Source organism: Micromonospora sp. DT47 (genome assembly GCF_049844475.1).
Taxonomy (GTDB): domain Bacteria; phylum Actinomycetota; class Actinomycetes; order Mycobacteriales; family Micromonosporaceae; genus Micromonospora.
In genome coordinates, this window is record NZ_JBNCLC010000008.1 from 171,686 (window position 1) to 226,081 (window position 54,396).

Consider the following 54,396-nt stretch of genomic DNA (forward strand, 5'->3'; position numbering starts at 1 on the left):
CTCGACCGCCCCCGCCGCTGGCGCCGGGGCGAACTCACCCTCCCCTGGCCCGCCATCTCCCCCCGCTAACCCGCGCGATCTTGCAGTTTGGGCCCGCGTTTCGCGGCTTTTGCCGGCTTTTTCCGGGCGACAACTGCAAGATCGCGGAAAATGTCGGGGCTGGGTCAGATGGCGCAGTTGATGAGGACGGGTTCGGGATGGAGGGTGACGCCGAAGCGGTCGTGGACGGCGTCGCGGATGTCGCGGGCGAGGGTGACCAGGGCGGCGGTGCTGGCCGTGCCGGAGTGGTTGGTGAGGGCCAGGGTGTGCTTGCTGGAGATGGCGACGCCCTCGGGGCCGGGGTGGCCCTTGGCGAAGCCAGCCTTGTCGATCAGCCAGGCGGCGCTGACCTTCACCACGTCCCCCGCGCCGGGCCAGGACGGCGGCTCGCCGAGGTCGGCGGCGCGCTCGCGCAGCAGCTCGTACGCCGACCGCTCCAGCACCGGGTTGGTGAAGAACGAGCCGACCGACCAGGTGTCCGGGTCGGTCGGGTCGAGCACCATGCCCTTGCCGGCGCGCAGCTTCAGCACCGCGGCCCGGGCGTCGGCTGCCGGCACCCGCTCCCCGACCTCGACGCCAAGGGCCCGGCCCAGCTCGGCGTAGCGCACCGGCCCGGAGAGCGGCGAGCGCTCCAGCCGGAAGTCGACCGAGAGCACCACCCAGCGTTCGCTGTACTTGAAGATGCTGGACCGGTACGCGAAACCGCAGTCCGCCGCGTCGATCCGGCCGACGGTGCCGTCGGTGCGGTCGTACACCTGGACGCCGGTGATGATCTCGGCGACCTCCTGGCCGTACGCGCCGACGTTCTGGATCGGGGTGGCGCCGGCCGAGCCGGGGATGCCGGAGAGGCACTCCAGGCCGGACCAACCGTTGGCGACCGTGGCGGCGACCAGGTCGTCCCAGGGCTCGCCGGCCTCGACCCGTACCGTGACGGTCTCGGTGCCCTCGGTGACCACCCGCAGCCCCCGGGACCGGACCAGCACGACCGTGCCGGGGAAACCCTCGTCGCCCACGACGACGTTGCTGCCACCCGCGAGGATGAGGACGGGCTCGTCCCGACGCTGCGCTTCCCGCATCTTTTGTACGATTTCATCGGCGCTGGTGGCGATTTCGAGCCGCCCGGCGGGGCCACCGAGACGGAGGGTGGTGTATCTCGCCAGGGCGGCCGGATCGGTGGGTCCGGCACCGGTTGTCGGTTTGGCGTAGACGTCTGACACGCCCTTCACCCTAGGCTGAGGGGTAGCCGCGGCACCCACTGGTGGCCCGGTCACCCCCGGGAGGATTGCGATGAGCAGACTGCATGGCACCAAGGACTTCTGGATCGGGGCGCTGCGGGCCGACGGCCCGGCGTTCGCCGCCGCCGCGGCCGAGGCGCCGCCCGAGACACCCGTGCTGTCGTGTCCGGGCTGGACCATCGCCGACCTCACCCTGCACCTCGCCGGCATCTACCACTGGGTGCACTCGTTCGTCGGCTCCGGCGAGACCACCCAGCCCGCCCGCCGCGACGCCGCCGACCTCCCCGCCGGGGTGACCCCGCTACAGCTCTGGCAGCACGGCTACGACCAGCTGATGGCCCTCTTCGACACCCTGGACCCGGAGGCCCCGGCCTGGAACTGGGCGCCCCAGCCGAAGAAGGCGGGCTTCTGGCCGCGCCGGATGGCGCACGAGACGGCGGTGCACCGCTGGGACGCCCAGCTCGCCATCGCGGCCGGCGAGCCGATCGAGGCCAAGCTGGCCGCCGACGGGGTGAGCGAGGTGCTGGACACCTGGCTGCCGGCCGGCCGGCGACGGACGCCCGGCCAGTGGCACGGGGTGGTGCAGCTGACCGCCACCGACGCCGCCCAGGCGTGGTACCTGCGACTGCGCGGCGAGGGGGTCGCCCTGCTCGACACCGCCACCGTCTTCGGGCACGAGGACCACCACGCCCGGGCCCAGGTCACCGGCACGGCCAGCGACCTGCTGCTCGCGCTCTGGGGCCGGGTCAGCTTCGACACCCTCGGCGTGTCCGGGGACCGCTCCCTGCTGGACGGCCTGCGCACCGGCTGAGCCCCGCTCTCCCCGACGAGGAGGGGCCGTTCCGGGGTGGACGGCCCCTCCTTTCTTGTCCGCGGACCGGCAGATCACGTCTCGCTGCGGCTGGCCGCCGGCGAGGCGATCGAGCCGGCCGTGGTGCTCCCGACCGAGCTGGTGGTCCGCGGGTCGGCCTAATCCCGTGGCGGCGCGGGCGGCGGTCTCCTACCCTCGCCCGCATGCCCGATCCCTCCGCACTGATCCGTCCCGCCCGCCCGGACGACGCCGCCCAGGTGGTGACGCTGCGTGCGCTGGTCCACCCGTACCTGGTCCGGGGCGTCGAGTCGACCCGCCAGATGATCGCCGAGCCGCCGCCCGGCGAGGACTGGACCGCCTGGGTGGCCGAGGCCGGTGGTCAGGTGGTCGGGTGGGCGTCGGCGTACCGCAACAGCCAGACCTCCGAGCCCGACTTCGGGGAGATCTCCACCCTGCACGTGCACCCCGACCACCGGGGCCGGGGCGCGGGCACCGCGCTGCTCACCGCCGCGCTGGACCACCTCCGGTCCATCCGGGCCCGCCGGGTGCTCACCTGGGCCCGGCCCGAGTCGCTGTCGTTCGCCCGCCGGCACGGCTTCACCCCCTCCCGCGAGCTGCGCTACTCGGCCCTCGACCTGCGGTCGACCCCGCCGATGCCCGAGCCGCCCCCCGGCGTACGGCTGCTCGCCGCGGCCGAGGTGGATGCGCGCCGGATCCACGAGGCCGACGTCGCCTCGGCCGCCGACGAGCCCGGCGACGTGCCGGCCGACGCGATCAGCTGGGAGAGCTGGCGGTACGAGGTGTGGGACAACCCGGGGCTGGACCGGGCGGCCAGCACCGTCGCGGAGGTGGACGGGGTGCTGGCCTCGTTCAGCCTGGTCAAGCGGGACGGCGACCGGATGTGGTCGGACTTCACCGGGACCGTTCCCGAGCACCGGGGCCGGGGGCTGGCCCGGCTGGTCAAGCGGGCCGCACTGCACCGGGCCGCCGCCGGCGGCGTGCTGGTCGCGTACACCTCGAACGACGCCGCGAACGCCCCGATGCTGGCGGTCAACACCCGGCTCGGCTACCGGCCGGCGGCGTCCCAGTGGACCTGCCTGCGCGACCTGGCGTGATCAGGCCGCCCCGAGGCTCCGCTCCGCGGTGGCGTAGGTGTCGGCGCCGAAGAGCACCAGCCGGGCCTCGGTGACGCTCGACGGCGTCGCCGACCGCAGCATGGTCAGCGCCTGGCGTACCGCGTCGTCGATTGGCCAGCCGTAGACGCCGGCCGAGATCAGCGGGAACGCCACGGTGGCGGCGCCCAGCTCGTCGGCGACGGCCAGGCTGTTGGCGTAGCAGTCGCGCAGCAGCGCCGACCGGTCCTCGGTGGCCGAGAAGACCGGCCCGACGGTGTGCACCACCCAGCGGGCCGGCAGCTCACCGGCGGTGGTGGCGACCGCCTGGCCGGTGGGCAGCCCCCGGCCGTACCGGGAGGCGCGCAGCGCCCGGCACTCCTCGAGGATGGCCGGGCCACCCTTGCGGTGGATGGCGCCGTCCACTCCCCCGCCGCCCAGCAGCGAGGAGTTGGCGGCGTTGACGACCACGTCGACCCGCTGGGCGGTGATGTCCCCCTCGACCAGGGTGATCTCCATGTCAGCGCTCCTGGATGGGCTGGCCGAACGTCCGGCGGGTGAGCAGGGTGGCCCCGGCGACGGCGGCCGGCATGACCAGCACCGCGCCGAGCGGGATCAGGAAGCAGACGAAGACCGCCACGCCGAAGCCGAGCGCGGTGGGCCGGTCCGCCTTCAGCATGGACCGGCGGTCCGGCAGCCGCAGCCCGCGCCGGGAGAACGGCGCGCCGACCAGTTCCACGGCGAGCAGCCAGCCGCCCACCGCCGCCCCGATCACCGGCACCACGGTCTGCCCGACCACCGGGATGAACCCGGCGGCGAAGAGCGGGACGCCGATCAGCATCGACAGGCCGACCAGCCGCAGCGAGTCGCCGACGCTGCGCCGCAGCGAGGCCCAGAAGGGTACGTCCACCGCCCCGGGGGTGCCGCCGAGGCGTTCCTCCACCCGCTCGGAGATCTTCTCGTAGAACGGGTCGCCGATGACCAGCGTGACCGCGGTGAAGGTGACCACCCCGAGCAGGCCGCCCAGCCCGAGGAAGGCCAGCCCGGCGATCACCCGGACCAGGCTGCGGGCGGTGGTCGACCAGTCGTCGGCGAACGGGGTGACCAACGCGGCCAGGTCGTCCACGAAGTACACCAGGGCGGCCAACGCGGTGACGAAGAGCGCGCCGGAGATCAGCGCCGGCACCACGCCGAGCAGCATCAGCCCCGGGCTGCGGACGTAGAGGCCGAGGCCGCGCAGGAGCAGGCCGACACCGGCGAAGAACCGGCCGACAGCACCGGTCACGGGTGCGGCGACGGTGCGGGGTGCGTTCACGACCGCAGAGCCTAGTGGCCCCGCGCACGCCCGTCGGCCAGACGCGGGGGCAGGATGGGACGGTGCGGGCGTCGCGGTTGATCTCACTGGTGCTGCTGCTCCAGTCGCGGGAGACGATGACCGCGACCGAGCTGGCCCGGGAGCTGGAGGTCTCCGAGCGGACGGTCTACCGGGACGTGCTGGCGCTCTCCGCCGCCGGGGTGCCGGTCTACGCCGATCGGGGCCGGGCCGGCGGCTACCGGCTGCTCGGCGGGTATCGGACCCGACTGACCGGGCTGACCCGGGACGAGGCGGAGGCGCTCTTCCTCTCCGGGCTGCCCGGACCGGCCGGCGACATGGGGCTGGCCGACGCGGTCGCGGCCGCCGAGCTGAAGGTCCTCGCCGCGCTGCCGCCCGCGCTGCGGGACGCGCCGGCCCGGGCCGGGCAGCGGTTCCACCTCGACGTGCCGGGCTGGTTCCGGGAGGCCGGGCCGCCGCCGTGGCTGGCCGAGCTGGCCCGGGCGGTCTGGCGGGACCGGGTGGTCGAGCTGCGCTACCGGCGCGGCGACCGGGAGGTCACCCGGACGGTGCAGCCGTACGGGCTGGTGCTCAAGAGTGGCGTCTGGTACCTGATCGGCGGGGTCGGCGACGGTCACCGGACCTACCGGGTGGACCGGGTGGTCGACGTCGAGGTGCGCGAGGAGACCTTCAACCGGGACGAGGGGTTCGACCTGGGCGGGTACTGGCGGGAGCAGGCCGAGGCGTTCCTGCGGGGCATGCTGACCGCGCGGGTCACCGTCCGGCTCAGCCCGGCCGGCCTGCGCGGGCTCCGGCACGTGGCCGAGGCCCCCTTCGCGTACGAGGAGGCACTGGCCGCCGCGGGCGAACCCGACGGGCAGGGGTGGGTGGTCACCCGGCTGCCCGTCGAGTCGGTACCGTTCGCGTACCACGTGCTGCTCCGGCTCGGCCCCGAGGTGGAGGTGCTGGACCCACCCGAGCTGCGGGAACACTTCGCCGCGGCGGCCGAGCGGATGGCCGGGCTCTACCGGGAGCGGGGGCGCGACGGTCAGCGGTAGGGCGTGTCGTCCGCCGGGCCGCCCTTCTCCAGCACCTCCTCGTAGTAGCGCGACCAGTGCGGTCGGGTGCCGTCGAGGTCGGTGAAGCCGTACACCTGGGCCAGCCCGCCACTGTCGACGGACCTCCCGTTCCAGCGGGCCCGGCCGGGGTCGGCGGCGAGGGCGGCCACCGCGCGCCCGACGAACGCCGGGGTCTCCGACATGGCGAAGTGCGGATCCTTGGCCACCCCGTCGCGCCAGTTCTCCTCGGTGACGCCGAAGTGCTCCAGCATCGCCTCGGAGCGGAGGAAGCCCGGGGTCACCGCGACCGCGGTGCAGCCGTGCGGCTCCAGCTCCTTGGACTGGGCGAACGCCAACCGGTTCACCGACACCTTGGCCAGGTCGTAGAAGATCGACAGCCGGTAGTTGGCGTCGTTGTACGCCGTGGTGCCGTCGCCGATCTCGATCACCAGGCCGTCGGGGTTGCGGATCAGCAGCGCCAGCGCGAAGTGGCTGGTGATGATGTGCGTGTCGATGGCCAGGCGGAGCGTCCGGAAGCCGGCGTCCAGCGGCTGCTCCCAGATCGGCTTCTCCCAGGTGATCAGCGGGTCGCCGCCCCAGATGTCGTTGACCAGCACGTCCAGCCGTCCCTGCTCGGCGTCGATCCGGGCGGCCAGGTCGCGTACCTGCTCGGGGACCAGGTGGTCGACCTGCACAGGGATGCCGGTGCCACCGGCAGCGGTGACCAGCTCGGCGGTCTCCTCGATGGTCTCCGGCCGGTCCATCTCGGACCGCCGCTCGCGAGTGGTGCGGCCGGTGACGTAGACGGTGGCTCCGGCCGCGCCGAGCTGGACGGCGATCTGCCGGCCGGCGCCCCGGGTCGCCCCGGCGACGAGCGCGATCTTCCCTGTCAGCGGTTTCGTCATGCCGTGGAGCCTGGCATGGATACCTGACAACCGAAGTCCGGTTTCGCCGACCGGTGTCGTCCGTCATGCTCACCTGCATGCACCTGCTGCTCTCCGGGATCGTCGGCTCGGTCGCGTACGGGCTGGCCGGGCCGGGCTCGGACGTCGACCGGATCGGCGTCTTCGCCGCGCCCACGGTCGCCCTCCACGGCCTGCACCCACCGCGCGAGTCGGTGGTGACGACCGGCCCGGACGTCACCCTGCACGAGGCCCGGAAATACTGCGGCCTGGCTTTGAAGGGCAATCCGACGGCCACCGAGCTGATGTGGCTGCCGGAGGAGTGCTACGAGACCCGGACGGAGTTCGGTGACCGGCTGATCACCATCCGCTCGGCATTCCTCAGCGCGCCCCGGGTCCGGGACGCCTACCTCGGATACGCGGGCCAGCAGTTCCGCCGGCTCGCCTCGCGCGACTCCGGCGCGGGCAGTCGCGGACGTAGCGCCAAGCACGCCCGGCACCTGGCCCGGTTGGTGCACCAGGGCCGGCTGCTCTACGCCACCGGCGTCCTGCAGATCCGGCTGGACGACCCGGAGTGGTTCCGGGCGTTCGGCGACCGGGTCGCCGCCGGCGAGCTGACGGAGGCGCGGGCGCTGGTCGCCGAGGCGGAACGGGACTTCGACACCATCCGTACGCCGCTGCCGGCGCGGCCGGACGAGGAGACGGTGGAGCGGTGGCTGCTCGACGTGCGCGCCGCGTTCCTGCCGGCGGAGCTGAGCGGCCGGTGACCGGGCCGGCGGCCATGCCGTCGGCCCCCGGCCACCCGGCCGGTGTCCGTCGCGGTGGCCGACGGGGCGAGGCCGGACACCGCCGAGGTGGCCCGCCCGGGTGAGCCGACGGCATCCCCCGATCGGCCGCTGACACCGGTCAAAATCGCTGGGCCGGGCGCCGGTCCCGCTGTTACGCTGCCCGGGCGTCCTCGATCATCGAAAGGGAGGTGAGCACCGTGTCCACCACGACAGTCATGTGCTCCCACCCGGCCGCGAGGGCGCCGAGGTTCTGAACCGGGAGCACGTCGCCACCCGGAAGGACCCCATGACCGACCTGGTCATCCGCCCGATCACCGCGGGCGAGGAACAACTCTTCGACTCCCTGCCCGACCCTGCTCTCGTCGGCCGCGCCGCCTTCGGCGAGAGCTACCTCGCCATGGTTGCCGCCGGCGAGTACCGCTCCGAATGGACCTGGGTCGCCCTGCGCGACGACGTCGTCGTGGCCCGCGCCGCGTGGTGGGGCGGGCCGAACGACAACCACCCACTGGTCCTCGACTGGTTCGACTTCTCCGATGCCGACGCGGCGATCGAGCTGCTCCGGACCGCACCGCTGAAAACGGAGTACTCCATCTCCCTGCCGCCCGGCTGGCGCGACGACCCGGCCGTGCGGGCGCAGGGCGAGGCCCGGATCGACGCCGCGACGACCGCTGGCATGTCGCTGCTGGTCGAGCGGTACAGGTACCGCTGGACACCGGAGTGCGGGCTGCCGGCCCGGCCGGGTCGGCTGGAGTTCCGCCCGGAGCCGGACGACGAGGTGATCCTCGACGTCCTGCGCCGAGTCGGCGAGGGCAGCCTGGACGCGCACACCCGGCACACCGTCGCCGCGTCCGGTCCGGACGCGGCGGCGCAGGAAGAGCTCGACCTGCTCCGCTGGCTGCCGAGCCCGCGCGACTGGTGGCGACTGGCCTGGGCCACGGACGGCGAGCTGGTCGGTGTGACCGTGCCGGCTCGCAACCACCGCGACCACCGCGACCCGATCGTCGCCTTCGTCGGGGTCGTCCCCGAGCAGCGCGGCCACGGGTACGCGTATGACCTGCTGGTCGAGGCCACGCACCTGCTGGTGGAGGCGGGCGCGGCGGAGATCGTGGCCGCCACCGACCAGACCAACCACCCGATGGCCGCCGTCTTCGCCCGGGCGGGATACCCGGTCGAGCGCGAACGCGTGGACCTGGTCTGACACGTCACCCCGGCGCCGGTGCGACCGGCGCCGGGTGGCACCACTCAGTCCGCGAGGCGGACGCGGACCCGGCGGTTGGCCCGGCCCTTGCTCTCCACCTTGACCACCTGGATCTTGCCGATCTGGCCGGTGGAGGCGACGTGGGTACCGCCGTCGGCCTGCACGTCCAGCCCGACGATATCGACGATCCGGACCTCCTGCTCGTCCGGCGGGATCAGGTTGGACTGGGTACGGATGATGTCCGGCAGGGCGAGCGCCTCAGCCCGGGGCAGCACCCGGACGGCGACCGACCGGTCGGCGGCCACCTCGGCGTTGACCAGCTCCTCGATCCGCGCCTTGAAGTCGGGCGGCACCTCGGGCAGGTTGAAGTCCATCCGGGCCTCGCCCGGTTCCATGTTGCCGCCGGTGACCAGCGCGCCGAAGTCGCGGAACACCACCCCGCAGAGCACGTGCAGCCCGGAGTGGGTACGCATCAGCTGGGTCCGCCGGTCGTCCTCCACCGCGCCGGTCACCGTGGTGCCGGGCGGCGGCACCGGGTCACCCTCGGCGGGGATGAGGTAGAGGTCGTCGCCCTTGCGGGTGCCCACGATCCGGGTCTGTACGCCCTGCCAGAGCAGCACGCCGTGGTCCGGCGGCTGCCCACCGCCGCCCGGGTAGAACGCCGACCGGTCCAGCACGATGCCCTGCTCGGGGTCGGCCGCCAGCACCGTGCACTCCCACTCCCGCAGGGTGGGGTCGGCGAGGTCCAGACGGTGGGTGCGGCCGTGGTGTGTGACGCCCATGACAGGCGACGTTACCCGTTGAGGAACGCCGAGATCCGCTCCCGCAGGTCGGCGCGTTCCGACCAGAGCACGCCCGGCCGGTCGTACACATGCAGGGTGGCGTGCGGCAGCGCGGCGGCCAGCTGCTCGGCGACGTGCGCCGGGTGCAGGTCGTCGCCGGCGCAGCCGATCACCAGCGCCGGGGCGGTGACCGCGGCGAGCGCGGAGGCGTCCCGCAGCGGCGCCTGCTCCAGCAGGTCGGCCAGCCCGGGGGCGAGCCCGTCCCGGAGCAGCTGGTCGAGCCGCTGCCGCAGGTAGGCCCACCCGGCGGGCGTGTTGCGCACCGCGGGCGGCACCTCCAGCGAGACCACCTCGGCGAGCGCCGAGGCGTCACCGTCGCCCACCGCGTCGAGCAGGTCGGTCAGCCGTTGCCGGGCGACCGGCCCGCGCGGCGTGTCGAGCACCGCCGGCAGGAAGAAGACCAGCTTCTCGAAGCGGTCCGGGCTCTCCACCAGCAGCCGGCAGAGGGCGCCGGCGCCGAGGCTGGCCCCGAACGCCCGGGTGGCCCCGCCGAGGTCGGCGACGGCCCGCAGATCGCGGGCGAGGTCCAGGTAGCTCCACGGGCCGGGCGGCGAGTCCGAGCGGCCGTGCCCGCGGAACTGGAAGAAGATCTTGCGGCCGGTGACGCCGCTGCCGAACGGGCGGGTGGTGGCGATGCCGTTGCCCAGCCCGTGGGCGAAGACGGTGGCCGGGTCACCGGTGCCGGTGACCAGCCGCTCCAGCCGTACCCCGTGCGGGGTGGCGACCAGTTCCGTCTCCGGCTCGGGCAGGGCCGGACGGCCGGTGCGCGGCGCGCCGGGACCGGGACCCCAGGTGCGGGGTCCGCCGTCGGGTGGCGGGGGCCAGCGGAAACCCCTCACCAGAACCCTTTGCCGTCGTGCAGGTCACGTAGCCCGACCCGGACGTCGAGCAGGTAGATCAGGCCGGCCGCAATGCCGATCAGCCCGAAGATGCTGAGCGCGCCGAACCCGACCAGGGTGAGCACCAGGCAGACCGCCAGGATGGCGATCCAGCCGCCCTTGGGCAGGGTGCCGATCGCCGGGAAGGCGTCGGACCGCTGGGTGATGGCGTGCACCAGGGCGACGCCCTGGACGATCAGTGCGAAGACGAGCAGGATCCGTTCGATCACGAAGACGACGTCGAACACGAAGATCGGCGCGGCGATGGCCATGCCGGCCAGCATATGCCGACGACCCCGGAAACGTCCGCCAGGACGCTTCCGGGGTCGTCACGGACGCGATGTCACTCGGCGGCCGGGCGGGTCCGCTTCGTGGTCTTCGGCAGCTTGGCCGACGGGGTGGCGGCAGCCGTGGTGGCCCGCGGCCGGGTGGTCTTCGCGGTGGCGGTCTTCGCAGTGGCCGGCTTGGCCTCCACGACCTCGGCCACGTCGGCCGGGGTCGGAGTCTCGACCACCGGGGCCCCGGTCTTCACCTCGGCCGGCACGGTGGCGTCGGTCGCCTCGATGTCGGCGTTCACCGTGTCGGCGGCCTCCAGCACACCGGCGCCGACCACGCGCTCGCCCCGGGCGATCAGCGCGCCGTACGCGGCCAGCGCCCGCTCCTGGGCGACCTGCGCACCGGCCAGCAGGGTGGCGGCGTTGCGGGTGGCGGCACCACGCAGCGTGTCCAGGTCGAGGTCGGCCGGGACGGCCTTCTCGCGCAGGCCGGTGGCGGTCAGGTTGGCGGTACGCAGCGTCTCGGTGGCCTTCTGGCGCAGCTCGAAACCGGTGACGACGGCCTTGCCGCTCAGGTCGGTGACCACCTTGGTGCCGTCCGAGACGACCCGGTTGCCCAGCTCGCTCACCACGGTGGGGAGCTTGCGGAGCTGCTGGTAGGCCAGCTCGCCGGCGCCGGCGGCGGCGTAGAGCGGGGCCGGGATGCGGTTGGTCTTCGGCTGGGTCATGACTTCTCCTCCTCGGCCGCGACGGCGGCCTTGCTGGCGGGCGTGCTGGTGCTGGTGGTGGGGGCGGGAGCCGCGCCGGCCTCGGTGACGGCGACCGACTCGAGGACCGCCTCGGTCGGGGTGCCCTCCGGCGTGGTGGGACCGGTGGCGGCCGGCGTGACGCTGGCCGCGGCGGCGGTCGGCTCCGCCGGCGTCGTGCTCTCCGCCTGGGCAGCGGCGGCCTGGTCGGCCGCGGCGGTCGCCTCGGCCAGCCGGACGTTCTCCCGGCGGAAGGTCTCGTAGATCTGGCTGAGCGACTGCTTCTGCGCCATCGTCAGGTCGGGGTCGACGGCGATCGCCGCGAGCACCCCCTGACCCTCCTTGTCGTCGAGCAGCCCGGCCCGCAGGTACATCGCCGGGGTGGAGACCCGAAGCGCGCTGGCCAGCTGCTGGAGCACCTCGGCGCTGGGCTTGCGCAGCCCCCGCTCGATCTGGCTCAGGTACGGGTTGCTCACCCCGGCCTGCTCGGCGAGCTGGCGCAGCGAGATCTTGGCGTTCCGGCGCAGGTCACGGATGAATCCGCCGACGTCGGGTAGATCCTTGGGTGCGGCCATGTCCCCAACGCTAGTCGGCTCCGCTAACTCCAGCAAGCAAAATGCTAGCCAGAGTTAGCAAGGTAACAACGGGCGGTTGCGAACCGGTTGTCCGGTCCGTAGCTCTGGCCTGAGCGCCACCGGCCCGGCCGGGCACTCGGGCGTGTCGCGCCGTCCGGGCCGATGCCCGGGTGAGTGACATGACTCAGCGGCACAAATAAGACGGAGAGGCATGTCGCTCACCGTCGAATCCGATCCCGGAGGGGCTACCGTCCGTAGCCCTCCGGGCGGCGGGCTCACCAGACGGCGCGGACCGCCCCGACCGGCAGGCCGCCGCCGAGCAGCGGCACCTCGGCGTACTCGGTCAGCACCGGGGCCTCGACGCCGAGCCGGTGCAGCGCGGAGACCAGCACCGGCATCCGGGCCCGGGCCGCGCCGTCGTCGATCTTGAGGGCGACCGCGCCGACGCCGGGAAGCGCGGCCGCGATGACCCCCTCGGCCCCGATCTTGGCCAGCACGCCGGGGACGCCGCGCATCAACCGGGTGTCGTCGGCCTGGGTGCCGCCCACCACCTCCGGGTACGCCCGCATCGCGTCCGCGACGGTCCGTCCAGGTGTGCCGGGCTCTCCCGAGACCAGCCGGAGGTACGCCCCGGCCAGCCCGGTCAGCGACACGGCCAGCACCGGCGCTCCGCAGCCGTCCACCCCGACCGCGGCCGCCTCCTCGCCGGTGAACTCCTCGATCGCCGCCCGCAGCCGCTGCTGGAGCGGGTGCTCGGGCCGCCAGTACCTGTCCAGCGGCCAGCCGGCGGCGAGGCAGGTCAGCAGCATCCCGGTGTGCTTGCCGGAGCAGTTCATCTGCGCCCGGGTCGGCCCGCCACCGGCGCGCAGCACGGCCTCCCGGGCCGCGTCCCCGAAGGGCAGGTCGGGTGGGCAGTGCAGCGCCGACTCGTCCAGCCCGGCGGCGCGCAGCAGCGCGCCGACCCGGGCCAGGTGGAACTCCTCCCCGGCGTGGCTGGCCGAGACCAGCGCCACGTCGGCCGGTTCGGTCAGCGGCAGCCCGGCGCGGAGCATCCCGACCGTCTGCATCGGCTTGCTCGACGAGCGCGGGAAGATCGGCGAGGCGACGTCCCCCGCCCCGGCCACCGGCGCGCCGGCGGCGTCGAGCACCACCACCGAGCCGCGGTGGACGCCCTCCACGAAACCGGACCGGACCACCTCGGCGAGCGGCACGCCGCCCTCGTACGTCTTTCCCACGAAGTGGACGGTACCGACGGGCCCGACGGACCCGGCACGCGGGTGACCAGCGGCGTCGGCCGCGGGCGTACAGGGGTGCCGGGCGGAGCCGGGCTTACAGGCCGAGCAGCTGCCGGGCCTCGGCGGTGGTCAGCGGCGGGCGCTGGGCGAGCTGGGCGAAGCCCACCGCGCGGGCCACCAGCTGCATGTTGGACTCCACCGGGCGGCCCTTGGCGTAGGTGACGGTGTCCTCCATGCCGACCCGCAGGTGACCGCCGGCCGAGAGCGAGGCCAGCATCACCGGGATGGTGCTGCGCCCGATGCCGGTGGCCGAGAAGGTGGTGCCCTCGGGCAGGTCACGCAGCGCCTGGTGGGCGGCGACCAGTGCCTGCGTGGTGCCCGGCATGCCGCCCGGCACGCCCATCACGAAGTCGACGTGCACGTGCCCGCCGTGCGGCAGGCCGTACTTCCCGAGCAGGCGCTGCAGGGCGGTGAGGTGGCCGAGGTCGAAGATCTCGTACTCGGGGACGATGCCCCGCTCCTGCATCCGGATGTGCAGGTCGACGATGAACTCCCAGCGGTTGAGGAAGACGTCGTCACCGAAGTTGAGCGTGCCCATGGTGCAGGAGGCCATGTCCGGCCCGGCGTCGAGCACGGCGAGCCGGTCGGCCTCCGGGTCGGTCACCGCGCCACCGGAGGAGAGCTGCACGATCAGGTCGGTGCTCTCCCGCAGCGCGGCCACGGTCTCCCGCAGCCGGCCCTGGTCCAGGGTCGGCTTCGCCTCGCCGTCCCGGATGTGGACGTGGATCACGGCGGCGCCGAGCGCCTCGCACTCCTTGGCGGTCAGCAGCAGCTCGTCGAGGGTCACCGGCAGCGCCGGCACCTCCGCCTTGGCCGACTCCGCGCCGGTGGGGGCAACCGTGATCAACGTCCCTGTCGTCATGCCGGCGATCCTAGACGCCCCGCTCAGGCCCGGTCGACAGCCGGACTGAACACCGACTCAGGACGGGTCGATCGCGGCGGCGGTATCGCCGATCAGGAGGCGAGCGTCGTCGGGGACGTTGCGCTTGACCACCGCGAGGGCGATCTGACCCAGCTCATAGTGGTGCACGGCGGTGCCGACGAAACCGACCGCCCGGCCGTCCCGGGTCACCGGCGTGCCGGCGGCCGGCGGCTGGTCGGTGGTCACCCCGTCCAGGTGCAGGAGTACGAGCCGGCGGGGCGGCTTCCCCAGGTTGTGCACCCGGGCCACCGTCTCCTGCCCCCGGTAGCAGCCCTTGTTCAGGTGCACGGCCGGGGCGATCAGATCCACCTCGGCCGGGATGGTCCGGTGGTCGGTGTCCACCCCGACCCGGGCCCGCCGGGCGGCCACCCGGACCGCCTCGTAAGCCCACAGCCCGGCCACCGGCACCCCGGCGCCCCGCAGCTCGGCGACGACCTGGTCCATCGCGTCCCGGGCCACCAGCAGGTCCACGCCGAGCGGGCCCCTGCGGGCCCAGCCGCCGACCGGCAGCGGCTTCACGTCGTACACGGCGGTGGGCCGCAGCGGCAGCTCCGCGGAGCGGAACTTCGGACCCGGCACCGCGGCGGTCTCCGGCGCGGCCAGCCCGGTGACGCCGAGCGTCCCGACGGCGTCGGCCGCCTCCGGCCCGACCAGCGAGAGCAGCGCGTGGTCGGCGGTGGCGTCCCGCGGCTCCACCTTGCTGAAGAACCGCATCCGCTCCAGGTACGACAGCAGCCCGACGGTGGCGCCCGGCTCGGTGTCCAGCCAGGTGGTCTCGCCGTCCTCGGCGACCATCGCGTGCTGCTCGACGTGCCCGTGCGGGCTGAGCACCAGCAGCTCGGTGCCCTCGCCCGGCTTCAGCGCGGCCAGGTGCTGGCTGGTCAGGGTGTGCAGCCAGCCGATCCGCTCCTCGCCGGGCACCGCCAGCACGCCGCGGTGCGACCGGTCCACCAGGCCCACCCCGGTGGCCAGGGTGCGCTGCTCACGCAGCGGGTCCCCGTAGTGGGCGGCGACGCCGCGTACGCCCGCCGCCCGGTGCGCGGGCTCCGGCTGGTCGCGGCTCTCCTCGTCGATGGCCTCGACGGCCACCGCTCCGGCGATGTCGATCATTTCGGTTCCCCGTCCTCGCAGTTGCCGCAGACGCCGAAGAGCGCCACGTGCCCGATGTCCACCCGGAAGCCGCGCTCGCCCGCCAACTGCTCGGCGAGCGGTCGGAGCAGCTCGGGTTCGATCTCGTCGATCGCGCCGCACTCCCGGCAGACCAGGTGGACGTGCTGGTGCTCACCGGCCGCGTGGTAGGTCGGCGACCCGTGCGACAGGTGGGTGTGGGTGACCAGCCCGAGCCGTTCCAGCAGTTCCAGGGTCCGGTAGATGGTGGTGATGTTGACGCCGGCGGCCACCTCCCGGACCGCCGAGTGCACCTGCTCCGGCGTGGCGTGTCCCAGGTCCAGCACGGCCTGGAGCACCAGCTGCCGCTGCGCCGTCAGCCGCAGCCCACGGGAGCGGAGCATTTCCGCGAGGGAGGATTCGGACACCGTCCGATCATAGTTCGGCACCCCGCCGGTCCGGCCACCGGCGACGTACGCCACTACGCTCGGCGGTCATGGTGCCATCGAGGATCGCCGTGCTCGGCCGGGGCGTCGTACCCCGGGGGGAGCCGGTGCTGCGCGGCGACGACCTGGGCGTGCTGCGCGGGGACGGCCTGTTCGAGACCATGCACCTGCGCGACGGGCGGCCCTGGCTGCGGGAGGCGCATCTGGCCCGGCTGCGGGCCGGCGCCGCGGCGGTGGAGCTGCCGCTGCCCCCGGACGACGCGCTGGTCGAGCTGCTGGACGCGGTGACCGACGGGTGGCCGGCGGAGGTCGAGGGGGCGCTGCGGCTGGTCTGCACCCGGGGGCCGGAGGGCGGCGGCCTACCGGCGATCTACGCCACGCTGGGCGAGGTCGCGCCGGGGTCGAAGCGGGCCCGGCGGGACGGCGTCACGGTGTCCACCCGCTCCCTCGGGGTGCCGGCGGCGACCCGCCCGGAGCTGGACTGGCTGCCCGCCGGCATCAAGTCGACCTCGTACGGGGCGAGCACCGCCGCCCGACGCTGGGCGGCCCGCAACGGGGTGGACGACGTGCTCTGGGTCTCCAGCGACGGGTACGTGCTGGAGGGACCGACCGCCAACGTGGTGTGGCTGGACGGCGGCCGCCTCTGCACCGTGCCGGCGGCGACCACCGGCATCCTGCCCGGCACCACGGCCGCCTGGCTCCTCGAACACGCCACCGACGTCGGCCTGGGGGCGGCCGAGCGGATGGTCACCCCGGACGGGCTGCTGGCCGCGGACGGGGTCTGGTTCACCTCGTCCGTCCGCGGCCTCGCCGAGATCCGCACCCTGGACGGCACCGACCTGAAACGTTCCCCGCACACCCGCGAACTCCAGGAGCTGCTGGGCTTCCCGCTCCGCTGACCCGCCGGGGCGGGGGGTCAGCCGGCCACTCGGATGAGGCGGGCGGAGAGGTGCGGGGAGAGGCCGTGGCCCATGCCCGCCATCTCCTGCGCGTAGAGCAGGGCGCCCTCGACGATGCCGAAGAGCCGGGCACCGGCGGTGACCTCCTTGGCGGTGGAGGTCCGGACCACCGCGTCGGTGGCGAACTCGATCTGGGTGCCCTTGCGCTTGCCGATGTGCAGCTCCATGATCCCGGTGGGGCTCGTCATCAGGGCTTCCAGCTCGTCGGTGGCCCGCTCGCCGTCGAGCACCGGCCGCCACCAGCCGACCTCACGCCCGGCCGGGCGGACCGGCCGGCTCTGCTCGTCGAGGATCCAGGCCCGCGACTCGTAGAACAGGAAGGGCCGGCCGTCGTGGCTGATCCGGATCTCCTGGCCGAAGTCGAAGTCCTCGATGGTGGGGAAGCCGCCCCGGCCCCGGCCACGCCACACCCCGATGTAGGGCAGCAGGCCGTCGAGCGCGGGGTGCAACTTCGGCCCGACCCGCAGGTCGTGGCTCTCCTCGTACGGGTACTCGTCGACCGGCGGCGCGTTCAGCCAGGGCGGCTGCAGCGGGTTCTCATCCGACGGGTTCGCGCTCACCAGTTACCTCTCGATATGCGTACGGCCAGGTAGACCAGGCCACCGGCGAGCGCGCCCAGGCCCGCGACCAGCAGGCTGACGAACCCGATCTCGGTAACCATCATGGTCATCCTATGCTGGGTGGCATGGCCCGCACTCTCGTCGTCAAGGCCACCGCCGGGGCGGACGCGCCGGAACGGTGCGCCCAGGCCTTCACCGTCGCCGCCACCGCCGTGGCGGCCGGGGTGGAGGTGTCGCTCTGGCTGACCGGTGAGTCGACCTGGTTCGCCGTTCCCGGCCGGGCCGAGCAGTTCGAGCTGCCGCACTCCGCGCCCCTGGCCGAGCTGCTGCACGTCATCCTCACCACCGGCCGGGTCACCGCGTGCACCCAGTGCGCCGCCCGCCGGGACATCGGCCCGGACGACGTGCTGCCCGGCGTCCGCATCGCCGGCGCGGCCGTCTTCGTCGAGGAGGCGATGGCCGAGGGGGCCCAGGCGCTGGTTTACTGACCGCCGTCGGCCGATCGGCCGGCCACTTCGGCCCGATCTGTCCGGAGTGCCGATACTGACCCGACTTGTCGGCCCGCTGCCTACCATTCGGATGTGAACGAGGCGACGGAGCAGTTCTTCGCATCGCTGCCGGCGCGCGCCCCGGCGGTCCTGCGTTTGCCCCTCAGCGGCACGCTCCAGATCGAGCTCACCACCGGCAACCGCACCGAGCACTGGCTGGTCCAGATGAGCCCGGGCGAGGCCGTCGTGACCCGGGCCCGCGGGCCGGCGGACGCCATCTTTACCAGCAGCGCCGACCTCTTCGAGCGGCTGGTCACCGGGCGCGCCCAGGGCCTCTCCTCGGTGCTGCGCAACGAGAGCACGTTCAGCGGCAAGGTGTCGCTCTTCCTCGCCTTCCGCTTCTTCTTCCCCGACCCGCCGGGGACGCGGGACCCCCGGGAGACCGCCCGCGAGCAGGTCGGACGGCCGGCATGAAGCAACTGGTCAGCATCCTCGACGGCAACACGTTCGTGGTCAGCGACCCCCGGGGGGACGTCGAGCCGTCGTACGACTTCCCCACCGGGCTCTTCTCCTTCGACACCCGGTTCCTCTCCACCTGGGTGCTCACCCTGGACGGCGAACGGCTGAACGCCCTCTCCATCGACGACGCGCACTCGTACCTGACCCGCTACTTCGTCGTGCCCGGCAAGCCGACGCACTACCTCGACGCCAAGGTGTCGGTGATCCGCAGCCGGTCCATCGGCGGCGGCATGGGCGAGGAGCTGACCGTGCTCAACCACTCCGGGCGGGAGATGCGGTTCAGCCTCCGGATGGAGATGGGCTCCGACTTCGCCGACCTGTTCGAGATCAAGCACCAACGGCCGAAGAAGGGACGGACCACCGCCACCGCCGGCGAGAACGAGCTGCGGCTGACCTACCGGCGGGACGGCTTCCACCGCGAGGCGGTGATCACCAGCACCGCGTCGGCGCACGTGGACCAGGCGGGGATGACCTGGTCGATCAGCATCGGCCCGCACGCGGAGTGGGGCACCCGGCTGCACGTGGCGACGATCATCTACGGCGCCCGGGGCGAGGACATCCGGGCCACCACCCCGCTGGGCGGCAACCGCACCCCGGACGCGATCCGAGCCGAACAGCAGGACCTCCTCGACCGGGCGCCGAAGCTGGGCTGCGACTGCGAGCCGCTGGCCGGGGCGTACCGGCAGAGCCTGAACGACCTGGCCGCGCTCCGGTACGAGTCGATCACGCTCGGCGTCCGGCTGCTCGCCGCCGGCCTGCCCTGGTTCATGACCCTCTTCGGCCGGGACAGCATCCTCACCTCGTTGCAGGTGCTGCCGTTCCTGCCGGGCCTCGTCCCGCCGACCCTCCAGATACTCGCCGGCCTGCAGGGCCACCGGCTGGACGACTTCCGCGACGAGGAACCCGGCAAGATCCTGCACGAGCTGCGCTACGGCGAGACGGCCGGCTTCGAGGAGCAGCCGCACTCCCCCTACTACGGCTCCGCCGACACGACCCCACTCTTCGTGATCCTGCTCGACGAGTACGAGCGGTGGACCGGGGACGCCACGCTGGTCAAGAAGCTGGAGTTCGCCGCCCGGGCGGCGCTGCACTGGATCGACACGTACGGCGACCTGCTCGGCACCGGATACGTCTGGTACCGCACCCGCAACCCCGAGACCGGGCTGGAGAACCAGTGCTGGAAGGACTCCTGGGACTCGATCAGCTACGCCGACGGCCGGCTGCCGGCCTTCCCCCGAGCCACCTGCGAGATCCAGGGCTACGCGTACGACGCGAAGCTGCGCGGCGCTCGGCTGGCCCGGACGGTCTGGAACGACCCCGGGTACGCGGAGCGACTGGAACGGGAGGCGGCGGCACTCAAGGAACGCTTCAACCACGACTTCTGGATGCCGGAGAAGGAGTCCTACGCGCTGGCCCTGGACCCGGAGGGACGGCACGTGGACGCGCTCGCCTCCAACATGGGCCACCTGCTGTGGAGCGGCATCGTCGAGGAGCCCCGGGCCGCCCGGATCGCCGAGCGCCTGCTCAGCCCGGAGCTCTTCTCCGGTTGGGGGGTGCGGACCCTCGCCACCGGGCAGGGACGCTACAACCCGATCGGCTACCACGTCGGCACGGTCTGGCCGTTCGACAACGCCTTCATCGCCTGGGGCCTGACCCGGTACGGCTTCCGGGAGGAGGCGGCGCGGATCTGCGATGCCATGCTCAGCGCGTCCCGGTTCTTCGACGGGCGGCTGCCGGAGGCGTTCGCCGGGTACGAGCGCGGGCTCACTGACTACCCGGTCCAGTACCCGACCGCGTGCAGCCCGCAGGCCTGGTCGGCCGGCACGCCGTTGCTGCTGCTGCGGGTGATGCTCGGCCTGGAACCGCAGGGCGAGCACCTGATCATCGACCCCGCGGTGCCGGAGGGCATGGGTCGGGTCGAGCTGCTGGACATCTCGGGCCGGTGGGGGTGGGTAGACGCCCTGGGTCGCAGCCGCACCCCGCACGACGACAGCCGCGGCCACTGACGTCGGCCGCCGGGCGGGCGACGGTCAACCGGAGCAGCCGGTGGAGGCGGTCAGGCGTACCTGCTCGCCGGTCGCGTCGGCCACGACGACGACCGGGCCGCGCCGGTAGGCGTACACCTCGGGTAGGTCCACCACCGCGGCGCCGGCGGCGAGCGACTTCAGCGCGGCCAGCGACATCGGCGCGGAGCCTGCGGTCGCCGCGGCGGTCCGGGCCCGGCCGCCGCCGGGGCAGGCCGCGCTCAGCGGCTCCGCCACCCCCGCGAGCGGACGGCCGAGGGCCCGCGACGCCTCGTCCACCGCCAAGGCGGTCTCACCACCGGCCCCGGGCAGCAGCGTCGCCAGCTCGGTGTCGACCGGACGGCAGCCGGTGTCCGCGGTCAACCGGACCCGGCCGCCGCCGACCACCCGTCCCTCGACCGCCACGAACTCGCCGGCGTCGGCGCGCAGCCGGGGACCGTCCGCGCCGGGCCGGACGCCGGCCCGCCAGCTCCCGGGAAGCCCGCCGGCGACCCGTTCCAGCAGCGCCCGCTCCCCGCCGTCGGGGACGAACACCTCCACGCCGCGGGTCAGTGCCGCGCCGTCGGCCATCGGGGTGACCCGGCAGCCCCGCTCGACCGTCGCACCGGTCAGCGCCCACGCGCCGGCACCGATCGCGACGACCAGCCGGCCGACCGCCCGATCGACCACCGGGTCGGCCGCGGACAGGCTGCGCTGCTCGCGGACGGTCGGCGGGTCGTGCCGCACCGACCACCAGGTGAGCGCGCCGAGCAGCAGCGCCCAGGCCACGGTCACCGCCAGCAGCCAACGCGGCCAGGACCGCTGCCGCGCCGGCTCGGGGGGACCACTCGGCGGGGCCCACCCCGCCTGGACAGCACTCACCCGCCCATCGTGTCACGCACCAACCGCACCCTCGCGCCCGGCGGCCGCCGCCGCATCTCCGAACCGTCCGACCCGCCGAACCATGATCGTTTGCACTTCCGACACGCGGCGCGCACGGTCGCGGACGATCATGAAAACCCCCGGGCGCCGCCCGGCCGCCCCGCGCAGCGCCAGGGAACACGGGCGGGGCCGGTCACCCCGCGTGGGGTGACCGGCCCCGGGCCGATCAGAGCGTGGGTCAGGCGACCGTCACGGAGACCTCGTTGATCCCCCGTGCGGCGGTCACGGCGGTGTCGCCGTTGCCGTGCCGGGAGAGCGCCCGCAGCGTCCAACTGCCCGGCGCGGCGAAGAAGCGGAACTGCCCGGCCGGGGAGGTGACCACCTCGGCGGTGAACTCACCGGTCGAGTCGAGCAGCCGGACGTACGCGCCCGGAACGGCCTCACCGGACTCGGCGGTCACCAGACCGGTGATGACGGTTTCCTTCTCCAGGTCGAGGCTGGCCGGCAGGGGGGCGGCCTGGTCGGGAGCGGCGCAACCAGCGGCGGTGGCAGCGGTTGCTGCGGCAGGAGCGGTCATGGCTCAGGCCTCCCCGACAGAGCTGTCCGGCCCGGCTTCGCCGGGAGTGTCGCCGAGCACCACCGGCACGCCGACCAGCGAGCCGTACTCGACCCACGAGCCGTCGTAGTTCTTCACGTTCTGATGGCCGAGCAGTTCCTTGAGCACGAACCAGGTGTGCGAGGAGCGCTCACCGATCCGGCAGTACGCGATGATGTCCTTGCTGTCGTCCAGCCCGGCGGCCGTGTAGATCGAGCGCAACTGGTCGTCGGACTTGAAGGTGCCGTCCTCGTTGGCCGCCTTGGACCACGGGACATTGACCGCGGTGGGGACGTGGCCGGCCCGCTGTGCCTGCTCCTGAGGCAGGTGGGCCGGGGCGAGCAGCCGACCGCCGTACTCGTCGGGGGAGCGCACGTCGACCAGATTCCTGCTGCCGATCGCCGCGACGACCTCGTCCCGGAAAGCGCGGATGGAGCTGTCCTGCTCCTGGGCGACGTACCGGGTGGCCGGGCGGGAGACGGCGTCGGTGACCAGCGGGCGACCGTCCAGCTCCCACTTCTTGCGACCGCCGTCGATCAGCTTCACGTTTCGGTGGCCGTAGAGCGTGAAGTACCAGTACGCGTACGCGGCGAACCAGTTGTTGTTGCCGCCGTACAGGATGACGGCGTCGTCGTTGGCGATGCCGCGCTCGGAGAGGAGCGCCTCGAACTGGGCCTTGTTGACGAAGTCCCGGCGGACCGGGTCCTGCAGGTCGGTCTTCCAGTCGAGCTTGATCGCGCCGGCGATGTGGCCGGTGTCGTAGGCCGAGGTGTCCTCGTCGACCTCGACGAAGACGACGCCCGGGGCGTCGATGTTCTTCTCGGCCCACTCGGCCGAGACGAGTGCGGTGTCGCGACTCATCAGATCACTCCCTGGTGAGGATGGATGGTGAGCCAGCGCGGGGATCGAAATCGATGATTGTCGCACCACGCGCGGGACCCATAGTGAACGGATCACGGGTTCGTGCGACGGCGCCGCTGCCGGGCGTGCGGTGGGAGAGCACCGGAAGGTACGCGGACCCCGGGTGCGATGGCCGCTAGGCGGCCGGAGACAGCCCCGCCGTCAGATGACGGAGCGACACAGGCAGGTGGCCACGCGGCACAGGTCGACCGCGCGCCGTTTGGTGAGGAGCGTCCCCATGGGCACGGACCCTACCAGCCGTCGCGGAGAGCGCCAGCGCGTCGACCAGCATCCGGGACGGACCCCGGAAACGCTGACGGCCCGGCCGGAGCCGGGCCGTGCGCGGACCGGCTCAGCCGGCCGAGTTGATGGGTACGTCCTTCGCGTCCGCGGTCACCATCAGCCCCTCGGGCTTCGGCTCGACCTTGCGGACGTTGAGCTGGAACGGCAGCTCCGGCAGGGGCACGTCGATCGAGATGCCCTTGGCGTAGTTGCTCAGCAGGGTCTTGGCCAGCGGCACTGCGGGTAGCCCCTCGGCGTTCAGGTCGTTGAAGCGCAGCGCGACCTTGCCGTTGTCGGAGACGGTCACGTCGGCGGTGCCGGCGACCGTGAGCTTCTGGCCGAGGATGTCCACCGGGGCGGTGACGGCCAGCTTGCCGTTCTGCTCGCCGAGCTTCAGCCCGGGCCGGTCCAGCAGCTTGGCCAGGCTGTCGTAGGAGACCGTGCCGGTGCCGTTCACCGACTCGGCGACCACGTCGCCCTGCCCGGACCGCAGCGTGTCCAGCGAGGCCCGCACGTTGCGCGCGTCCACGTCGAGCCGGGGCAGGCTCACCGTCTCGCCCTGGACCGGGCCCTGCACCTCGGTCAGCACGATGGAGATCCGCTCGTACCGGCCGCCGAGCACCTGGGTGAGGAACGGGAAGCCGCCGACGTCCACCTTCGGCGGGGCGGACTGCGCGTCCTGCTTGGCGACCTCCTGACTGACCTGGTCGGCGATCGCCCGCTCGGCCACACCGGCCGCCACTCGGTCGGCCACCACCAGCAGTCCGGCCAGGATCAGGAGCAGCACGACCAGCGTGACGAGCACCTTGCGCCCGCGCCGTCGGGGCCGTTCCTCGTACTCCGGGTACGCCTCTGCCACGCCGCCTCCTGTCTCCGTCGCCGCCCGGTGCGGCGACGCCCGTTCCTGACCGCCGCCGCCGTACGGCGCACCGCTATTACCCGAGCGCCGGAACGCTCAACCCTCGGCTCAGAGGAACAGCACGCACATCGCGTACGCGGCCGGCGCGGCGAGCGCGAAACCGCCGAGCGGGCCCTGCATGTGCCGGGCGATCCACATCGTCGGCGGCTCGCCGGCCATCAGCCGGCCCGCCTCGGCGTACCCGACGGCGAGGTCGGCCAGCACGGCGGTGGCCGCGGTGACCAGGCCGATCAGCGCCGCGCTGGTCGGCGTGAAGCCGACCAGGTAGCTGCCGAGCACCGCGCTGGTCAGGGTGCCGATCATCGCGCCGCCGACCACTCCGGCCGCGCCCCTGGGCACCTGCGGGGCGAGCCGGGGCCAGGGCAGGAACGCGTCGGTGAGCCGGGCGACGGTGAGCGCCACACCGCTGGCGACCAGGCAGACGGTGATCGCCTGGGTGCCGGCCGGGATCCGGCTCAACGTGATCAGGGTGGCGAAGGCGACCACGCCGACCACGATCAGCAGCGTGGTGCCGAGCGAGTCGGTCACCCGTACCCGGTCGACCCGGCGGACCAGCTGGCCGAGCACGCCGAGGACGAAGCCGCCCGCGGCGGCGTAGCCGAGCGGCGCCAGGCCGGCGATGTCGGACTGGACGGCGGCGACGTCGGCGGTCGCGGCGACCGCCACGCTGATCACCGCGACCAGCAGCAGCGCCGGGGGGCGCATGGCCATCGTCCAGGCGAGGACGAAGAGCAGCTGGACGCCGAAGACGATGAACGCGAACGGCAGCCGGTGCCCGGGGCCGGCGGTCTGCGCGCCGAGCACCAGGCCGACGCCGAGCAGCGCGGCGAAGCCCGCGACGGTCAGCGAGAGCGGCCTGCGGACCTCGACCGGCTCGACCGGCTCCTCGTCCGGCTCGTCCACCTCGTCGTCCGGCCGGCGGGGCGCGCCGCCCTTGCGGGCCCGGCGCGGCCCGCCGCGCTCTCGCCGCTGCTCACCATCGTCGGCGGGTCCGGTACGCGGTCCGGGCGGGTAGCCGCGGGAGGGGCCGCCCGGGCCCGGGTGCGCGTTGTCGGCCCACCGGTCGTTACCGGTCTCGGGCGAGGTCGAGGGAAACACGCCCCGATCGTGCCAGACCAGGCCGCTCCGGCGGAGGTCACGGTTTCGGCAACGTTAAAACCTGCGGAGCGTTCATGGGCAGATCAGACAAAGGGTAAAGGACGCCGAGGCCTCACCTGGGCGATCGGTTACGCTCAAGCCGTTACCTGCCCGTCAGCGACGCCGGGACCCACGCAAGTTCTCAGCGCCACGCCCGGTCCGGGGTGCCGCTGGTCGCGAGCGGCCACGGGCCGCCGGGACGGAGGTGATCGTGTGGAGATCCTGTTGCTGGTGACCGCGCGCGCGGGTGAGCCGTCTGCAGTGCTGCCGGCGCTGGACCTGCTGCCGCACTCGGTCCGCACCGCCCCGCGTGACGTCCGCACGCTGGTCTCCGGGCCGAGCCCGGACGCGGTGCTGGTCGACGCCCGTTCCGAGCTGAGCGAGGCGCGGGCCACCTGCCGGGTGCTGCACGCCACCGGCCTGGGCGTGCCGCTGGTGGCGGTGGTGACCGAGGCCGGCCTGATCGCCCTCAACGCCGACTGGGGCGTGGACGACGTCATCCTGGCCGGTGCCGGCCCGGCCGAGGTGGAGGCCCGGCTGCGGCTGGCGGTCGGCCGGTTGAGCAACGTCACCGCCGGGGCGGGCGGCTCGATCCGGGCCGGCGAGCTGACCATCGACCCGGACACCTACGCGGCGAAGCTGAAGGGCCGGCCGCTCGACCTCACCTACAAGGAGTTCGAGCTGCTGAAGTTCCTGGCCCAGCACCCGGGCCGGGTCTTCACCCGGGACCAGCTGCTCCGCGAGGTCTGGGGGTACGACTACTTCGGCGGCACCCGGACGGTGGACGTGCACGTCCGGCGGCTGCGGGCGAAGCTCGGCTCGGAGTACGAGTCGATGATCGGCACGGTCCGGCAGGTGGGCTACAAGTTCGTGGTCCCGCCGTCGCGGTCGCTGCCCGAGTCGGAGCACGCCCCGCTGCCGGTCTGACGTCGCGCGTCGGAGTTCCACCTGATCTAACTACTCTTTCCGGTACGCCCCTTTTTGCACCTGTTGCCGGCTCTATTCTGACTGCCGGGTTCAGGGCGAAGGGGGCGACGGTGCGTGCACTGACCACGGGGGCGACGAAGGGTCCGTTCCGCGATCCGGACCGGCGGTGCCGCTGATGGCCGCGGGGTCGACCGGCCGGGCCGTCGCCGTCGTGACGCTGGTGCTCGCCGCTCTGCTCGGGTCCGCGTACGCGCTCGGCCGCAGCCTGGTGCCCGACCCGCCGCGGCCCCACGACGGCGTCGCCACCAGCGTCGACGATGCCCAGTACGCCGACCAGGCGTCCGAGTCCGGCCGAAGCCACGGCGATCGTCCGGCACCCCCGCCGGACACCCCCGCGACCGGCCAGCAGCCCGATGGTCACCGGATGGCCGAGGGCGGCGACGCCCTCTTCGGCGCCCGGGTGGACACCGGCTCGCCCGAGGTCGCGCTGACCTTCGACGACGGGCCGGACCCGCAGTACACCCCGCAGGTGCTGGAGGTGCTGCGCCAGTATCAGGTGAAGGCGACGTTCTGCGTAGTCGGCGAGAACGCCAGGAACCACCCCGACCTGATCCAGGCGATCGTGGCCGACGGGCACACCCTCTGCAACCACTCGTGGAACCACGACTTCCTGCTCGGCAAGCGCTCCCCCGAGGTGATCCGCGCCGACCTGCTCCGCACCAACGAGGCGATCCGGACCGCCGCGCCCGACTCGCCCATCGGGTACTTCCGGCAGCCGGGCGGGGCGTGGACGTACCCGGTGGTCCAGGTCGCGGAGGAGCTGGGGATGGTCCCGCTGCACTGGACCGTCGATCCCAACGACTGGCAGGCCCCGGGTGCCGCGACGATCACGGCGACGGTAACCCGGGACACCGCCGCCGGATCGATCGTGCTGCTGCACGACGCCGGCGGGAACCGGCAGGACACCGTCGACGCGCTGCACCTGATCCTGCCGGACCTGGCCGGCCGGTTCCGGCTGGCGGCCCTCCCGACCGCCGGCACGACCTGAACCGTCGCGTCGGAGCACCCCGACGGATACGGCTACGGTGACGGGGTGAGCAGCGCGGAACCGACGACCGACCGGGTGGCCCGGACCGATCGACTCGCCCCCGCCGAGGTGGCCGAGTCCCTGGCGCTGGCCCGCCTCGCGGGCGACGCCGACGGCGCGGACCCCTTCGACGAGCACACGCTGCTACGACTGCGCGACCCGGAGGCGGCGGCCGTCCACCTGACCGCCCGGGCCGCCGACGGCACCCTCACCGGGTACGCCCACCTGGACACCACGGACGCGGCGGCCGGCATCGGGGTGGAACTGGTGGTCCACCCGGCGTACCGGTGGCGGGGCACCGGCCGGGCGCTGGCCCGGGGTGTCCTGGCGGCGGCCGCCGGCCCGCTGCGGGCCTGGGCGCACGGCGACCACCCGTCCGCCGCGGCCCTCGCGGTCGACCTCGGCTTCGACCGGGCCCGGGTGCTCTGGCAGCTGCGCCGCCCGTTGACCGCCACGCTGCCCGAGCAGCGGCTGCCGGACGGCGTCACGCTGCGCGCGTTCCGCCCCGGCGACGACGACGAGGCGTGGCTCGCGCTCAACGCCCGGGCCTTCGCCGCGCACCCCGAGCAGGGCCGTTGGACCCCCGCCGACCTGCGGGTGCGCCTGGCCGAGCCGTGGTTCGACCCGGCCGGCTTCCTGCTCGCCGTGGAGGAGTCGACCGGCCGGCCGGTCGGCTTCCACTGGACCAAGGTGCATGAGCGGCCCGGCTCGGCCCGGATCGGCGAGGTCTACGTGCTCGGGGTCGACCCGACCGCGCACCGCAGCGGCCTCGGCCGGGCGCTGACGGCCGCCGGCCTGATCCACCTGCGCGACCAGCGGAAGCTGGACAAGGTGATGCTGTACGTGGACGAGTCGAACACCGGCGCGTTGGCGCTCTACGAGCGGCTCGGGTTCGCCCGCTGGTGCGGGCACGTGAACTACCGGCTGGGCTGACCCGCGACGCGCGGCCGGCGACGCGCGGCGGCGCGCCACGCTCGACGACGCGCCCTCCGGGCACCGGCACCGGCATCTCTCGTACGCCGCGCGAGGGACGGCCGACGGTGCCCGCGGCGGACCGCCCCGGACCGGTTCGTCGCCCCGTCCGGCGTTGCGGCGATCGCCCGGCCGGAGTACGCGCCGCTGCCGGAGGCGGTGACCGTGGCGACGGTCGACGGGCTGTCCTGAGCGCTCCGACCGCGGTCACCGCGCCGTAACGGGGCAGCATCGGCGCGATAACGGCTGGCCGGGTAAATCGGATATATCGCGATAGCGAGACGGCGGTTCACCTAACGGACGACCGCCCCTCAGGCAGCGGCCATGCCGATGGCCGTGGGTGTTCACCTTCCGTTCATGTGCGACCGGCGAACCGGCTACCTGACGCTCCTAGCTTTCGTATCAGCCGGTCAGCGCCGGCGCCGGAACGACCAACCGGTCGGATCCACAAGACGTGAAGGGAAACCCCTCAGGTGAAGCTCCAGCGGCACGGCGCCATCGCCTGCCTCGCCCTTACCGCGATGCTCGGTCTCAGCGCTTGCGGCTCGGACAACAACGAGCCCACCACCCCGTCGGCCGCCGGCTCCGCCGCCGCCGACTGCGGCACCGGCACCCTGAACGCACAGGGCTCGTCCGCACAGAAGAACGCCATGGCCGAGTGGATCAAGACCTACCAGCAGAAGTGCTCGGGCCTGACGATCAACTACGAGCCCACCGGTTCGGGCGCCGGCATCGAGGCCTTCACCGCCGGCACCGCCGACTTCGCCGGCTCGGACTCCGCGCTCAAGCCGGAGGAGAAGCCGAAGGCGGATGCGCGCTGCACCGGTGGCCAGGCGATCGACCTGCCGATGGTGACCGGCCCGATCGCGGTGGCCTACAACCTCCAGGGCGTCGACGGCCTGCAGCTCAAGCCGTCCACCGTCGCGAAGATCTTCGCGGGCAAGATCACCAAGTGGGACGACGCGGCGATCAAGGCCGACAACCCGAACGCCAAGCTGCCGTCCAACGCGATCACCACGGTGCACCGCAACGACTCGTCGGGCACCACCGACAACTTCACCAACTTCCTCAGCAAGACCTCCGAGGCCGACTGGACCTTCGGCAAGGCCAAGGAGTGGAAGGCCCCGGGCGGCACCGGCCAGAAGGGCTCGGACGGCGTCACCAACTTCGTCAAGAGCACCCCGGGCTCCATCACCTACACCGAGTGGTCGTTCGCCGAGAACGCCGGTGTGGGCGTTGCCAAGATCCAGAACGGTGCCGGTGAGTTCGCCGAGCTGACCGCCGAGAACGCGGGCAAGGCCGTCGCGGGCGCGAAGGTCGTGGGCCAGGGCGACGACCTCGCGCTGTCGATCGACTACAAGACCAAGGAGGCCGGTGCCTACCCGCTGGTCCTGGTGACCTACGAGATCGCCTGCAGCAAGGGCCTGCCGGCCGACAAGCTCAAGGCCGTCAAGGGGTTCCTGACCTACACCGCCAGCACCGAGGGCCAGCAGGTCCTGACCGAACTGGGCTACGCCCCGCTGCCGGAGTCGGTCCGCACCAAGGTGGCCGACGCCGTCAGCAAGATGTCCTGAACCACCTGATACACACCTGACCCCTTTCGTAACGGAGCGAGCGAGCAGATGGGCGACATCCCACCCCGCTCGGCCGACGCCAGCACCGGCGGGTCGCGCGTGACTGACCGTCACGTCCGACTCGCCGGTTCGGCGGTTCCGGCCGACCTCTCAGCCATGCCGACGAGCCGGGATCCGCGCGGCCCGATCGGCGGTGGCGGAGCGCTGCCCCGACGGCAGAAGTTCGGCGCCGAGACCGTCTTCCGTCTGCTGACCATGGCCGCGGGCTCGGTGGTGCTGATCACCATCGTGGCCATCGCCATCTTCCTCATCACCAAGGCGGTGCCGGCGCTCCGCGCGAACACCGTCAACTTCTTCAGCTTCGAAGGCTGGTTCCCCAACGACCCGGAGCCGAAGTTCGGCATCGGTGCCCTCGCCTTCGGCACGGTGCTGTCGTCGGCGATCGCGCTGCTGGTGGCGGTGCCGGTCGCGCTGGGCATCGCGCTGTTCCTCACCCACTACGCGCCGCGCCGGCTCGGCACCGCCCTCGGGTTCCTGATCGACCTGCTGGCCGCCGTCCCCAGCGTGGTGTTCGGCCTGTGGGGCCGCGACTACTTCGTCGGCCCGGTCACCGACCTGTCGGTCTGGCTCAACACCTACTTCGGCTGGATCCCGATCTTCGGCGGTGAGGGGCCGTTCGGCCGCTCGGTCCTGCTGGGCGCGCTGGTGCTGGCGATCATGGTGCTGCCGATCGTCACCTCCCTCTCCCGGGAGGTCTTCCTGCAGACGCCGACCGCCAACGAGGAGGCCGCGCTGGCCCTCGGCTCCACGAAGTGGGAGATGATCCGCACCGCCGTGCTGCCGTACGGCCGGCCCGGCGTGATCGGCGCGGTCATGCTCGGCCTGGGCCGCGCGCTGGGCGAGACCATCGCCCTCGCGCTGACGCTGAGCTTCGCCTACAACATCTCCTTCAACATCCTGGAGAACGGCGGCAACTCGATCGCCGCGAACATCGCGGTGAAGTTCGGTGAGGCCAACGACGTCGGCCGGGGCGCGCTCATCGCCTCCGGTCTGGTGCTGTTCGTCATCACCCTGATCGTCAACATGACCGCACGGGCGATCATCTACCGCCGCCGGGAGTTCACGGAGTCCGCCGCATGAGCACCATCACGTCGCACCGCACTCGACCGCCGGCGCAGCCGCTCACGCTGCGGACCCGGCGGCTGCCGCTGCTCTGGGTGCTCGGCATCGCCGCCGGCGCGCTGGCCCTCTCGGCGGCCCTCGTCTACGGCACCGGCATCGGCGGCACCGTCCTGGTGATCGTCGTCGGCCTGCTGCTCTACCTCGCCGGCGTCTACGTCGCCAGCTCCGCGGTGGAGGGCCGGCGGCAGGCGCGCAACCGCACCTGGAGTTCGCTGATCCACGCCGCCTTCGTGCTCGCCGCCCTGCCGCTGATCTCGCTCGTCTGGACCCTGATCAGCAAGGGCACCGAGCGGCTGGACTACAACTTCTTCAACACCTCGATGAACAACATCGGCCCGCGGGACGCCGAGGGCGGCGCGTACCACGCCATCGTCGGCACCCTGGCGCAGGTCGGCCTCGCCGCCCTGATCACGGTGCCGCTGGGCATCCTCTGCGCCATCTACGTCGTGGAGTACGGCCGGGGCCGGTTCGCCTTCGCGATCCGGTTCTTCGTGGACGTGATGACGGGCATCCCGTCGATCGTCGCCGGCCTCTTCGTGCTGGCGTTCTGGGTGCTGATCGTCTCGCCCCACCTCACCGCCTCCGGCCAGCCCGGTTACTCGGGTTTCGCGGCCGCGCTGGCGCTGAGCGTGCTGATGCTGCCGCTGGTGGTGCGCTCCACCGAGGAGATGCTCCGGCTGGTGCCGGCTCCGCTGCGCGAGGGCTCCTACGCCCTCGGCGTGCCGAAGTGGAAGACGATCCTGCGGGTGGTGCTCCCCACCGCCCTGCCCGGGATCGTCACGGGCGTGATGCTCGCCATCGCCCGGGCGGCCGGCGAGACCGCCCCGGTGCTGCTGGTCGCCGGCGGCACCGCCGCCATCAACTTCAACCCGTTCGAGAACAACCAGTCCTCGCTGGCGCTCTTCGTCTACCAGCAGGCCGGCGACGCGTCCAAGTACTCGCCCGCCCGGGCCTGGACCGCCGCCCTCACCCTGGTCGCTCTCGTCCTGATCCTGACGATCGCGGCGAAGCTGCTCGCCCGCCGCAACAGGCTGAGCCGTTGATCACCGGAGGTACCACCACCATGGCCAAGCGCATCGAAGCCACGAACGTCTCCGCCTACTACGGCAACTTCAAGGCGATCGAGAACATCAACCTGACCGTCGAGCCGAAGACGGTCACCGCCCTGATCGGCCCGTCGGGCTGCGGCAAGTCGACCTTCCTGCGGTCGATCAACCGGATGCACGAGGTGCTGCCCGGGGCCCGGGTCGAGGGTCAGCTGACCATCGACGAGCAGAACATCTACGACCGGGACGTGGACGTCACGGCCGTCCGCCGGATGATCGGCATGGTCTTCCAGCGTCCCAATCCGTTCCCCACCATGTCGATCTTCGACAACGTGGTGGCGGGCCTGAAGCTCAACGGGCTCCGCAAGAAGTCCCTGCTGGAGGAGGCCGCCGAGAAGGCGCTCCGCTCGGCCAACCTCTGGGACGAGGTCAAGGACCGGCTGGCCAAGCCGGGCGCCGGCCTCTCCGGCGGTCAGCAGCAGCGGCTCTGCATCGCCCGGACCATCGCGGTCGAGCCGCAGGTCGTGCTGATGGACGAGCCCTGCTCGGCGCTGGACCCGATCTCGACGCTGGCCATCGAGGACCTGATGTTCCAGCTCAAGGACAAGTTCACGATCATCATCGTGACCCACAACATGCAGCAGGCGGCCCGGGTCTCCGACCGGACCGCGTTCTTCTCGATCGACAAGACCGGCGACCCCGGCCGGCTGATCGAGTACGACAACACCCAGAAGATCTTCAGCAACCCGAGCCTGAAGAAGACCGAGGACTACATCACCGGCCGCTTCGGCTGAGCCGCTGGTTCCCGGTCCGCGAGGGGCGTCGGTCGACCTGACCGGCGTCCCTCGGCGTGTCCGGGGCCAGCTCGTCAGCGAACCTGGGCGAAGAGGCCGGCTGACCGGCGGGCGGTTCAGTCCAGGACGAAGCGGGGCTCGCCGTCCTCCGGTAGGTCCAGACGCGGGGTGACCGGGGTGGCGGCGTCGCGGGTAGCCGCGGCGCGGGCCACGCCGGCCAGGTCGCCGGCGGCGGCCACCTGGGCCAGGGTGACCAGCGTCGGCGGCAGCATGGTCAGCTCGCCGGCCTCCGCCCGGGCCAGGGCGTCCGCCGGGCGGATCCACATGGTGTGGTCGGCCTCGCCGGAGACGTCTCGGGTCCGCTGCCCCTCGGGCAGCAGGGCCACGAAGAAGTACGTGTCGAAGCGGCGCGGCTCGAACTCCGGGGTGATCCACCGGCTCCACGGCAGCAGCAGGTCCGACCGGAGGGTGAGCCGCCGCCCGGCGAGCAGGTCGGCGAAGCCCACCCGGCGCCCCTCCAGGTCCTGCCGGGCCACCTCCCACTCGTCGCCGCTGACGTCGCCCACCACGGTCGACCGGTCCGGGCCGGCCAGCAGGACGCCGGCCTCCTCGAAGACCTCCCGGGCAGCGGCACAGACCACCGCCTGGGCGGCGTCCGGGGCGAGCCCCAGCCGCCCGCCCCACTCGGCCGGTGCCGGGCCGGCCCAGTCCAGGTGGGTCTGGGAGTCGGAGCGGTCCACCCCCCCGCCGGGGAAGGCGTACATCCCGCCGAAGGTCATCGCGGCCACCCGGCGGATGACGTACACCTCGAAGTCGGCACCGGCCGGGCGGAGCAGCAGCACGGTGGCGGCGACCCGGGGCGGCGCCGGGGCGGCGCCCTCGGCGCGGAACCTGCGGGCGTGCTCCACCAGGGCGGGGGGTGCGGCGAAGCCGTCGATCGTCATCCCGCGAGCCTAGTTCCCGACCGGTGGATCAGCCGCCCGGCCACCGGGCGGCCCGGGATAGCGTGCCGGCATGACGCGTTGGGGGATTCTCGCCACCGGACACATCGCCGGCCGCTTCGCCGAGGACCTCCGGTTGGTGCCAGGGGCCGAACTGGTCGCCGTCGGCTCGCGGACGCCGGAGAGCGCCGAACGCTTCGCCGCCCGGCACGGCGCCGCCCGGGCATACGGCTCCTGGGCGGAGCTGGCCGCCGACGACGAGCTGGACGTGATCTACGTGGCCACCCCGCACGCCGCGCACCACGAGGCGACCCGGACCTGCCTGGAGGCCGGCCGGGCGGCGCTGGTGGAGAAGCCGTTCACCCTCGACCTGGCCACCGGCGCCGAGCTGGTCGAGCTGGCCCGGGTCCGCGGGGTCTTCCTGATGGAGGCCATGTGGATGCGGACGAACCCGCTGATCCTGCGGGTGTGCGAGCTGATCGCGGAGGGGGCGATCGGCGAGGTGACGCACGTACGCGCGGACTTCGGGGCCGCCGGGCCGTTCCCGCCCGAGCACCGGATGCGGGCCCGCGCCCTCGGCGGCGGCGCCCTGCTGGACCTGGGCGTCTACCCGGTGAGCCTGGCCCACCTGCTGCTCGGCGTGCCGCAGCACGTGCACGCCTGGGCGAAGCTCGGCCCCGAGGGAGTGGACGAGAACACCGGCATCGTCCTCGGCTACGACTCCGGCGCGGTCGCCACGCTGAGCTGCGGCATGGTCGGGGCCACGGCGGTGACCGCCTCGATCACCGGCACCACCGGCCGGATCGACCTGCCCGAGCCGTTCTACCGGCCCGACGCGGCGGTGTTGCACCGGGCCGGCGCCGAGCCCGAGACGCTCCCGGCCGAGCTGGTCGGCGGCGGCTACCAGCACGAGGCCGCCGAGGTGCAGCGCTGCCTGGCCGCCGGGCTGACCGAGAGCCCGCTGGTGCCGCACCCGGTGACCCTCGAGGTGATGGGGCTGCTGGACGACATCCGGGCGCGGATCGGGGTCGACTACGCGTGAGGGGCCCCCTGCCGTGGCGGGGAGCCCCTCGACGGGCGGTTCAACCGGATCAGAACAGCGGCCGGACCACCAGGTAGGTCAGGCAGGCGATCAGCGCGGCCGCCGGGAACGTGATGATCCAGGCGATCACGATGTTGCCGGCGACGTTCCAGCGCACCGCGGAGAGCCGCTTGGTAGCACCCACGCCCATGATCGCGGAGGTGATCGTGTGGGTGGTGGAGATCGGCGCCTTGAGCACCAGGGCGTTGAAGTAGAGCACCAAGCTGGCCACCGTCTCGGCGGCGAAGCCCTCCGGCGGACCCAGGTCGATGATCTTGCGGCCGAGGGTGCGGATGATCCGCCAACCGCCGGCGTACGTGCCCAGCGCCAGCATGGTCGCCGAGGTCCAGAACACCCAGCCCGGGATGTGCGTCTTGTCGTCCTGGAAATTACCGGTGTAGAGGGCCAGGACCACGATGCCCATGGTCTTCGCGGCGTCCTGCATACCGTGGCCGACCGACATGGCCGCTGCCGAGACCGTCTGCGCCCAGCGGAAGCCCCGGTTGAGCCTGCCCGGCTGCCCCTTGCGGAACAGCCAGAGGATGGCCAGCATCAGCAGGTAGCCGAGGGTGAGGCCGACGAGCGGCGACAGGATCATCGGGAGGATGACCTTCTCGCCGATGTTGGCCCACTGCACCACGCCGCCGGTGGCGAGCAGGGTCGCCCCGACCAGGCCGCCGAAGAGGGCGTGCGAGGAGGACGACGGCAGGCCGAAGTACCAGGTGATCAGGTTCCACGCGATGGCGCCGAGCACCCCGGCGAAGAGCACCCCCAGACTGGCCACGCCGGTGGGCAGGATGACCAGGCCGTCACCGACGGTCTTGGCCACGCCGGCGCCGAAGTGCGCGCCGACGAAGTTGCCGACCGCGGCCAGCAGCAGGGCGATCCGGGGTGTCAACGCCCGGGTGGAGACGCTGGTCGCGATCGCGTTGGCGGCGTCGTGAAAGCCGTTGGTGTAGTCGAACGCCAGGGCCACCGCGATCACCGCCAGCACGGCGATGAGTTCGGGACTCACAGGATCAGGACTCCTTGACCGCGATGGTCTCGACGGTGTTGGCCACGTGCTCGAAGGCGTCGCAGGCGGCCTCCAACTCGTCGGCGACCTCCTTCATCTTCAGCACGGTCAGCGCGTCGTACTCGCCGGAGAAGAGCCGGACCAGCAGCATCCGGTACGTCTGGTCGCCGTCGTTCTCGAGCCGGTTGCACTCGATCCAGTAGTCCTCGAGGTCCTTCATCGACTTCAGCCGGGGCATCGCCTCGGCGGTCAGCTTCGCCTGCTGGTCGAGCACGTTCACCATCTCGTGCAGCTCGCGCGGCAGCGAGGGCAGCTTGGTGAGGCCGTAGAGGTAGAGCAGGTTGCCGACCGCCTCGAGGTGGTCCATCACGTCGTCCAGCAGCGAGCCCAGCCGGTAGATGTCCTCGCGGTCGAACGGGGTGATGAAGGTGGAGTTGATCTTCTTGTAGAGCTGGTGGGTGATCTGGTCGCTGTCGTGCTCGACCTCGGTCAGCCGCTCGCTCACCGACTGCACGTCGACGTCGGGCAGGCCCAGCTCGTTGAGCAGTGCGGTGCCCTTCACCAGATTCTGCGCGGCCCTGGTGAAGAGCTCGTAGAAGGCGCCCTCGGTGGGACGGAAGGAAAACTTCACAGCACGGACCTCGTCGTGTTGGTGGAAGGGTGGCCGACGCCGTCCGGGCGTCCGCTGAAGGGCATGCTAGGTACACCACGGAATCGGGCATTCGCCGGCCCACCCCAGGTCAGGCCTGATTCACCGCTCGTTCACCCGCCGTTCACCTTTACCCTCTCGTCGCCGTGCCGCAACCGCTGGCGCTCCTGCTCCACGTCGAAACCGGCTGGCGGATACCCCAGATCCAGTCCGCCGAACGTCTCCCGCAGCAGGTGGGCCACCGCCCAGTCCCGGTACCACTTGCGGTCCGCCGGGACCACGAACCAGGGCGCGGCCTCCGCGCCGCACCGACCCAACGCCTCGGCGTACGCCGCCTGGTAGTCGTCCCAGCGCGCCCGGGCGTCGATGTCGCCCGGGTTGTACTTCCAGTACTTCGTCGGGTCGGTCAGCCGCTCCATCAGCCGCTCGCCCTGCTCCTCGTGGGAGATGTGCAGCATGACCTTGACCAGGGTCACGTCGGCGTCGGTCAGCTCCCGCTCGAAGGCGTTGATCTCGTCGTACCGGGCCCGCCAGGTGGCCTCCGGCACCAGCGACCCGACCCGGACCACCAGCACGTCCTCGTAGTGCGACCGGTTGAAGATCCCGACGTACCCGGGCGGGGGCAGTGCCCGGCGGATCCGCCAGAGGAAGTCGTGCCGCAGCTCCTCCACGGTCGGCGGGCCGAAGGAGCGGATGTGCAGGCCGAGCGGGTTCATCGCGCCGGCCACCCGCTTGACCGTGCCGTCCTTGCCGCCGCAGTCCATCGCCTGGAGCACCAGCAGCACCCGGGCCGCCCGGCCCCCGTCCAGCTCCGGCCCACCCCGAGTGGGGGCGGAGGCGGGGCCCTCCGGCTCGGCGGCCGCCTTGGCGGTGGCGAAGAGCATCTCCTGCCGCCGGCCCAGTTCCGCGCCGATCAGGTCGACCTGCCCCCGCGCCCAGGCCTTGCGCTCCTTGCCCGTCCCGGCCGCGCCGGGCAGGCCTGGCGTCGACCTGGGTCGATCGCCCCGAGGTCCACCGCGCTGCCGTCCGAGGCAACCCGCAACAACTCCCGCATCCTGCCACCCTCCGGCAGCACGAGCTCCGATTCATCGACTCCGCCCATCCCCCGATCCTCACCCACCCCGCCGGCAGCCGCCTCCCGAGCGTCCACCCGCCCCGCCCCCGCCCCCGCGTTTCAAGATCCGCACACTGTCCCGGAAGGAGTGGCCCCCGCCGCTCGAAAAGGCCACTCTTTCCGTGAAGTTCTGCGGATCTCGAGGCCGGCGGCCGGGTCCGAGGGGGGCGGGGACGGCGGGTGTCACGTTTCGGGCGGCGGAACATCCGGTGGGTGGGCAGAATCTGGGCGGGGAGGCCGGGATGACGGTGGAGCTGGCGACGGAGTTCGAGGCCGAGCGCGGGCGGCTGATGGCGGTCGCGTACCGGATGCTGGGCAGCCGGAGCGAGGCGGAGGACGCCGTCCAGGAGACCTGGCTGCGCTACGCCGGCGCGCTCGCCGACCCGGCCGCCCGCGCCGAGGTCCGGCACCTCGGCGGCTGGCTCACCACCACCTGCGCCCGGATCTGCCTGGACCTGCTCCGGTCCGCCCGGGTACGCCGGGAAACGTACCCGGGCCAGTGGTTGCCGGAGCCGCTGGTCACCCCGCTGAGCGGGAGCCCGACGGCCGACGGGTTCGCCCCCGACCCGGCCGAATGGGCGGTCCGCCGCGACCAGGTCGGCACCGCGCTGCTGGTGGTGCTGGAACGCCTCACCCCCGAGCAGCGGGTGGCCTTCGTCCTGCACGACATCTTCGCGGTGCCGTTCGTCCGGATCGCCGAGGCGCTCGACACCAGCCCGGAGGCGGCCCGGCAGTTGGCGTCCCGGGCCCGCCGCGCGGTCACCGCCCCGGACTCACCCCGGCACACCGCCGACCCTGCCGAGCAGCAGCGGGTGGTGGCGGCCTTCGTCGCCGCCACCGAGTCCGGCGACCTGGCCGCCCTGGTCCGGGTGCTGGCGCCGGACGTGGTGCTGATCGGCGACAGCGGCGGGCAGTTCCCCGCGGCCCGTCGCCCGGTCACCGGCGCCGACGCGGTGGCCCGCTTCAACCTGGGTCTCTTCGGCCGGGCCGGCCGGTACGCCCAGCGGGTGAAGGCGCGGCCGGTGCTGGTGGACGGCTCGCTCGGCCTGCAGTTCGAGACCGTGCACACCGACGGCCGCCCGCTGCGGCTGGTCACCGCCTTCGCCGTGCACGACGGCCGGCTCACCGGCATCTTCAACCAGCTCAACCCGGACAAGCTCCACCACCTGCCCGACCTGGGCCCGGACGACGGCTGGCCGCCGCGCTGGTGAGCCCGGTCAGACCACCAGGGCCAGCCACTTCCGGTACGACGTCGCGAACGGCTCGGTGCCGTCGCCCAGCGCGGTGAAGAGCCAGCCGGCCGCCGTCTCGGCCTCGGCGACCAGGTCGTCCGGGTAGCCGAAGCGCTCCCGGTGGTCGGCGAACTCGTCCTCGTCGCGGAGCTCGACCAGGCCGGTGGCGCGCCGGCGCACCACGTCCAGGTCGAGGTCGACCAGGTGCACGGTCTCGCCCTCCCAGCGGGCCGGGGTGGCGATGTCGCAGTAGACCTCGCTGGTCCGCGGAGGCGGGTTGAACATGCCGGTCCACCAGCCGTGGTGCGGCACGAGGAGGACGAAGGGGATCTGCTCGACGGACGGCCGGCCGTGGTAGACCGACTCCGTGCCGGCCGGTACGCCGAGCCAGACGCCGAGGTCGTCCTCGGCGAGCCGGCGGGCCGGGTAGTCGCGGTGGGCGCTGCCGTCGTACTTGCGGTAGATCACGCGGACCACATCGCTCGGCATGAGTCGCACCCTAGCCGATTCCGCCCGCCCGTCGCCGCACGGCCGTAACCGGTCAGGGGTCGCGGGAATCCGTACGGTCACCGCGCCACGCGGGGCAGCGGCGCACCCGGTGTCGGCGGCGGCGGGTACCGTCGCACGGTGACTCCGCCCCGCACCGCCACCGGTTCCGGCACCCCGACGGCCCGCGGCGGCCGGCGTCGGGGCGCCCGGCCCAGCGGGAGCGAGCTGCTCGCCGCCGCGGTCGGCGCGGTGCCCGGCGGCGCGGCCCGTCCCGGCCAGCAGCAGATGGCCGAGGCGATCGAGCGGAGCGTCGCCACCCGCGAGCACCTGCTGGTGCAGGCCGGCACCGGCACCGGCAAGTCGCTGGCCTACCTGGCGCCGGCGCTGACCGTTGACGGGCCGGTGGTGGTCTCCACCGCCACCCTGGCGTTGCAGTCCCAGCTGGTCGACCACGACCTGCCCCGGCTCGCCGACGCGATCGAGCCGCTGCTCGGCCGGCGGCCCACCTTCGCCGTGCTCAAGGGCCGGCACCACTACCTCTGCCTGGCCCGGCTGGACAACTCCACCGAGGAGGAGCCGGAGGACACCCTCTTCGACGCGCCGGCCGCCCGTCCCGGCGGGACGAAGTGGCTGGGCGAGGCCGGCCGGCTCGGTAAGCAGGTCCAGCGGCTGCGCGACTGGGCGGAGGAGACCGACACCGGCGACCGCGACGAGCTGGACCCGGGCGTCGACGACCAGGCGTGGCGGCTGGTCTCCATGCCGGCGCGGGAGTGCGTCGGCGCGGCCCGCTGCCCGTTCGGCGCGGAGTGCTTCGCCGAGGCGTCCCGGGCCCGGGCCCGCGAGGCCGACATCGTGGTCACCAACCACAGCCTGCTCGCGGTGGACATGCTCGCCGGCCGGCACATCGTGCCGCCGCACAAGCTGCTGATCGTCGACGAGGCGCACGAGCTGGCCGACCGGGTCTCCTCCGCCGCCCAGGCCGAGCTGGTGCCGGAGCTGATCGACCGGTCGGCCCGGCGGGCCCGGCCGCTGCTCCGGCCCGACGTCGCCGATCGGCTCACCGAGGCCGGTGACGCGCTCGCCGTCGGGCTGGCCGAGGCGCCGGCCGGGCGGATCACCGGCGGACTGCCGATCCCGCTGCGCGAGGCGTGCACGCTGCTGGACGCGGCCACCCGGGCCGCGCTGGACGCGATCGGCGACGTCAAGGCCGACGACCCGGACCCGGTCCGCAAGCAACAGGCCAAGGCGGTGCTGGACGAGCTCTCCACCACCGCGCAGCGGCTGCTGGAGGAGGCCGACCACGACGTGGCCTGGGTGGAGAAGCCGGAGAACGGCAGCCGCCGGGCGCTGGTGGTCGCGCCGCTCTCGGTCGCCGGCACGCTCGCCACCCACCTGTACGACGAGCGCACCGTCGTGGCCACCTCGGCGACCCTGGCGCTGGGCGGCCGGTTCGACACGGTGGCCCGGGCGCTCGGGCTGGACGCGCCCCCGCCCGCCCCGCCGTCGCCGGCCGCCGCCGCGCTGGCCGCCGCCTCCGCCGGCCGCCCGGGCGCCACCGCGCCGGGCAGCGGGCCCACCGGGGCCACCGGGCCGACGGCCGGCGGCGGAGTGGCGATCACCCCGGGCAGCCGGCCCGCCACCGGGACCGTCCCGGCCACCGAGGGGCCGGGCTGGTGGTCGCTCGACGTGGGCTCCCCGTTCGACTACGCCCGGCAGGGCATCCTCTACGTGGCCGCGCACCTGCCCCGCCCCAGCGTGTCCGGGCTGCCCGAGGCGGCCGGCGAGGAGCTGCTGGGGCTGGTCGGCGCGCTCGGTGGTCGTACCCTCGGGCTCTTCTCCTCACGACGGGCCGCGCAGCAGGCGGCCGAGCTGCTCCGCGCGCGGACCGACCTGCCGGTGCTGCTGCAGGGCGAGGAGGCGCTGCCGCTGCTGGTCCGCCGGTTCCGGGAGGAGCGGTCCAGCTGCCTGTTCGGGGTGATGTCGCTCTGGCAGGGGGTGGACGTGCCGGGCGACTCCTGCCAGCTGGTGGTGATCGACCGGCTGCCCTTCCCGCGCCCGGACGAGCCGCTCGCGGCGGCCCGGGCGGCCGCGGTGGACGCCGGCGGCGGCTCCGGCTTCGCGGCGGTCAGCGTGCCGATCGCGGCGGTCCGGCTGGCCCAGGGGGTGGGCCGGCTGATTCGGGCGACCGGCGACCGCGGGGTCGTCGCGGTGCTCGACTCGCGGCTGGAGACGGCCCGCGGCTACGGCCCGTTCCTGCGCCGCTCGCTCCCCCCGTTCTGGTACACCACCCGCCCGGAGGTGGCCCGCGGCGCCCTGGAGCGCCTCGCCAAGGCCTGACCCCGCCCCGCCCCGGACACCGCGACCCGCCGCAAACGGCGGTGTCGGCCGGGCGGGACGGCGCGACATGCCGCGAACGGGGTCGATCGACGAGCCGGGCCCGCCCCCTCGGTGGGGGACGGGCCCGAGACGATCCGGCTCGGTCAGGGCGCCTGGGAGGCGACGACCACGGCGTCGGGCGGGGTGTCCGGGACCGAGCGGGCGGCGAGGCGGCGGACCGCGGTGTTGAGCACCGCGATCAGCGGGACCGCGACCAGCGCGCCGGTGATGCCGGCCAGGACCACGCCGGCAGCGATGCTGATGATCACCGCGAGCGGGTGGATGGCGACCGCCCGGCCCATGATCAGCGGCTGGAGCACGTGCCCCTCCAGCTGCTGCACGCCGATCACCGCGCCGAGGATGATCAGCGCGGTCACCGGGCCGCTGTCCACCAGCGCCACCAGCACCGCGACGACCCCGGAGAGCGCGGCGCCGACGATCGGGATGAACGCGCCCAGGAAGACCAGCGCGGCCAGCGGGAACGCGAACGGGATGTCGAAGATGACCAGGAAGATGCCGATGCCGACCGCGTCGATGAAGGCCACCAGCACGGTGGCCCGGACGTAGGCGCCCAGCGTCGCCCAGGAGGCCCGGCCGGCGTCGTCGACCTTCCAGCGAGCGGCCACCGGCAGCAGCCGCACCAGGAACCGCCAGATCCGGTTGCCGTCGCGGAGGAAGAAGAAGGTGGCGAAGAGCACCAGCACGGCGCCGGTCAGCACCTCGGCCAGGGTGGCCGCGGTGGAGAGCGCGCCGCTGGTGAACTTCTCGGTGTTGCCGTTGATCCAGCCCTGCGCCTCGTCGATGTACCGGTCGAGCTGCTTGTCGGAGAGGTGCAATGGGCCGGTCTTGAGCCAGTTCTGGATCTGCCGCACGCCCTGCGACGACTTGTCGCTCAGCTCCGGCGCACCCTTGATGAACTCGTTCACCACCAGGGTCAGCGTGCCGACCACCGCGGCCAGGCCACCGACCAGCACCACGCCCGTGGCCAGCGACCTCGGGAACCGGGCCCGCAACAGCCAGCCCACGGCCGGCGCGAGCAGCGCGGAGAGGAGCAGCGCTACCGCCAGCGGGATGATCACGATGCTGATCGTCCCGACGATCCGCAGCAGCGCCCAGGTGACCACGCCGATCACGATCAGCCGCCACGACCAGGCGGCGGCGATCCGCAGCGAGTGCGGCACGTCCGCGTCGTCCCGGCTGGAGGTGGAGTTGTGCATCTCCGCGGGCGGTTCCGCGCCGACCACCGTCCCGGACGGCGGCGCCGGCGGGCCGGGCTGGGCGGGCGAGGCCACCCCGGCCTCCTCGGGAACGTCGGCGTGGTCGGCGCGACCCGCGCGCACCGACTCGCGTCCGGACTCGTACGCGCGGCGGAGCCGGCCGCGTACCCGCTCGAAGCGCCTCAAGCGCACCTCCTCAGGAACAAACCGGGCCGCTCATGACGACGGTCCGGACAGGGTACGTCCGACAGCCGCCACCGTAGGGCAGTTCCGCCACACATTGCCCCGCACCACCAGCGCGCAACCACCGGGCGATCGGCCATTCCGCGCGCGGTAGCGTCTCTGCGTGACCGCCGACCAGAACCTCGACTCCGGCCTGCCGATCCGTCTGCTGCACGACCGCGTGCTGGTGAAGATGGAGGTGAGCGAGGGCGAGCGCCGCTCCACCGCCGGCATCGTGATCCCGGCGACCGCCGCCGTGGGCAAGCGGCTCGCCTGGGCGACCGCCGTCGGGGTGGGCCCGCACGTCCGTTCCATCGTCTCCGGCGACCGGGTGCTCTTCGACCCCGACGAGCGCTCCGAGGTCGAGCTGCACGGCCGGGGGTACGTCCTGCTCCGCGAGCGGGACGTGCACGCCGTCGCCGCCGAGCGGGTGGAGCCGGACTCCACCGGCCTCTACCTGTAGCCGATCACCTGGCGACGGCACCGGCGTGCCGTCGTTTCACCTCAACCCACTGGCCGCGCCGTTTGGGCTTCCTGTCGAGGGGAAGCCAGGCCCCAGCCAGCCCTGGGGAGGGATGATGCCGGAATTAGTGAGGAAGCTGTTGTTCTGGGGCTTCATCGCGTTCCTGATCTTCTTCATGGCGTTCCGGCCGGACGGGGCGGCGCAGATGTTCAAGGGGATCGGCGCGGGCCTGATGGCGATCTTCCAGGGCCTCGGTGACTTCATGACCGGCCTGATGACCTGACCATCGCCGGGGCCGGCCTCGGCAGACCCCGGCGGCGTCAGCGGGGTCCGGGCGGCCAGGGCGCGGCCGGGCGCGGGCCGTACCAGCCGGGCGGGCCGTAGCTCACCGGGTGCGCCGGGGCGGGGGGCGCGAGCACCACCGGGATCGGCACCACCGGGGAGTCCGGCGGGTCGACCGGGCGCTGCGAGCCGTCCGGGAACCGTAGGTGGTAGCGCTGACCGTCCCAGACCCCGACCGGCACCTGCGGGTCCCGGCCCACGAAGAACGACCGGTACGCCGCGATCGCCTCCAGCAGCTCCCGCTCCTCCCGGAGGGTCCGTTCCCGGTCGGCCGGCTTGCGGTCGAGCCCCCGGCGCATCCCGTCCCGCAGCAGCGCCAGCCGGGTGGCCGCGAACTGGTAGCCGCGCATCGCCCGCAGGCCGGGGTCGCCACCCACCCGACGGGCCCAGCTGCGGGCCGCGTGCCGGCGGCCCAGGCTGCCCAGGGCGGCCACCTCGGGCGGGGTAAGCCAGCCGGCCCGGACGTAGTCCGGCAGGGTGCGTTCGGTGAGCCGTCCCTCCCAGGCGCGCAGCCAGATCGCGAAGCCGACCATGCCGAAGAAGATCGGCACCATCACCCCGAGGATGCCGTACATGAAGATCACCAGCTCACCGGTGGCCTGGACCAGCGTCGGCAGCAGGTTCCAGGTGCCGTGCAGCATCATCGCCAGCAGCAGGCCGGCGGCCGGGGCGAGGAAGCGCACCCGGCGGTCGGCGGTCCGCGCGGCGATGCCCAGCCCGACGCCGGTCATCGAGGTGAAGAGCGGGTGGGCGAAGCCGAAGAGCAGGATCCGGGTGATGAAGATGGCGATGACCTGCCGGACCCCGGTGGCCGGGCCCCACTGGTCGGCACCCGAGGCGTAGCCGTAGCCGCCCAGGTAGAGGATGTTCTCCACCATGGCGAAGCCGACCGCGGAGAGCCCGCAGTAGACCAGGCCGTCGGTGATCCCGGACCACTCCCGACGCCGGAAGACCAGCAGCAGGATCGGGCCGAGCGCCTTGGTCAGCTCCTCGATGAACGGGGCCACCAGCACGCCGGTCAGCGCGGACGACACCCCCCAGTCCTTGAACAGCCCGGCGGCGGTCTCGTTGACCCGCAGCGACGCCGCGGTGGAGACGAACGCGCCCCAGGCGAAGCAGAAGATCAGGTACTTCAGCGGCTCGGGCTCGTACCGGTCGAGCCAGAGGAAGCAGGCGACCAGGACCGGCACCGGCAGGATCGCGGCGGCGACGCCGATCAGCAGGGCGTCCAGGCCGAGGTTGGAGCCGAGTACGTAGAGCATGTAGACCGCGCAGGCGGCGATCAGCAGCACCGCCAGGGTCAGCGCCATGACGCGCCGCCAGCCCAGGCGGCGCAGCGGCATCCGGGGCGCGGCGGCACCCGGCGGCGGGACGGCGGGCGCGGCGGGCGGCGGCGGGGGCCCGCCGGGCGGGGTGTCGGCCATGCGGTCAGCGTAGTCACCCGTGGCCCGGTGGGCCGGGCGCTCCGGGAGTGGTTATGCTGCCGGCAGGTCACGAGCGCCAGCGTCAAGCCCCGGCTTGCTGGCCGGCAACCCTCGTCTTCGCGGTGGGGTGCCCCGGGTGATGACCGGGCCCGGCCCGATCCGTGTGCTGGGCAAGCGCGGACCCCGTCCCGGTGTGCCCACCCCGGGGTCCCTGGACCCCGGAGGCCCCACCGATGACCGTCACCCTGCTACCGCCCGCCCCGCCGGCGCCGGCCGCGGCGGACCCGCTCGCCGTGCTCGGCGTACCCGGGCAGATCAACCTGGACCACGCCGCCAGCGCACCGTGCGCGCGGGCCGCCGCCGACGCGGTGGCCGAGCTTCTTCCCTGGTACGCCAGCGTGCACCGCGGCGCCGGGGCGCTGTCGCGGCGCTGCACGCTGGCCTACGAGCGGGCCCGGCAGGCGGTCGGCGACGCCTTCGGCGCCCGGGCCGACGACCACGTGATCTTCACCCGCAACACCACCGACGCGCTGAACCTGCTGGCCCGGGCGCTGCCCACCGGCACCACGGTGGTCACCTTCGCCGGGGAGCACCACGCCAACCTGCTGCCCTGGCCGCGCGGCTCGGTACGCCTGCCGGTGCCGGAGAGCCCCGCCGGCGCGGTCCGGGCGCTGGACGCCGCCCTGACCGAGCTGCGCCGGGGCGCCGGCTCGGCCCCGCCGGTGCTGGTGGCGGTCACCGGGGCCAGCAACGTGACCGGCGAGCGCTGGCCGGTGGCCGAGCTGGCCCGGACCGCCCGGCGGCACGCCGCCCGGATCGTGGTCGACGCCGCCCAGCTCGCCCCGCACGCGCCGGTGGACGTCGCCGCGCTGGACGTCGACTACCTGGCCGTCTCCGGGCACAAGCTGTACGCCCCGTTCGGCGCGGGTGTGCTGCTCGGCCGGGCGGACTGGCTGGACGCCGCCCCGCCGTACCTGGCCGGTGGGGGCGCCACCAGCCACGTCGGGTCCGCCACCCACGAGGTGCGCTGGGCCACCGGCCCGGCCCGGCACGAGGGCGGTACGCCCAACCTGCTCGGCGCGGTCGCGCTGGCCGCGGTCTGTGATGCGCTGGCCGGGGCGGACCGGGCCGCGCTGCACGCCCACGAGCAGCTCCTGCTGGCCCGGCTCCGGGACGGGCTGGCCGCGCTGCCGGACGCGGTGGAGCTGCGCACCTTCGGCCCGGACGCGCCCCGGGTCGGCATCGTCTCGTTCGTGCTGGCCGGCCGGGACTCCGCCGAGGTCGCCGCGGAGCTGGCCGGGGAGCACGGCATCGGGCTGCGGGACGGGCTCTTCTGCGCGCATCCGCTGGCCCGGCGGCTGCTCGCCGAGGCGGCCGCGCGTAGCGGGCGGGACGACCTGCCGCCAACCGCGCTGCGCGTCAGCGTGGGGCTGGGCAGCACGCTGGCGCACGTGGACCGGCTGCTGGCCGCCCTGGCCGCGCTGCGCTGAGCCCCCGGCGGGTCATCCGACCGGCGGGGCGGTCGGCGGCTTCGGGGCGGCGTGCTGCTCGGCCGGCGCCCCGCTCGGCTGCTCCTGGCCACCGAAGGACTGCCGGACCAGCCGGTTCGCCTCCTCCTGCTCGATGCCGGAGGCGACGATCAGGTCACTGGCGGTGGTCCGCACCTGGGCGATCACCACGCTGCCGGAGAAGCCCACCCCCTGCGCGTACGCCCGGCCCGCCTCGCTGACCGCGCGCAGGGAACGCTCCCGGGCCTTCTCCGGCTCCTGCCCGGCGGCGAACTCGTGCCGGAGCAGGCGGACCGACTCGGCGAGGTGGGCCACCGCGTCCGGCATCGGCTCCGGGATCGGCTCCTCGTCCTCGATCATGGTCACCGAACGCCGGATCAGGGTGCCGCTGTTGCGCATGGCCCGGTCGATCGGCTCGGCCGCCTCCGCGTAGTGGGTGAGTTCGCTGCGTCGGTGCCAGCGGGCCGGGGAGAGCGTGCTGGTCTCCTTCGCGCCCTCGATCGCCTCGCCGAAGGTGGCCAGCTCGTCCTTGTTCTCCCGGAGCCGTTCCAGCGCCCGCTGCGCGCTGTCGCGGTCCCGGTTGCGCAGCGCCTCGGCGGTGACGTCGAGCTGGGTGGCGAGCAGGTCCAGCGCCGGCCGGGCCGCCCGGTTGATCACCCGCAGCGGGTTGAGCGGCAGCAGGACCGCGGTCACCAGCAGCGCGATCCCGCCGCCGATGAGGGCGTCGACGAAGCGGGGTATCTCCAGGTTCTGCGTCGACGGGCTGAGCGTGACGATCAGCACCGCGGTCGCCGCCGCCTGGATCACGACGGACACGCTGCCGCCGAAGAAGATGGTCAGCAGGATCGCCGAGATGACCACCAGCCCGAGCTGCCAGCCCCCGGCGCCGAGGAAGTAGATCAGGACGTCGCCGAGGAACACCCCGACCGCCACCCCGATGATCAGCTCGACGGTCCGGCGTAGCCGCTGACCCACCGAGGCGGCCAGGGTGCCGACCGCCGAGATCGGCGCGAAGACCGGCTGCGCGTTGTTCAACAGGTCGTGGGAGACGATCCAGGCCAGCGCGGCGGCCAGCCCGGCCTGCACGGCCAGCACCATCGCCATCCGGACCCGGTGCAGCCGGTCGTGCAGGGTGGACTTGCTCTTGTGGCGCAGCTCCTCCACCGCCTCGGCGATCCGGGCGGAGTCGACGTCCACCACGCCGTCGCGCAGGCCGGCACGCCGCATCAGCGACGGTCGTTTGTCCCGGGCCACGGCCATGGCGGGGACTACCCGTACCGGGCGGGGTGAATCCTGGGCCACTCGGGCAGACTCGGCGGGGTGACGGAGCTGATCGACCGGTGGCGGGCGGCGGCGCGGGAGGCCGGGGCCGCCAACGGGGTGGAGCTGACGGCCGCCGGCGAGGAGCTGCTGGCCCGCTGGCGGGAGCCGCACCGGCGGTACCACAGCGTCCGGCACCTGACCGCCGTGCTGGACGTGGTGGACGCGCACGCGTCGTCGGCCGGTCGGCCTGGCCTGGTCCGGCTCGCCGCCTGGTGCCACGACGCGGTCTACGACCCGACGGCGGCCGGGGACGCCAACGAACGGGACAGCGCCGCGCTGGCCGGCGCGCTGCTGGCCGGGCTCGGGGTGCCGGCCGCCGCGGTGGCCGAGGTCCGCCGGCTGGTGCTGCTCACCGCCGGGCACGCGGTCGCCGCCGGCGACCCCGACGGCGCCCTGCTCTGCGACGCCGACCTGGCGATCCTGGCCGCACCCCCCGAGGAGTACGACGCGTACGCGGCGGCGATCCGCCAGGAGTACGCCCACGTGCCCGAGCCGGCCTTCCGCGTCGGCCGCGCCGCCGTCCTCGACGCCCTGCTCGCCCTCCCCGCCCTCTACCGTCTCCCTGCGCTGGCCGCCCGGTGGGAAGCCCCCGCCCGCACCAACCTCACCCGCGAACTCACCGCCCTCCGCTGACCCCGCCGCCTGTTGATCGCTGCGGGTTGCGGCATGCGGCGGTGTCCCGCTCGACGGACACCACCACCTGGCGCAACCGGTGCCCGGCGCGCCGACGGTCAGGAGGCGCGCGGGGCCTGCGGGGCGGGCACCAGGTGTTTGGGGCGGCGGAGGCCGGCGGCGCGCAGGAGGCGGACGATCTCCCGGCTGGGAACCACCCGGGCGCCGAGCCAGACGGCCACCGGGAAGCGCTCGGCGGGGATGTCGTAGTGGTCCCGGTCGAAGGCGCGGCGGGGCGCCCCGAGCGCCTCGGCGAAGGCGTGCAGCTCGGCGTGGGAGACGTCGCTGATCAGATGCGACCAGAGCCGCCCCCGCCACGGCCAGGCCGGCCGGTCCAGGTACAGCATGGCGGCCAATGTAGCCGCCGGTTAGCCTCTCCCGCATGGCTGGCTCCCCCCTCCTCGACGACCTGCGCGCCGCGCTCGGCGACGACGCCGTGCTCACCGACCCCGATCTGCTCCGGATGCACCAGCGCGACGAGGCCGACCTCTGCGCGGCCGGTGTCCCGCTGGTGGTGGTCCGCCCGCGCGGCACCGCGGAGGTGGTCGCGGTGGTCCAAGCGGCGGCCCGGCACGGCGTACCCGTGGTGCCGCAGGGGGCGCGGACCGGGCTGGCCGGCGCGGCGAACGCGGTCGATGGCGCGGTCGTGCTGAGCACCGTGGCGATGGACGCGATCCGGGAGATCGACCCGGTGAGCCGGATCGCCGTGGTGGAGCCCGGCGTGGTCAACGCGACGCTGGCCGGGGCGGTACGCGAGCACGGTCTCTACTACCCGCCGGACCCGGGCTCCTGGGAGTCCTCCACCATCGGCGGCAACGTCTCCACCAACGCCGGTGGTATGTGCTGCGTCAAGTACGGGGTGACCAGCGAGTACGTGCTCGGCCTGGAGGTGGTGCTCGCCTCCGGCGAGGTGCTGCGCACCGGCCGGCGCACGGCCAAGGGTGTCGCCGGGTACGACCTGACCCGGCTCTTCGTCGGCGCGGAGGGCACCCTCGGGGTGATCACCGAGGTCACCGTGTCGCTGCGCCCGGCCCCCGAGGACTCGCTGACCATGGTGGCGGTCTTCGGCTCCATCGCGGAGGCCGGCACGGCGGTGGCCGACATCGCGGCGAAGGGACTCACCCCCAGCCTGCTGGAGCTGCTCGACCGGACGCACCTGCGGGCGATCGAGGCGTACCGGCCGATGGGGCTGCGCACGGACGCGCAGGCGCTGCTGCTGGCCGCCGCGGACACCGGCACCCGGGCGGCGGAGGACCTGGCCCGGCTGGCCGAGGTCTGCGAGGCGGCCGGCGCCGAGGAGGTGTACGCGGCCACCGACGCGGTCGAGGCGGCGGCGCTGCTCCAGGCGCGCCGGCTGGCGCACCCGGCGATGGAGAAGTTCGCCGCGGACAGCTTCCCGGGCGGCAACGGCGGCCTGGTGATCGACGACGTGGCGGTGCCGCGCGGGTCGCTGGCCGCACTGCTGGACGGGGTGGCCCGGATCGCCGAGGAGTGCGACGTGCCGATCGGCGTGGTCGGGCACGCCGGCGACGGCAACATGCACCCCAACATCGTGGTCGACCGGGCCGACCCGGCCAGCCTGGAACGGGGCCGGCGGGCCTTCGACGAGATCATGCGGCTGGGCCTCGACCTCGGCGGCACCTGCACCGGCGAGCACGGCGTGGGGCTGCTCAAGCGGGACTGGCTGGCCAGGGAGATCGGGCCGGTCGGGGTCCGGGTGCACCAGGCGATCAAGGCGGCGCTGGATCCGGAGGGGCTGCTCAACCCGGGCAAGGTGCTCTGAGCCGCCAGCCGCCAGCCGCCGGGCGGTCAGGCGGTGGGCTCGGCCGGGGTGGTCTGGGTGAGCAGCAGCAGGATCTCGTTGGCCACCGGCGGCCGTTCCTCCCCCGGGCAGTCCTGCGAGGTGATCAGCCCGGCCGAGGTGAGCAGGCTCGACGTCAGCGCGTCGATGCAGCTGACCCGGTACTGGCGGGCCTGGTCGGTCTCCTGGGCCAGCCGCGGGTCGGCGAGCAGTCCGTGCAGGCGCGCGACCTGCTCGGCGTCGAGGGCGCCGGTGGAGGTCACGCCGTCGCCCGCGCAGTCGTCGCACTCCCACCGGCCGTCGGGCTCCACGTTGAGCGACCGGAGCGGTCCGTCCTGACCGAGCTTCTGCACCAGACTGACCCGGGCCGCGTCCGCACCGCCCGAGCCACCGGCGGGGGCGGTGGCGGCCTTGGGGTCCGGTGTGGACCGACCGCCGGAGTCGACCAGCGAGCAGCCGGTGAGTGTGGCTGTCAGGACGGCGGCGGCGGAGACGATGAGCGCCCGTGACCACTGAGGGGAAACCACGCGCCGGAACTTACCCCACCGTAGGTAGCGACCGGAACCCGCCGACCGGACGGGCATCAATGGGCGGAACCGCACGTCGGATCGGTCAGCGGGACGAGGTGGGCAGTTCGACGCTGTCGCCGTCGACACCCCGGTCGGCGGCGAAGCCCCGTACGTCGGGCGCGCCGAGCCGGGCCGCGTCGGCGGTCGCGTCGTCCGGCATCAGCTGGGACTCCCGCTCCGCCTCCACCCGCGCCCGGTAGTGCGCGATCTCCCGCTCCCGGGTGGCCGCGTCCCAGCCGAGCACCGCGCCCATCAGCTCCGTCGCGTGCCCGGCCGATTCCAGCCCCCGGTGCGGGGTCTCGAACGAGATCCGGGTACGCCGGGTCAGCACGTCCTCCAGGTGCAGCGCCCCCTCGGCGCGGGCCGCGTACGTCACCTCGGCGGCCAGGTACTCCGGGGCGCCGGCCAGCGGCGAGGCGAGCAACGGGTCGGCGTCGACCAGCGCCAGCAGCTCCAGGGTCAGCGTGCCGTACCGCTCCAGCAGGTGCTCGACCACCCCGACCGGCACCCCGTGCCGGCGGGCCAGGTCGGCCCGGTCCCGCCACATCGCGGCGTACCCGTCGGCGCCGAGCAGCGGCAGGTCGGCGGTGCGGGAGGGACGCACCCCGCCGAGCCGGCGGGCCGCCCGGTCCACCACGTCCGAGGCCATCACCCGGTACGTCGTGTACTTGCCCCCGGCCACCAGCAGCAGCCCGAGCATCGGCTCGAAGACGGCGTGCTCCCGGGAGAGCTTGGAGGTGGAGTCCGCCTCGCCGGACAGCAGCGGGCGCAGCCCGGCATAGACGCCCTCGATGTCGGCCGTGGACAGGGGCCGGTCGAGCACGGTGTTGACCTGGTCGAGCAGGTACTGGATGTCGCGCGCGGAGGCGGACGGGTGGGACCGGTCCAACCGCCAGTCGGTGTCGGTGGTGCCGATGATCCAGTGCCCGCCCCACGGGATGACGAAGAGCACGCTGGTGGCGGTACGCAGGATCAGCCCGGTCTCGCCGGTGATCGCCGAGCGGGGCACCACCAGGTGCACGCCCTTGGAGGCCCGGACCCGGATGCCGGGGCGCAGCCCGACGTCGTTGAGCATCCGGGACATGTCGTCGCTCCACACGCCGGTGGCGGCGATGACGGTGCGGGCGCGTACCTCGAACTCGGCGTCCGGCGAGCCGGCGCGCGCCTCCAGGTCGCGGACCCGGACCCCGGTGACCTCGCGGGCCTGCCGGATCAGGCCGACGGCACGGGCGCTGGTCACCACGGTCGCGCCGAGGCTGGCCGCGGTGCGGGCCAGGGTCACCACCAGCCGGGCGTCGTCGACCTGGCCGTCGTAGTAGCGGATGGCGCCGGCCAACGCGTCGGCCCGGAGGCTGGGGAAGATTCGGCGGGCGCCCTCGCGGGTCAGGTGCCGGTGCAACGGCATGCCCCGCCCGCCGCCGAAGAGGCCGGCGAAGGCGTCGTAGGTGGCCACCCCGGCGCCGTAGTAGGAGCGGCGGAACAGCCGGGCGGGCAGGTCGCGCAGCCCCCGGCCGGCGGGGAGCGGGATCAGGAACGGGACCGGCCGGACCAGGTGCGGGGCGAGCCGGGTGGCGAGCAGGCCGCGCTCGGTCAGCGCCTCGTGGACCAGGTGGAACTCCAGCTGCTCCAGGTAGCGCAGGCCGCCGTGGATCAGCTTGCTGGACCGGCTGGACGTGCCGGCGGCGTGGTCGCGGGCCTCGACCAGGGCCACCTTGAGGCCCCGGGAGGCGGCGTCCAGCGCGGCGCCCGCCCCGGTCACCCCACCGCCGATGACCAGCACGTCGAACCGCTCGGCCCGCAGCCGGCGCAGGTCGGCGGCGCGGCGCTCCGGGGAGAGCTGGCCGGCGGCGGATCGGGTCACACTGGGGTCGCGCACCCGTCCACCGTAACCGCCCGCGCCCTCCGGCCGCAGACCCCGATCCGGTGCGCGCACGGCGATTCCGATTGTTCACCCTGCGTCACTTTTGCGGGGCACCGCCGCCGGCGCCATCCCGCCGGTCCGGTGCCGGCCGGCACGCCGGGACGCGACCGGCGAGTACGCCTTTGACGCTCGTCGTACTGTTTCCGGATGCGTGCCGAGGCACCCTCTTCCGGAAGCGACGGCGACGGCGGATCAACCGGCCCCTGGCCGGTGGTGGCGGCCGCGCTGGCGGGTGGCTGGACGGTGACCCTGACCGCGCTGCTCCAGGCCGCCGGCTGGTCGGTGGACCAGGTGCTGCTGGCCGGCGGGCTGGACCGGTCGGCACGGCTCTGGCCGGCGGTCGCCCTGGTCACCGTCCTGCTGGTCGGCCTCCCCGCGCTCCTGCTGGCCCTGCTCCCCCGGTCGGCGGCGGTCCGGGCCACCGGTCGGGCCTGGCTGGCCGGGGTGCTCGCGCTGGGCGTCCTCGGCGTGCTGCGGGCGCTCCCGCCGGTGCACCACGAGCTCTACCTGGCCGCGCTGGCCGTGGCCGCCGCCCTGCTCGCCCTGCTCGCGGCCCGGCTGCTCGCCACGCGCCACGCCCTCGGCGGCGACCGTCCCGCACCGCCCGCCGGCCCGGGCGCCGGGGCCGTCGCCCGTGACGGCGACGCGCGGCAGGTCGAGGCCCCCGGCACGGACACCCCGGACGGACCCGGCCCGGACGAGGGCGGGCAGAACGCCACCGGCCGGCGCCGACCGACGGCGGTCACCCTGCTCGCGGTGGCCGCCGGGTTGGCGCTGCTGCTCCCCTGGGTCTGGCTCGGGGCGCTGGGCGGGCTGCTGGAGACCCTGCTCGCCGGGCTCGCCGCCGCCGCCCTCGGCGTACTGGCCGGGGTGCTGCTGGACGACACCTTCTGGTCCCGCTTCGCCCGCGGCGGGCCGCGCCGGCCGGCCCGGCTGGTGCTGGTCGGCGGCCTGGTCGCCGGAGTCGCCCTGCTGCTGCTCGCCGCCGGCGCCGGGCAGTCGGGGGCGCAGCTGCCCGCGCTGCTCACCCTGCCGCCGGTCGGTTTCGCGCTGGGCGCGCTCCAGGCGGCGGCCCGCCGCGGCGGCGTACCGGCCGGACCGGCTCCGGTCCGCTGGCTGGTCGGGTTGGCGCTGCTCGGGCCGCTCGCCTTCGCCGACCCGGAGGAGATCTCGATCATCCTAATGAGCAGCCGCGACGTGCCGTTCTGGGTGGCGGTCGCCGCCGGCGCCGGGCTCGCCGTCGCGGTCCTGCTCGCCGTCGGGTACGGCGTCCTGCTGGCCCGCCCGCGCGGGCTCACCCCCGACCGGCGGGTGGCCGCGCTGGCCGTCGGCGTCCTGCTCGTCACGGTCGGCGCGGTCGACCTCGGCCCCGGCCAGCCCGGCCTGCACGGCGAGCGGCTGCTGGTGGTGCTCCGTGAGCAGGCCGACCTCTCCGGCATCCCCGCCGGTACGCCGGGTCGGGCCGGCCGGGACGCCCGGCGTATCGAGGTCCATCGCCGCTTGGTGGCCACCGCCGAGCGGACCCAGGGCGGGCTGCGCCGGGACCTCGACCGGCTGCACCTGCACCCCAGGCACTACTACCTGGTCAACGCGATCGAGACGGACGGCGGTCCGGGGGTGCGGGCCTGGCTCGCCGGCCGTCCCGAGGTGGCCCGGGTGCTGGTCAGCCA

At 73.8% G+C, this 54,396-nt stretch carries 58 protein-coding genes, 2 pseudogenes and 1 riboswitch (2 of these 61 only partly in view); of the genes and pseudogenes, 28 read left to right on the top strand and 32 right to left on the bottom strand.

Annotated elements, in window-relative coordinates:
* On the top strand, positions 1-69 hold the 3' portion of the coding sequence (locus tag ACLQ2U_RS15105) for a class I SAM-dependent methyltransferase (RefSeq protein ID WP_425751388.1). Its footprint begins 714 nt before the window's first position; only the last 69 of its 783 coding nucleotides appear in the window; the start codon falls outside the window, past its left edge; its stop codon occupies positions 67-69.
* Positions 70-164: 95 nt separating this feature from the next.
* Here the strand turns inward: ACLQ2U_RS15105 and ACLQ2U_RS15110 are convergent, their stop codons facing one another.
* On the bottom strand, positions 165-1,256 hold the full coding sequence (locus ACLQ2U_RS15110) for a UDP-N-acetylmuramate dehydrogenase (RefSeq protein ID WP_425751257.1): 1,092 nt from the start codon (positions 1,254-1,256) through the stop codon (positions 165-167).
* 70 nt (positions 1,257-1,326) lie between these two features.
* Here ACLQ2U_RS15110 and ACLQ2U_RS15115 point away from each other — a divergent pair, with 70 nt between their 5' ends.
* From ACLQ2U_RS15115 to ACLQ2U_RS15125, 3 genes are read left to right on the top strand one after another with little or no spacing between them, the layout of a single operon-like run.
* Positions 1,327-2,085, top strand: a complete 759-nt coding sequence (locus ACLQ2U_RS15115; protein WP_425751258.1) for a maleylpyruvate isomerase family mycothiol-dependent enzyme — start codon at positions 1,327-1,329, stop codon at positions 2,083-2,085.
* A 36-nt stretch (positions 2,086-2,121) separates the two neighbouring features.
* Positions 2,122-2,247, top strand: a complete 126-nt coding sequence (locus ACLQ2U_RS15120) for a hypothetical protein (protein ID WP_425751259.1) — start codon at positions 2,122-2,124, stop codon at positions 2,245-2,247.
* 41 nt (positions 2,248-2,288) lie between these two features.
* On the top strand, positions 2,289-3,200 hold the full coding sequence (locus ACLQ2U_RS15125) for a GNAT family N-acetyltransferase (protein WP_425751260.1): 912 nt from the start codon (positions 2,289-2,291) through the stop codon (positions 3,198-3,200).
* Here ACLQ2U_RS15125 and ACLQ2U_RS15130 read toward each other — a convergent pair whose 3' ends face one another.
* Positions 3,201-3,716, bottom strand: coding sequence for an O-acetyl-ADP-ribose deacetylase (locus ACLQ2U_RS15130; protein ID WP_425751261.1), 516 nt, complete (start codon positions 3,714-3,716; stop codon positions 3,201-3,203). It abuts the gene before it with no gap.
* Position 3,717: 1 nt separating this feature from the next.
* Positions 3,718-4,512: an EI24 domain-containing protein gene (locus ACLQ2U_RS15135; protein ID WP_425751262.1), complete on the bottom strand. Its 795-nt coding sequence runs from the start codon at positions 4,510-4,512 to the stop codon at positions 3,718-3,720.
* 62 nt (positions 4,513-4,574) lie between these two features.
* On the opposite strand from ACLQ2U_RS15135, the gene ACLQ2U_RS15140 reads away from it, so the two are divergent.
* A complete protein-coding gene (locus ACLQ2U_RS15140; protein ID WP_425751263.1) occupies positions 4,575-5,567 on the top strand; it encodes a helix-turn-helix transcriptional regulator in 993 nt (330 codons plus the stop codon).
* On the opposite strand, the gene ACLQ2U_RS15145 is transcribed toward ACLQ2U_RS15140, so the two are convergent.
* Positions 5,558-6,472 carry an SDR family oxidoreductase gene (locus tag ACLQ2U_RS15145; protein ID WP_425751264.1) on the bottom strand — a complete coding sequence of 305 codons (915 nt, stop codon included), beginning with the start codon at positions 6,470-6,472 and terminating at the stop codon, positions 5,558-5,560. The two genes, ACLQ2U_RS15140 and ACLQ2U_RS15145, sit on opposite strands and share 10 nt — an antisense overlap.
* Before the next feature lie 77 nt (positions 6,473-6,549).
* Between ACLQ2U_RS15145 and ACLQ2U_RS15150 the strand changes: the two genes are divergently transcribed.
* Both ACLQ2U_RS15150 and ACLQ2U_RS15155 read left to right on the top strand, forming a co-directional pair.
* A complete protein-coding gene (locus ACLQ2U_RS15150; protein WP_425751389.1) occupies positions 6,550-7,236 on the top strand; it encodes a nucleotidyltransferase domain-containing protein in 687 nt (228 codons plus the stop codon).
* A gap of 307 nt (positions 7,237-7,543) precedes the next feature.
* On the top strand, positions 7,544-8,455 hold the full coding sequence (locus ACLQ2U_RS15155) for a GNAT family N-acetyltransferase (protein ID WP_425751265.1): 912 nt from the start codon (positions 7,544-7,546) through the stop codon (positions 8,453-8,455).
* 44 nt (positions 8,456-8,499) lie between these two features.
* Here the strand turns inward: ACLQ2U_RS15155 and ACLQ2U_RS15160 are convergent, their stop codons facing one another.
* The 9 genes from ACLQ2U_RS15160 to ACLQ2U_RS15200 form a co-directional block, all read right to left on the bottom strand.
* Positions 8,500-9,237, bottom strand: coding sequence for an alanyl-tRNA editing protein (locus ACLQ2U_RS15160; RefSeq protein ID WP_425751266.1), 738 nt, complete (start codon positions 9,235-9,237; stop codon positions 8,500-8,502).
* 11 nt (positions 9,238-9,248) lie between these two features.
* Positions 9,249-10,136 (bottom strand): alpha/beta fold hydrolase, encoded by an 888-nt coding sequence (locus ACLQ2U_RS15165; protein ID WP_425751267.1) that lies wholly within the window; start codon positions 10,134-10,136, stop codon positions 9,249-9,251.
* Positions 10,133-10,447 (bottom strand): DUF2516 family protein, encoded by a 315-nt coding sequence (locus ACLQ2U_RS15170; protein ID WP_425751268.1) that lies wholly within the window; start codon positions 10,445-10,447, stop codon positions 10,133-10,135. The genes ACLQ2U_RS15165 and ACLQ2U_RS15170 overlap by 4 nt, the downstream gene beginning before the upstream one ends.
* Positions 10,448-10,518: 71 nt before the next feature.
* Positions 10,519-11,178 (bottom strand): hypothetical protein, encoded by a 660-nt coding sequence (locus ACLQ2U_RS15175; protein ID WP_425751269.1) that lies wholly within the window; start codon positions 11,176-11,178, stop codon positions 10,519-10,521.
* Positions 11,175-11,771, bottom strand: coding sequence for a helix-turn-helix domain-containing protein (locus ACLQ2U_RS15180; protein WP_425751270.1), 597 nt, complete (start codon positions 11,769-11,771; stop codon positions 11,175-11,177). Before ACLQ2U_RS15180 ends, ACLQ2U_RS15175 begins: the two co-directional genes overlap by 4 nt.
* A gap of 275 nt (positions 11,772-12,046) precedes the next feature.
* The gene (locus ACLQ2U_RS15185; protein ID WP_425751271.1) at positions 12,047-13,006 is read right to left on the bottom strand and encodes an asparaginase; all 960 of its coding nucleotides are present in this window, start codon (positions 13,004-13,006) and stop codon (positions 12,047-12,049) included.
* Positions 13,007-13,100: 94 nt separating this feature from the next.
* Complete coding sequence (locus ACLQ2U_RS15190; protein ID WP_425751272.1) at positions 13,101-13,928, bottom strand: 3-keto-5-aminohexanoate cleavage protein; 828 nt, start codon at positions 13,926-13,928, stop codon at positions 13,101-13,103.
* A gap of 57 nt (positions 13,929-13,985) precedes the next feature.
* Positions 13,986-15,098 carry a YgfZ/GcvT domain-containing protein gene (locus ACLQ2U_RS15195; protein WP_425751273.1) on the bottom strand — a complete coding sequence of 371 codons (1,113 nt, stop codon included), beginning with the start codon at positions 15,096-15,098 and terminating at the stop codon, positions 13,986-13,988.
* Positions 15,095-15,499 (bottom strand): Fur family transcriptional regulator, encoded by a 405-nt coding sequence (locus tag ACLQ2U_RS15200; protein ID WP_425751390.1) that lies wholly within the window; start codon positions 15,497-15,499, stop codon positions 15,095-15,097. Before ACLQ2U_RS15200 ends, ACLQ2U_RS15195 begins: the two co-directional genes overlap by 4 nt.
* A 92-nt stretch (positions 15,500-15,591) precedes the next feature.
* On the opposite strand from ACLQ2U_RS15200, the gene ACLQ2U_RS15205 reads away from it, so the two are divergent.
* A complete protein-coding gene (locus ACLQ2U_RS15205) occupies positions 15,592-16,440 on the top strand; it encodes an aminotransferase class IV (protein WP_425751274.1) in 849 nt (282 codons plus the stop codon).
* 17 nt (positions 16,441-16,457) lie between these two features.
* On the opposite strand, the gene ACLQ2U_RS15210 is transcribed toward ACLQ2U_RS15205, so the two are convergent.
* Positions 16,458-17,060, bottom strand: coding sequence for an FABP family protein (locus tag ACLQ2U_RS15210; protein WP_425751275.1), 603 nt, complete (start codon positions 17,058-17,060; stop codon positions 16,458-16,460).
* A complete protein-coding gene (gene mtfM / locus ACLQ2U_RS15215; RefSeq protein WP_266320062.1) occupies positions 17,057-17,161 on the bottom strand; it encodes a small membrane protein MtfM in 105 nt (34 codons plus the stop codon). The genes ACLQ2U_RS15210 and mtfM overlap by 4 nt, the downstream gene beginning before the upstream one ends.
* Positions 17,162-17,173: 12 nt before the next feature.
* Between mtfM and ACLQ2U_RS15220 the strand changes: the two genes are divergently transcribed.
* From ACLQ2U_RS15220 to ACLQ2U_RS15230, 3 genes are all read left to right on the top strand, one after another.
* Positions 17,174-17,548, top strand: a complete 375-nt coding sequence (locus tag ACLQ2U_RS15220; protein ID WP_425751276.1) for a DsrE family protein — start codon at positions 17,174-17,176, stop codon at positions 17,546-17,548.
* 93 nt (positions 17,549-17,641) lie between these two features.
* On the top strand, positions 17,642-18,022 hold the full coding sequence (locus tag ACLQ2U_RS15225; RefSeq protein ID WP_425751277.1) for an SCP2 sterol-binding domain-containing protein: 381 nt from the start codon (positions 17,642-17,644) through the stop codon (positions 18,020-18,022).
* On the top strand, positions 18,019-20,073 hold the full coding sequence (locus ACLQ2U_RS15230; protein WP_425751278.1) for a glycogen debranching N-terminal domain-containing protein: 2,055 nt from the start codon (positions 18,019-18,021) through the stop codon (positions 20,071-20,073). The genes ACLQ2U_RS15225 and ACLQ2U_RS15230 overlap by 4 nt, the downstream gene beginning before the upstream one ends.
* A gap of 24 nt (positions 20,074-20,097) precedes the next feature.
* Here ACLQ2U_RS15230 and ACLQ2U_RS15235 read toward each other — a convergent pair whose 3' ends face one another.
* The 6 genes from ACLQ2U_RS15235 to ACLQ2U_RS15260 form a co-directional block, all read right to left on the bottom strand.
* Positions 20,098-20,952 carry a hypothetical protein gene (locus ACLQ2U_RS15235; RefSeq protein ID WP_425751279.1) on the bottom strand — a complete coding sequence of 285 codons (855 nt, stop codon included), beginning with the start codon at positions 20,950-20,952 and terminating at the stop codon, positions 20,098-20,100.
* A gap of 238 nt (positions 20,953-21,190) precedes the next feature.
* Positions 21,191-21,529 carry a DUF1416 domain-containing protein gene (locus tag ACLQ2U_RS15240; protein ID WP_425751280.1) on the bottom strand — a complete coding sequence of 113 codons (339 nt, stop codon included), beginning with the start codon at positions 21,527-21,529 and terminating at the stop codon, positions 21,191-21,193.
* 3 nt (positions 21,530-21,532) lie between these two features.
* Positions 21,533-22,408 carry a sulfurtransferase gene (locus ACLQ2U_RS15245; protein WP_425751281.1) on the bottom strand — a complete coding sequence of 292 codons (876 nt, stop codon included), beginning with the start codon at positions 22,406-22,408 and terminating at the stop codon, positions 21,533-21,535.
* Positions 22,409-22,609: 201 nt separating this feature from the next.
* Positions 22,610-22,687, bottom strand: coding sequence for an Ms5788A family Cys-rich leader peptide (locus ACLQ2U_RS15250; protein ID WP_331214547.1), 78 nt, complete (start codon positions 22,685-22,687; stop codon positions 22,610-22,612).
* 112 nt (positions 22,688-22,799) lie between these two features.
* Entirely contained in the window at positions 22,800-23,588 is a 789-nt protein-coding gene (locus ACLQ2U_RS15255) for a DUF2993 domain-containing protein (protein WP_425751282.1), read from the bottom strand.
* 108 nt (positions 23,589-23,696) lie between these two features.
* Entirely contained in the window at positions 23,697-24,746 is a 1,050-nt protein-coding gene (locus ACLQ2U_RS15260; protein WP_425751283.1) for a hypothetical protein, read from the bottom strand.
* Between the two features lie 252 nt (positions 24,747-24,998).
* Between ACLQ2U_RS15260 and ACLQ2U_RS15265 the strand changes: the two genes are divergently transcribed.
* The 7 genes from ACLQ2U_RS15265 (at position 24,999) to pstB (ending at position 32,367) form a co-directional block, all read left to right on the top strand.
* Positions 24,999-25,712 (top strand): winged helix-turn-helix transcriptional regulator, encoded by a 714-nt coding sequence (locus tag ACLQ2U_RS15265; protein WP_425751284.1) that lies wholly within the window; start codon positions 24,999-25,001, stop codon positions 25,710-25,712.
* Between the two features lie 175 nt (positions 25,713-25,887).
* Positions 25,888-26,760, top strand: a complete 873-nt coding sequence (locus ACLQ2U_RS15270) for a polysaccharide deacetylase family protein (RefSeq protein ID WP_425751285.1) — start codon at positions 25,888-25,890, stop codon at positions 26,758-26,760.
* 45 nt (positions 26,761-26,805) lie between these two features.
* Positions 26,806-27,732, top strand: a complete 927-nt coding sequence (gene mshD / locus ACLQ2U_RS15275; protein WP_425751286.1) for a mycothiol synthase — start codon at positions 26,806-26,808, stop codon at positions 27,730-27,732.
* Positions 27,733-28,244: 512 nt separating this feature from the next.
* Entirely contained in the window at positions 28,245-29,345 is a 1,101-nt protein-coding gene (pstS, locus tag ACLQ2U_RS15280; RefSeq protein ID WP_425751287.1) for a phosphate ABC transporter substrate-binding protein PstS, read from the top strand.
* Positions 29,346-29,393: 48 nt separating this feature from the next.
* On the top strand, positions 29,394-30,485 hold the full coding sequence (pstC, locus tag ACLQ2U_RS15285) for a phosphate ABC transporter permease subunit PstC (protein WP_425751288.1): 1,092 nt from the start codon (positions 29,394-29,396) through the stop codon (positions 30,483-30,485).
* A complete protein-coding gene (pstA, locus tag ACLQ2U_RS15290) occupies positions 30,482-31,570 on the top strand; it encodes a phosphate ABC transporter permease PstA (RefSeq protein WP_425751289.1) in 1,089 nt (362 codons plus the stop codon). The genes pstC and pstA overlap by 4 nt, the downstream gene beginning before the upstream one ends.
* A gap of 20 nt (positions 31,571-31,590) precedes the next feature.
* A complete protein-coding gene (pstB, locus tag ACLQ2U_RS15295) occupies positions 31,591-32,367 on the top strand; it encodes a phosphate ABC transporter ATP-binding protein PstB (protein WP_425751391.1) in 777 nt (258 codons plus the stop codon).
* Positions 32,368-32,483: 116 nt separating this feature from the next.
* Here the strand turns inward: pstB and ACLQ2U_RS15300 are convergent, their stop codons facing one another.
* On the bottom strand, positions 32,484-33,311 hold the full coding sequence (locus ACLQ2U_RS15300) for an NUDIX hydrolase (protein ID WP_425751290.1): 828 nt from the start codon (positions 33,309-33,311) through the stop codon (positions 32,484-32,486).
* Between the two features lie 70 nt (positions 33,312-33,381).
* On the opposite strand from ACLQ2U_RS15300, the gene ACLQ2U_RS15305 reads away from it, so the two are divergent.
* Positions 33,382-34,350, top strand: a complete 969-nt coding sequence (locus ACLQ2U_RS15305; protein ID WP_425751291.1) for a Gfo/Idh/MocA family protein — start codon at positions 33,382-33,384, stop codon at positions 34,348-34,350.
* 49 nt (positions 34,351-34,399) lie between these two features.
* Here the strand turns inward: ACLQ2U_RS15305 and ACLQ2U_RS15310 are convergent, their stop codons facing one another.
* The 3 genes from ACLQ2U_RS15310 to ACLQ2U_RS15320 all read right to left on the bottom strand — a co-directional run bounded on the left by ACLQ2U_RS15310 (position 34,400) and on the right by ACLQ2U_RS15320 (position 36,937).
* Positions 34,400-35,404, bottom strand: a complete 1,005-nt coding sequence (locus ACLQ2U_RS15310; protein WP_425751292.1) for an anion permease — start codon at positions 35,402-35,404, stop codon at positions 34,400-34,402.
* 4 nt (positions 35,405-35,408) lie between these two features.
* Complete coding sequence (locus tag ACLQ2U_RS15315; protein ID WP_425751293.1) at positions 35,409-36,035, bottom strand: DUF47 domain-containing protein; 627 nt, start codon at positions 36,033-36,035, stop codon at positions 35,409-35,411.
* 131 nt (positions 36,036-36,166) lie between these two features.
* Entirely contained in the window at positions 36,167-36,937 is a 771-nt protein-coding gene (locus ACLQ2U_RS15320; protein ID WP_425751294.1) for a PPK2 family polyphosphate kinase, read from the bottom strand.
* A 472-nt stretch (positions 36,938-37,409) separates the two neighbouring features.
* Here ACLQ2U_RS15320 and sigJ point away from each other — a divergent pair, with 472 nt between their 5' ends.
* Positions 37,410-38,378, top strand: coding sequence for an RNA polymerase sigma factor SigJ (gene sigJ, locus ACLQ2U_RS15325; RefSeq protein WP_425751295.1), 969 nt, complete (start codon positions 37,410-37,412; stop codon positions 38,376-38,378).
* A gap of 6 nt (positions 38,379-38,384) precedes the next feature.
* Here sigJ and ACLQ2U_RS15330 read toward each other — a convergent pair whose 3' ends face one another.
* Positions 38,385-38,888: a DUF402 domain-containing protein gene (locus tag ACLQ2U_RS15330; protein WP_425751296.1), complete on the bottom strand. Its 504-nt coding sequence runs from the start codon at positions 38,886-38,888 to the stop codon at positions 38,385-38,387.
* 138 nt (positions 38,889-39,026) lie between these two features.
* Here ACLQ2U_RS15330 and ACLQ2U_RS15335 point away from each other — a divergent pair.
* Together ACLQ2U_RS15335 and ACLQ2U_RS15340 are read left to right on the top strand one after the other, a co-directional pair.
* Positions 39,027-40,385: pseudogene (locus ACLQ2U_RS15335) on the top strand (ATP-dependent DNA helicase); the annotation flags it as partial.
* Positions 40,386-40,538: 153 nt separating this feature from the next.
* Positions 40,539-41,225: pseudogene (locus ACLQ2U_RS15340) on the top strand (ATP-dependent DNA helicase); the annotation flags it as partial.
* A gap of 143 nt (positions 41,226-41,368) precedes the next feature.
* Here the strand turns inward: ACLQ2U_RS15340 and ACLQ2U_RS15345 are convergent.
* Positions 41,369-42,667: an AI-2E family transporter gene (locus ACLQ2U_RS15345; RefSeq protein WP_425751297.1), complete on the bottom strand. Its 1,299-nt coding sequence runs from the start codon at positions 42,665-42,667 to the stop codon at positions 41,369-41,371.
* A gap of 160 nt (positions 42,668-42,827) precedes the next feature.
* On the opposite strand from ACLQ2U_RS15345, the gene ACLQ2U_RS15350 reads away from it, so the two are divergent.
* Together ACLQ2U_RS15350 and ACLQ2U_RS15355 are read left to right on the top strand one after the other, a co-directional pair.
* Entirely contained in the window at positions 42,828-43,166 is a 339-nt protein-coding gene (locus tag ACLQ2U_RS15350) for a GroES family chaperonin (RefSeq protein WP_425751298.1), read from the top strand.
* Positions 43,167-43,293: 127 nt separating this feature from the next.
* Positions 43,294-43,449 carry a hypothetical protein gene (locus ACLQ2U_RS15355; RefSeq protein WP_425751395.1) on the top strand — a complete coding sequence of 52 codons (156 nt, stop codon included), beginning with the start codon at positions 43,294-43,296 and terminating at the stop codon, positions 43,447-43,449.
* A 37-nt stretch (positions 43,450-43,486) separates the two neighbouring features.
* Here ACLQ2U_RS15355 and ACLQ2U_RS15360 read toward each other — a convergent pair whose 3' ends face one another.
* Complete coding sequence (locus ACLQ2U_RS15360) at positions 43,487-44,932, bottom strand: PrsW family intramembrane metalloprotease (protein WP_425751299.1); 1,446 nt, start codon at positions 44,930-44,932, stop codon at positions 43,487-43,489.
* Positions 44,933-44,997: 65 nt separating this feature from the next.
* A riboswitch (SAM riboswitch) is annotated at positions 44,998-45,115 on the top strand.
* A gap of 50 nt (positions 45,116-45,165) precedes the next feature.
* Between ACLQ2U_RS15360 and ACLQ2U_RS15365 the strand changes: the two genes are divergently transcribed.
* Entirely contained in the window at positions 45,166-46,422 is a 1,257-nt protein-coding gene (locus tag ACLQ2U_RS15365) for an aminotransferase class V-fold PLP-dependent enzyme (protein ID WP_425751300.1), read from the top strand.
* 12 nt (positions 46,423-46,434) lie between these two features.
* Here the strand turns inward: ACLQ2U_RS15365 and ACLQ2U_RS15370 are convergent, their stop codons facing one another.
* Positions 46,435-47,667, bottom strand: a complete 1,233-nt coding sequence (locus tag ACLQ2U_RS15370; protein ID WP_425751392.1) for an FUSC family protein — start codon at positions 47,665-47,667, stop codon at positions 46,435-46,437.
* 93 nt (positions 47,668-47,760) lie between these two features.
* Here ACLQ2U_RS15370 and ACLQ2U_RS15375 point away from each other — a divergent pair, with 93 nt between their 5' ends.
* Positions 47,761-48,396 (top strand): HD domain-containing protein, encoded by a 636-nt coding sequence (locus tag ACLQ2U_RS15375; RefSeq protein WP_425751301.1) that lies wholly within the window; start codon positions 47,761-47,763, stop codon positions 48,394-48,396.
* Between the two features lie 98 nt (positions 48,397-48,494).
* Here ACLQ2U_RS15375 and ACLQ2U_RS15380 read toward each other — a convergent pair whose 3' ends face one another.
* Entirely contained in the window at positions 48,495-48,782 is a 288-nt protein-coding gene (locus tag ACLQ2U_RS15380) for a DUF4031 domain-containing protein (protein ID WP_425751302.1), read from the bottom strand.
* Positions 48,783-48,817: 35 nt separating this feature from the next.
* Here ACLQ2U_RS15380 and ACLQ2U_RS15385 point away from each other — a divergent pair, with 35 nt between their 5' ends.
* Positions 48,818-50,218, top strand: a complete 1,401-nt coding sequence (locus ACLQ2U_RS15385) for an FAD-binding oxidoreductase (protein WP_425751303.1) — start codon at positions 48,818-48,820, stop codon at positions 50,216-50,218.
* 26 nt (positions 50,219-50,244) lie between these two features.
* Here ACLQ2U_RS15385 and ACLQ2U_RS15390 read toward each other — a convergent pair whose 3' ends face one another.
* Both ACLQ2U_RS15390 and ACLQ2U_RS15395 read right to left on the bottom strand, forming a co-directional pair.
* Entirely contained in the window at positions 50,245-50,763 is a 519-nt protein-coding gene (locus ACLQ2U_RS15390) for a hypothetical protein (RefSeq protein WP_425751304.1), read from the bottom strand.
* A gap of 85 nt (positions 50,764-50,848) precedes the next feature.
* A complete protein-coding gene (locus tag ACLQ2U_RS15395; RefSeq protein ID WP_425751305.1) occupies positions 50,849-52,681 on the bottom strand; it encodes a glycerol-3-phosphate dehydrogenase/oxidase in 1,833 nt (610 codons plus the stop codon).
* Positions 52,682-52,873: 192 nt separating this feature from the next.
* Between ACLQ2U_RS15395 and ACLQ2U_RS15400 the strand changes: the two genes are divergently transcribed.
* A protein-coding gene (locus ACLQ2U_RS15400) for a S8 family serine peptidase (protein ID WP_425751306.1) crosses the window boundary here: on the top strand, positions 52,874-54,396 show its 5' portion. The gene runs 1,018 nt beyond the window's last position; only the first 1,523 of its 2,541 coding nucleotides appear in the window; it begins with the start codon at positions 52,874-52,876; its stop codon lies off the right edge, out of view.

Coding starts and splice junctions, on each gene's coding strand:
- ACLQ2U_RS15115 (WP_425751258.1), top strand. CDS start 1,327: ATGAGCAGACTGCATGGCACCAAGGACTTCTGGATCGGGGCGCTGCGG.
- ACLQ2U_RS15125 (WP_425751260.1), top strand. CDS start 2,289: ATGCCCGATCCCTCCGCACTGATCCGTCCCGCCCGCCCGGACGACGCC.
- ACLQ2U_RS15130 (WP_425751261.1), bottom strand. CDS start 3,716: ATGGAGATCACCCTGGTCGAGGGGGACATCACCGCCCAGCGGGTCGAC.
- ACLQ2U_RS15145 (WP_425751264.1), bottom strand. CDS start 6,472: ATGACGAAACCGCTGACAGGGAAGATCGCGCTCGTCGCCGGGGCGACC.
- ACLQ2U_RS15150 (WP_425751389.1), top strand. CDS start 6,550: ATGCACCTGCTGCTCTCCGGGATCGTCGGCTCGGTCGCGTACGGGCTG.
- ACLQ2U_RS15155 (WP_425751265.1), top strand. CDS start 7,544: ATGACCGACCTGGTCATCCGCCCGATCACCGCGGGCGAGGAACAACTC.
- ACLQ2U_RS15160 (WP_425751266.1), bottom strand. CDS start 9,237: ATGGGCGTCACACACCACGGCCGCACCCACCGTCTGGACCTCGCCGAC.
- ACLQ2U_RS15170 (WP_425751268.1), bottom strand. CDS start 10,447: ATGGCCATCGCCGCGCCGATCTTCGTGTTCGACGTCGTCTTCGTGATC.
- ACLQ2U_RS15175 (WP_425751269.1), bottom strand. CDS start 11,178: ATGACCCAGCCGAAGACCAACCGCATCCCGGCCCCGCTCTACGCCGCC.
- ACLQ2U_RS15180 (WP_425751270.1), bottom strand. CDS start 11,771: ATGGCCGCACCCAAGGATCTACCCGACGTCGGCGGATTCATCCGTGAC.
- ACLQ2U_RS15190 (WP_425751272.1), bottom strand. CDS start 13,928: ATGACGACAGGGACGTTGATCACGGTTGCCCCCACCGGCGCGGAGTCG.
- ACLQ2U_RS15195 (WP_425751273.1), bottom strand. CDS start 15,098: ATGATCGACATCGCCGGAGCGGTGGCCGTCGAGGCCATCGACGAGGAG.
- ACLQ2U_RS15200 (WP_425751390.1), bottom strand. CDS start 15,499: ATGCTCCGCTCCCGTGGGCTGCGGCTGACGGCGCAGCGGCAGCTGGTG.
- ACLQ2U_RS15205 (WP_425751274.1), top strand. CDS start 15,592: ATGGTGCCATCGAGGATCGCCGTGCTCGGCCGGGGCGTCGTACCCCGG.
- mtfM (WP_266320062.1), bottom strand. CDS start 17,161: ATGGTTACCGAGATCGGGTTCGTCAGCCTGCTGGTCGCGGGCCTGGGC.
- ACLQ2U_RS15220 (WP_425751276.1), top strand. CDS start 17,174: ATGCTGGGTGGCATGGCCCGCACTCTCGTCGTCAAGGCCACCGCCGGG.
- ACLQ2U_RS15230 (WP_425751278.1), top strand. CDS start 18,019: ATGAAGCAACTGGTCAGCATCCTCGACGGCAACACGTTCGTGGTCAGC.
- ACLQ2U_RS15240 (WP_425751280.1), bottom strand. CDS start 21,529: ATGACCGCTCCTGCCGCAGCAACCGCTGCCACCGCCGCTGGTTGCGCC.
- ACLQ2U_RS15245 (WP_425751281.1), bottom strand. CDS start 22,408: ATGAGTCGCGACACCGCACTCGTCTCGGCCGAGTGGGCCGAGAAGAAC.
- ACLQ2U_RS15250 (WP_331214547.1), bottom strand. CDS start 22,687: ATGGGGACGCTCCTCACCAAACGGCGCGCGGTCGACCTGTGCCGCGTG.
- ACLQ2U_RS15270 (WP_425751285.1), top strand. CDS start 25,888: ATGGCCGCGGGGTCGACCGGCCGGGCCGTCGCCGTCGTGACGCTGGTG.
- pstC (WP_425751288.1), top strand. CDS start 29,394: ATGGGCGACATCCCACCCCGCTCGGCCGACGCCAGCACCGGCGGGTCG.
- pstA (WP_425751289.1), top strand. CDS start 30,482: ATGAGCACCATCACGTCGCACCGCACTCGACCGCCGGCGCAGCCGCTC.
- pstB (WP_425751391.1), top strand. CDS start 31,591: ATGGCCAAGCGCATCGAAGCCACGAACGTCTCCGCCTACTACGGCAAC.
- ACLQ2U_RS15300 (WP_425751290.1), bottom strand. CDS start 33,311: ATGACGATCGACGGCTTCGCCGCACCCCCCGCCCTGGTGGAGCACGCC.
- ACLQ2U_RS15305 (WP_425751291.1), top strand. CDS start 33,382: ATGACGCGTTGGGGGATTCTCGCCACCGGACACATCGCCGGCCGCTTC.
- ACLQ2U_RS15320 (WP_425751294.1), bottom strand. CDS start 36,937: ATGCTCTTCGCCACCGCCAAGGCGGCCGCCGAGCCGGAGGGCCCCGCC.
- sigJ (WP_425751295.1), top strand. CDS start 37,410: ATGACGGTGGAGCTGGCGACGGAGTTCGAGGCCGAGCGCGGGCGGCTG.
- ACLQ2U_RS15330 (WP_425751296.1), bottom strand. CDS start 38,888: ATGCCGAGCGATGTGGTCCGCGTGATCTACCGCAAGTACGACGGCAGC.
- ACLQ2U_RS15360 (WP_425751299.1), bottom strand. CDS start 44,932: ATGGCCGACACCCCGCCCGGCGGGCCCCCGCCGCCGCCCGCCGCGCCC.
- ACLQ2U_RS15365 (WP_425751300.1), top strand. CDS start 45,166: ATGACCGTCACCCTGCTACCGCCCGCCCCGCCGGCGCCGGCCGCGGCG.
- ACLQ2U_RS15370 (WP_425751392.1), bottom strand. CDS start 47,667: ATGCGGCGTGCCGGCCTGCGCGACGGCGTGGTGGACGTCGACTCCGCC.
- ACLQ2U_RS15380 (WP_425751302.1), bottom strand. CDS start 48,782: ATGCTGTACCTGGACCGGCCGGCCTGGCCGTGGCGGGGGCGGCTCTGG.
- ACLQ2U_RS15385 (WP_425751303.1), top strand. CDS start 48,818: ATGGCTGGCTCCCCCCTCCTCGACGACCTGCGCGCCGCGCTCGGCGAC.